The sequence below is a fragment of the Paenibacillus sp. YIM B09110 genome (assembly GCF_037167145.1).
Lineage (GTDB): Bacteria > Bacillota > Bacilli > Paenibacillales > Paenibacillaceae > Pristimantibacillus.
Window position 1 is genome coordinate 57,672 of sequence record NZ_JBANSP010000009.1, and the last position, 57,671, is coordinate 115,342.

Genomic DNA, 57,671 nt, shown 5'->3' on the forward strand with positions numbered 1-57,671 from the left:
TTCTGCAGACTGGTAATCACCTTTGGCATTTTTTCCTTTAAGAGAACCCTCTGATGGCTAATCTCCAGTTCTTCCCGTACAAGCTGGGCAGCACGTAAGACGGTCTCTTTAATGCGGTCCATCCCTTCTGTTTTCAGCAAATAATCTACGACGACAGGGCTTCTTATCGCTTGATGGGCATATTGAAATTCATTATGTCCGGTAAGTAATACAACTTTGCAACGTGACCACTTCGTCTCAATTTCTTTCACGAGCTCCAGCCCATCCATGAATGGCATGCACACATCGCTCAGAACGACATCTACCTTTACCTCATCCAACCAATCCATCGCTTCGGAAGTCGAATAGGCTTTCAGAACGTCCAGTTCATAACGGCTTTCTTTTTGAAAATATTCGTATAAGCCATCCACGATATGTGCTTCATCGTCAACAATCAGCAGTCGGAACATCTGTCTCCACCTCTTCTATTGGCATTCTTATTTCTACCCTCATGCCTCCCAATTCGCTTCTAGATATCGAAACGCCATAAGGAGCGCCATAACGAATAACCATTCTTTTATGCACGTTCAAAAGCCCGGTAATTTCTGTATGAGTGGATAATATCGAAGTTTCGTTAATCATACGTGTTAATTGCGAAAGCCTTGAATCCGTTAAGTTCTCCCCGTTATCTTCAACTATGATGCTTGCGCTATTCTCGTGTAAATGAAAGCTTAGCCTCAATAGCCCTTTGCTCTTGTTTTGTTTCACTCCATGCTCGAAACCGTTTTCTACGATTGGCTGCAGGATTAATCTCGGAACACGAAATCGTTGCAGCGTTTTCGGGATTTCTTCATAGATTATCGCTATTCTTGGCGCAAACCGAATTTCCTGCAAAGACATATAATTAACGGCATGTACGACATCTTCCTCCAAGTAAACGTCCTGCGCTGCATTCCGGGTAATATATTGAAAGTATTGGCCCAAATAATCGGAAAATTCTTTGATGCCGTCCACATCTTCGAGCTCTGCCATTTGCTTGATCGTAAACAAGCTGTTATACAAAAAATGAGGCGTAATTTGCGACTGGAGCTGCTTAAGCTCCGCATCCTGCGAACGGATTCGCTGCAAATAATTTTCCTCTATCAATAAGTGCAAACGTTCGAGCATGTCATTAAATCTCGTATATAAGAAACCGAATTCATCTTTACGATTATGCCGAATTTTCCCGTTTCGTCCGAACTCCACAACTTTGAACGCGGTAGTCAGCTTGCCTAAAGGCCGATAAATGAGTCTTATGATCCAGTAAGAAAACAAAACGATAACCAATAAAGAAAAAATAGTAATGATCCAGAGCCATCGAGTATAAATTTCGATTGGCTGCTGCAACGTGGACTTCGGAATAATTTCCGCAAGTTGAATGCCAAACTCCTCATTATTAATCGTGTATATTCGGTTATTCTCCGATTCCAATCGGCGAACTTCATCCGGTAATTCCTTCGTCTCCATCCCGTTATCCGAAAGTAGAATATTCGTATCCGTTTCTGATAAACCATCGGAATTCAAAGTAAACATGCCCTTTCCGAATAGAAGTGACGCCCCACCAACGCTCGTTTCTGTAAATCCGTTCAATGTTCTGATCATTTCTTTCGTATTTATCTTGAATGCTAACAGAAAGTTGGGCTCCACCAAGCTATTCATACTATACGGAATGCTCATCGTGTAATAAAGGCTTCCATCATATAGGGAAATGGAGCTTTGCAAATTTCCTCTGCTTTCTAACAAGCCATGCAATTCTTCTCCCTGATAGCTTGAAATGTACGAGAGGGCGCTAATTTTTTTACCTATCACGGGCACGTAATAGATGACATCTTCAATATAAGGACTCGACTGCTGGACTTGACGCAGCTTCCGATGGATTTCGTTCATTCGCACCGATACCTCATAACCGCTCAACACCGGATATTCTGCCGAGAATCCTACTAAGTCGTAATCATTGGTATATTCCGTAATGAGGCTGGACATCCTCGTCATCTCGAATTCAAGATGATTATAATGAAACAACAGTTTAGATATGTTCGATTTGTCTATTTCCTTCCGCATCTGTTCCGATCCGATAAAGGTTGACCATATTCCTAATCCGTAGAGTGGAATGATAACGAGAAAAAAAGCGATAAATAATTTTGTGAAAATAGAGTTCCATTGCATTTTCATGAGCATCCCTACCTATCAGCATACGACAAAAGAGCCGTAATACGGCTCCTCGTTTTTTTTATAAATTTACCCTTTAACACTGCCGACAACAAGCCCCTTAACGAAATATCGTTGAAAGAACGGATAGATGAGCAGAATCGGCAATGCGGATACAAAGATTTGAGCTGCCCTGGCTGTTCGATTGGATACAAATTGCTGCACCTTGATTTGTTCCAAGCTCATATTCGTCTGGTTCATACTATCGAATTTAAGCAGCGATTGCAGATAGGTTGATAGCGGATAATGCTCGGGTCTATTCATGTAGATCATGCCATCAAACCAAGCATTCCAATGCGCAACCAGCGCAAACAAAGCTACGGTTGCCAAACTGGGCAAAGTTAGAGGCAAATAAACAGACCACAACGTGCGGAAATGACCCGCGCCATCCATAAAGCTCGATTCTTCGAGCGCTCTCGGCAGTGTTCTCATGTAATTCATAATAAGAAGAACATTAAAAACAGGTATGGCTCCCGGTAAAACCAAAGCCCATATCGAGTCCATAATTCCTGTTTCCTTGACAATCAGGAAGCCGGGAATCAATCCCGCTCCGAACAGCATCGTAAAAACGAAAAACCAAGCATACCAAGTTCTGCTGCCGAAATCTTGCGCTTCCTTTGACAGCGGGTACGCAACCAGTACGCTAAGCAGCATATTGATTCCGACTCCTAGAACCACACGTTTTACGCTAACAAGAAACGAAGTGAGGAAACTCTCATTATTGAACACGTAAGCGTATGATTTCATTGTGAAGTCTACAGGCCATAAGGAAACTTGACCCGCACTCGCCGCTGCTTTTGAGCTGAAGGAAATCGCAAGGACATTCAAGATCGGGAATAAACAGGCTATCGTGAGCAGCAGCAGCAAGCAAGCATTCAAAATCAGAAAGAACCGATATGGTTTCGATAACATCGTTTACTCATTCCTTTCCTTAAAAAATGCGGTATTTGGCAAATCGATAAGCCAACCAATAACCCGCACCAATCAGCACTAAGGAAACGACTGACTTCACTAAACCAACTGCAGTTGCGACCGAATAATTATTATCGACAAGACCGATTCGATACACAAGCGTATCTAGAATATCGCCTGACTCGTAGACAACGGGACTGTACAAATTGAATACTTGATCGAATCCGCCGTTTAATACGTTGCCCAAACTTAAGCAAGCAAGCAATATGATCGTGGGGCGTATACCAGGGAGCGTAACATGCCATGTCTGCTTCCAACGACCAGCCCCGTCAATGACGGCTGCTTCATATTGCGTAGGATCAATAGACGTCAGCGCTGCTAAGTATATGATCGTACTGAAGCCGACTTCCTTCCATTCATTCGTTATAACCATTACAAAGGGAAACCATTTATTATCGGATAGAAACGATATAGGCTGGATTCCCAGTGCCTTAATAATCTGATTAACGATCCCTTCTGAAGGGGACAGAATATCGACTACAATACCGCCTAATATAACCCATGAGAAAAAATGCGGCATATAAATAATGGTCTGAACGTATCGTTTGAATAATGATAATCTAACCTCATTCAGCATTAAAGCTACCGTAATTGGAGCTACTAGACCTGAAACGATTTTCATTAAAGAAATGAATACGGTATTCCATATCACTTGATAAAATGACGGAAGATCGCTCATATATTGAAAATTGTCCAAGCCTACCCAATCAGCTTTAGCGTAGCCCATTAATGGCGTAAAATCTTGAAAGGCAATTATATTGCCAGCCATAGGAATATAACAATAAATCAAAACAATGATGACTCCCGGGATCAACATCACATGTAGTGGAATATTTCTCTTCATGCGGCTTAAACGTCCTCCCACTTAAATCCCCTCCTTGCTAATCAGTATAAATACGATTGATGCATCGGAGACAGTGGGACGTCTTTACACAAGGTATCTTTTCATTACCTTATCAAAAAGACGACTGCCATTTACGAATAAAATGGCGAGTCGTCTTTTAATTAAAAACCTCTATCTATCGCATTGTAACGATAGGGGCCCCAGCCTTCAAATAGATTTCGTGTACAAGCTCGCTTGTAATAGCCGCTGTCTTGCCCTCTACAAATGGAGGACGATCTTCTTCGATAGAACGAAGAAAGTCCTCCACGAGAAGGGTAAACAGCTCTTCATTCTCCATAGCCATTTCAGCTTGAAGCGGCGGTTCGCACCCAGCGATCTCCCAAGCAACAATACCATTGAAGTCAGCCGAAACGGACCCTCTCGTTCCGGAAATCTCGATAAGCTCCCTCCCCATTCCCACGCAAGCCGTTGAAACATTGATCATGCCCACAGCGCCGTTTGCGTATCTGACGACGGCGTAACCGTGATCTTCCGTTTCGATATCGTGCAGGATGCGATACATACGTGAAGCGGTCACCTCTTGATAACCGCCGCACAGCCACTGAACAAGATCAATCAAGTGGCTTCCTTGCTGAATGAACGGGCCTCCGCCGTCCCATTCATATGTTCCGTGCCATGAATCGTAATAAGCTGGATCTCTATAATGCTTAATGGTGGCGTCAATCGCCGTAATCCTTCCAAGCTTCCCTTCCTCGATCACTTGCTTAATGAGCTGCCAATGTCTGCTGAATCTTCGCATATAGGAAACGGCAAGCTTTACCCCAGATCCCTTGCAGCCTTCGATCATTTCCCGCTGACCCTGAAGGGTTATATGCAATGGTTTTTCGCAAAGACAATGGAGACTGAGTGCTGCTGCGGCCAGAACGGCTTCGTAGTGGTGAGCATTGGGCGTACAAATGACCGCGGCAGTTGCACCGGACCTGACAACGACCTCCGCCAGATCCGTTCCCCACACGGGAATACCATGCTGCAGGGCAAAGAGCTCAGCCCTATTCGCATCGCGTCCCACGACGCCTGCGATCATAGCATTCGGTTGCACTTCGAGAGCTTTCAGATAAACACGGCTGATCGAACCATGTCCGACGAGAACGATCCGATGCTTGAACACCCCGTCACCTTCCGCCTTTGAAATAATGTTGCACGACCGAATAGGCCAGCTTGGGACGTCGATATTCGTCTACGATTCCTTTACTGTTCTTCGTCATTGCTCTCCACATCGGCCATGGGCCCTCTTCCGTCACGCGGCAATCGCAAAATTGCCATATGAGCATCCCGGATATATAATCCCGGCTCGTATAAGCAGACAAATTCCTTTCAATAATATCCGCTTGTCGCTCCTCCGTACCTTTCACTCTTGACGGAGAGCGGTAACCATAAAATCCATCCCCGCCGAATTCGCTCATAATAATCGGCTTCCCGTCGCCGCCAGCCGTTTTTGCCCACTCTCGCAGACCGTCAATAAGTTCACCAGGATCTTCTTCCGTATACCATTGTGGATATAGGTTAAACGAGACGATATCCGCGAGATCGAAGCAGAGCTCCCTAGTCCGTTTATCGGAGGCAAACGTAAGCGGTCTGCTGCTATCAAGCTCACGAATTTGCTCCAGCTGGCGTTTATAGTGCACTCTGCCTTCTTCGGTGTCGCTTGAACACTCATTCAGAATGCCCCACGTTACGATAGACGGATGATTGCCGTGCTGCACAACCATTTCCCGGTTCACGGCTTCGCATTGTTCGATAAACCGTGGATGGCGCATTTGGTCCAGGCTTAAGCCTCTTGCATGGTTCTCTTCCCACACAAGCATGCCCAACTCGTCGCATAAATCCAAAAATCGTTCATCGTTTGGATAATGGCTCGTCCGAACGCAATTAGCGCCCATGTCCTGCATGAGCTCCAAGTCTTTCAGCATAAGTTGCAAGGGCAAGGCGGAGCCTGCCATCGGATGGTCCTCATGTCTGTTAAAGCCTTTCAAGACCACATTAGAGCCATTCACTTGGATCTTGCCGTCCGTTGTCGTGACTACGCGAAAACCAACGCGTTCTATTAAGTCATCTACTGCCTCTGGTTTATGATCAAGATGCAGCCACGTCTTAAGCTGGTAAAGACGAGGGCTGTCCTCCGACCACGACTCTGCTTCTGGAAACATATGACGGGTAGTCAGCACGAGCGGTTCATCTTGACGGACATTCCCTGCTCCTAATTCGATCACTCTGCCTGCCAATTCCCCACGCAGAGAAACTTGGGGGGACGAAGAATGAAGACTATGAACGGTGACGCTGATTTCCGCCCCCCACATGTCGTTCTCTCGGAACGGGGTACAGCGAATATGGTCCAGCCATGCCTCGCCGATTTCCTCCATGACTACAGGACGGATCAAGCCTCCATAAGTGTAATAATCGTTAGGCACATGTAGCGATGAATCCTCGTGAAACGAATTATCTACCTCGATTCTCAGCTCGTGATCGCCGGGCTCAACCTTCTCTGCGAGGACAGAGAAGGCGGTGTAGGCGTTATAATGAACGCCTATTTCGACATTATCGAAAAAAACTTTTGCGGAATGGCTTACGCCTTTGAATACGAATCTTAAAGCCGTTTGTTTCTGCGTCACTATCGTTCGCCGGTACATTCCCCTCCCTCGATACGTCAATAGTTCCGGATGCATCTCCCAACAGCCAGGTACCGGAAGACGGTATTTATAGTTTGATTTTTCATTGCTGGCTTGATCAATCACGGCAAAATCCCATAATCCCTCCAGTTCACGGGTTTCACGGATTTCATTGGTTTCGAATAAACGAATCATTCGTACATCTCTCCTTTTCCAACGTGTAGTCGCTATTGCAATACTCCGAGCTACTCCTTAATCGCACCAATCATAACACCTTTTACAAAGTATTTCTGTAAAAATGGATAAAGCAAGAGAATGGGCGCTGTCGCTACGATAATCGTCGCATATTTGATCGTTTCGCCAACCGTCATCTGATCAGAGGAGCTTACGCCGGCCGCCATCGAGCTCGTATCATTGCTGATTAGAATCTCCCGAAGGATGAGCTGCAACGGGAACAGATCACGGTCTTGCAGGAAAATTGTGGCGTAAAACCAGGCATTCCAGTGCGATACGCCGTAAAATAACAGCATTACGGCAACAACCGGCATCGATAACGGAAGCACGACTCGAAATAGAATGGTCCAATCCCCCGCACCGTCTATGCGAGCCGATTCTTCTAGACTTTCTGGCACCGCCTGAAAGGCGGTACGCATAATAATAAGATTAAACGCGCTGATCGCTGTTGGCACGATCAATGAAAGGCGTGAATCCAGCATCCCGATATTTTTGATGGTTAGATAAAGAGGAATCAAGCCTCCCTCGAAAAACATCGTAAACACAATCAAAAACATTATGAGGTTTTTGAGCATCACGTTCCGTCTGGAAAGTCCATATGCTCCAAGCGCCGTTAAAATAATATTCAATGCCGTTCCGGCAGCGACATAGAACAACGTATTTCCGAAGGCGGATACGATATTAGGATTATTGAACACCATTTTATAAGCTTCTACAGTAAAACCGTGGGGATATAAAATGATCCCTCTGTTCTGCACGACAAACTCAGGCGCACTGAGAGAAGCAAACAGAACGTATAGCAGCGGATAGAGAGTGATAACCGACAGAGCCACCATTAGAGCGGCGTTACCCGAATCGAATATTTTCTCGCCTAACGATCGTTTCAATAGCATGTACGCCGTCTCCTTACCATAATTTGGTCTCGCCTAGCTTTTTGGCTACGGCGTTCGCCGTAATTAACAGCGCGAAGCTAATGACGGCGTTAAATAATCCGACCGCCGCGCTGTAGCTGAAGTTCGATTCGATGATACCTTTCCGGTAAACGTAAGTTTGGATCACGTCTGCCGTTTCATAAATGACGGGATTGTACATCAGTACGATCTTCTCGAAGCTTACGGTCATGAATTTCCCGATAAACAGAATCAGCATAATAGTGACCGTAGGCATAATGCCTGGAAGCGTGACGTGCCGCATTTGCTTCCATCGATTAGCGCCGTCCATTCTCGCAGCTTCATATAGCGTTGGATTAACGTTACTGATCGCAGCCAAATAAACGATTGATCCCCAGCCAATATTTTGCCAGATGTCCGAGGAAATATAGAGCGTCCTGAACCAAGCTGGCGATCTCATGAATGAAATGGGCTCTATGCCGACAAAGGCCAACAAACTGTTAATTAGTCCGTCTCTCGCCAAAAAATCGAATAAAATGCCTACGATAACGACAAGCGAAATGAAATGCGGCATGTAGGAGATCGTCTGTACGGTCTTCCGAAGCTTCCCGCTCCGAAGCTCATTCAACAGTAAAGCTAGAACGATGCCGGCAGGAAAACAAAAGATTAGACTATATAAGCTTAGCAGCAGTGTGTTTCCTAGAATTCGCCAGAAAAAAAAGCTGCCAAAAAAATCCTCGAAATGTTTAAAACCTACCCAGGGACTTCCGGTCATTCCGCGGTTCGGCATAAAATCCTTGAACGCGATTTGAATGCCATACATCGGTCCATAATGAAAGATTGCATAATAGACAACGATGGGAAGGAGCATCAAATAGATCATCCGATTTTTTCTCAAATCGCGGAGCAGTCTCGACAGGAAGCGCTCATTTTGCTGAAATCGTTCTTGATTGCTGTGCTGTAACGGCAAGGATGTATGGCTTATTTTGGACACTTGTAATCCTCCCTTTAAAGAAGAAAGCCGAAGGTCCAGCCCCCGGCTTCCTCGAATGAAGCATTAACGGTTGTTGTAACGATCAAGCGCAGCCTGCTGAATGGAGATAGCTTCCTCAATGCCGAAGCTTCTCAGCGTATCCGCATAGTTCTTCAGGTTCTCAAGCGGTTCCACGCCCATGATGAATTTAACGAGCATCTCTTCGGAATAAGTATTGATATCGTTCATAATGGAGCCCAGCTTGCTGCTTTCTTCCGCCGTCAAAGTGATCGGCGGCATTTGAATCTTGTTTTCTGCTTTTCCCCAAATTTCAATAGCTTCCAGCTGTTGTGGAAACTTCATCTGTTGAAGGAATCCGCTTACGTCCTGAATGAATGGACCTCCAAAGTGGCTGCGCATATACCTTGCCTGTGCTTGTTTGAATGCCAGTCCTTCCGGATTTTTCGTAATGATCTCTTTATACTTCGGAGCACCGTCCACCATTTCATAGCTTTCGCCTTCGACCCCGAAGTTGTAAAGCATGCTTCCTTGTTCTGAATAGCCAAGGTCAAACCACTTCACGATTTCCTCAGGGTGTTTCGCAGCTGTCGTAATGGCAGCCACATGATCGCCCGGATAGGTCGGACTGATCTGTCCCGCCGCGGAAAGCTTCCCTTTTTCTCTTGAAGGGTTAAGAGTCGGCTTTAGCTCAAATGTCGGATGGTCTTTGACAAGATCCATGTATTTGCCTAAGCTGCCGCTAGAATATCCATAGAACGCGCCGAGTTTATGGCCGGTTACGTTCGCATCCTTAAGCTTGCCGTCTACAGCTGCAAAGTCCGGATCTATTAATCCTTTCTTGTACCAATCATTCATCGTAGCAACGAAATTTTCAAATTCAGGCTCGATTTCACCGTATTTTACTTTTCCGTCAACCTGGAAAAATTGCAGCAGTATATCCCAAGCCCCGATTAAAGAGTTCGCATTTCCGTCACGCACCTGCCCTACCTCAAGAAGGAACGGGATCTCATCCTTTTGGCCGTTTTCATTCGGATCGCCATCGCGGAAAGCGGTCAATACCTTCTCCCACTCCTCTATCGTAGTTGGAGCTTCAAGTCCTACTTTTTGCAGCCAATCCGCCCTCATCATCGGTCCGAAAAACACCTTTTGCCGATCATCCATACGAATAAATGGGAAACCGTAAATATCGCCGTCGTCTGTTACGATCATATTGGCGACATCCGGGTGCTCGTCAAGAAACTTCTGGAAATTCGGTGCATGCTCCTTAATTAAATCGTTTAACCGGAGCAGCGTCCCTTCCTTAATGGCATTCTGCGGACCCCGGGGAACCTTCAACCAGCCGGTTTGAATGACATCCGGCAAATTATTGGAAGCTATCAACAGATTGAATTGTTCTTTTACTTGATTTGAATCTCCGCCAGGATGTTTGAATTCCACTTTCGTACCCGTTATTTTCTCGAACTCTTTATAAGCGCCAACCTCGTTGAAATTAGACATCGTCACCATAGAGTCGCCATCGAGCTCAACCCAATAAGAGAACGATTGAGGATAACCGACCTCCGTCCCTGCAGCCGCTTGGCCGTTCCCGTTCGTTTCTCCGCCGCCGGAATTGCTTTCCCCGCTTCCTCCGTTGTTTCCGGAGCAGCCGGCGATCATTACCGTTGTAATAAGCCCCGCTGCCATCCATTTCGAAAATCGTTTTACCTTTACCTTGTTCAATCTGTGTACCCTCCCTATTAATAAAAAAATGATAGAGAAGCTTGGCAGTACACCGAATCGTATACGGCCAGCCCCCTTGCCATCACATTAACTCTCGCCGCTTACAAAGAAAACAATGCGCTCTCAAGGCGCATTGTTCCGATTCAAGATTTGCGGTTGTTCAATATCAAGATCGATTGGCCAAAATATATATCGGCCTAGTTTTCATGGTCGGCTGCCCGATTTTTGCGTATCTGCTCACGATAAATGCCCGGCGTAATGCCTTCCAGTTTTTTGAATACCTTAGTCAGCGCCATATTGTTCGAATAGCCCACAAGCTGGGCAATCTCATTCACGGTCAACTCCTCGGCCAGCAGACGCTTCGTGTGATCGATGCGAACCCGTGTCGTAAAATCGTTCAGGTTCTCCCCGCCGTACTTCTTAAAGAACGCCGAAACATATACAGGATTGAGATTAAAATGATCGGCGATCATCGTCAGATTCAAGTTATTGTCTGCGTAATGCTTCTCTACAAATGCTTTTACGTTTTGATACAAGGCTTCGTTATGGTCAGTCCGACTTTCACGTACCTCCTCGCATATTTTGAAAAATATATTTTTTACCCTTTCATGCATTTGAGATGCTGTTGCAACTTCCATGATGTATTTCGTAGGATCGCCATCTCCAGGGAAAAAGGTTCGATAATCGAGCCGAAGAGCATCCAGTGTTTTGAGCAACGTGTTCAGCAACCCCATGAACAAGAAGTACGCCATATCCGGAGTTAGTTGACTCCCATGAAAATTAATCTGATAAATCTGGTCGAGCAGCCTGAGCATGTTGTCTGTATCGCCGTTCTTCGTATAATTCATCAACTGAAGCTCCAGATCCAGCGGATAACGGAAGGTCGTCGTATCCAATCGCTGCAGCTCATCGTAAAAAAGAACCGAGTGGGAGCCATTGATCATCTTGTAGCTAACGGCAAGCATCGCCTCATCATGACATTGGCTGATGCCAGTCAGTCCTTGATGCCATCTGCTGACGCCAACCGTAATCCACGTTTTAAACTTATTACGCATGAGGTCCATAAGCTCTGAAATATATTCTCTTAAAGCTTGATTCGCTTCCTCAGGGCCACGGCCTTCATTGACCAAAATCAGTACCCTATTTTTTGCTAATTCCAAAAAATAGCTTCGATTGTGCAGCATTTCGTTACTAAGATTACTCATGACAAAACGAATCAAGGCCCATTCCCGTTCGTTGTCCTCCGTCATAAATTGACTTCCATCATCAATGTCGATGATGAGTACGGCAAACAAATCGGAATCGAATTTGAGTCCCATAAAGTCGATATCCTGTTCGGTAATCGATCGTACATCGACTTGACCGCGAACAAGCCTAGACAAGAAGTCCGTACGGATAATCGGCAATTGCTGTGACAGCTTGTTCTTAAGCTGATACTCTTTGCCAAACAAAGAATCGACCGTATCTTTTATGAAAGCCAGCTCGTTCATTTCGGGAGAATCGGCCCCCGACCTGCCCCTTATCATGCGGATCACTTCACGAATCGGATTATAATGGCGTCTCGTCATGTACACGCAGGCTAGCAAGCCTCCAAGAAGACAGATAAGAACGGTTATGATACTCCATTTTTTCACCGTATTGACTTGCTCCAGCACAACTTTTTTAGGGAAAGCCGACACATAAGTCCAGCCGTTCTGATCGGAACGGGTATAGGCGACGAATAACTCTTCACCCTCTGTTTGATATAAGAATCCTTTGCCGCCAGAGGTTAAGCGCTGCTTGAGCTCATCGATCGGCACCCCGGCCTTATCCTGATTCGGTCCCACAATGACATTCATTTGTTCATTCATGATATAGATCGATCCATTATGCAAGCCTTCCGTTTCTTGCAAAGCTTCACGAATTTGTTCATCGTCAATGAGGATAGAGATACTCCCCAATATTTGGTTTTTCTCCCCGTAAGGCAACGATTGCTCATAGGATATGATGTTTTTCTCCTTAACCTTGGTAATGGTTATCTGGGCGGGAGAGTAGGTTTTGTAGTGCTTTCCTAGCAGATGGTTCTCTTTGTATTCCTCGTAAGACATATCGTCATATGTATAAATATTGTCATAAAAATTTTTTGAGTCCGTTTTCAAAGTTGGCGTTAGAATGGTATCGCTTTCACTAAAATAAACATAAAAATCAAAGATCATTTTATTGCTCGTGCTGTATCTGGACAGCTCCTTCATAAATTCGATGAATGCATATTGGTTACGCGCAGACAGCGGTCCCTTGCCTTCGTTCATCAGCATCTGCTGTTTGGGGTTGAATGCAACTTGCCTCATCAAATAATCAATTTCTTTTGTCCTGGTGTTCATCAAATGTTTAATTTGTTCAAGCATCGCAGCATTAGAACGGTATGCGTTATCGATCATGATTTGCTCGATCCTTACATAGCCATAGCTGCCAATAATGACGGGAATGAGAAAAACCGCTAAGTATGAAACGAGCAGCGTTACAAATACACTCCGTTTGCGAATGATCCCTTTGCGTAAGCCTGTAATATTATCCATATTCGACTCCTTTAACTAGATAAACGAAACATTCTTACTATACCTCAACTCCCATTCGAACGAAACAAAAAAAAGTCGCCGAATCATATCCGACGACTGACATCTTTAAATGAACTATTTCAGCAAACTAACAAGTTCCTCCAAATTTTGAGATGCGCCTATTGGGTAATACATTTTGATACGGAAATCTTTATCAAGCGTATATACTTGATCATTTTTGACTGCCTTAAGATTTTTCCAAATCGCGCTTTCTTTATATTCTTCGGAATAATAGCTATTGCTGACAAACAACACATCCGGATCGAGACTCGCCAACCCTTCAAGCGTTAGCTCCCCTCCGTCATCTGTCAGTCCCGGCGTAGGTTCCAATCCTATCGTTTGATATAAAAACGGACCAACATCATTACTTGTCTTAGTTCCCCATACCCAAAAGTTATTCTCATTTGGGTTAATGTAAGTCACGTTTTTGCCTTCAAGAGCAGCTTTCAACTTTTCCTTTACCTCTGCCTCGCGCTTATTATATTTATCAATAAAATCTTTTGCTTCATTCTCTTTGCCAAGCGCCTGACCGATGACCATATGAACTTCTTGCCAGCTCATCGTTGTAAAATCAATCGTAAGTACTGGCGCTACTTTGCTAAGATCCTTATATTTTTCCTCATCGTAATCATATTTAGTGCTAATTATCAAGTCCGGCTGCAGTGAAATCATCTTTTCAAAGTTAAACGCGTTATAATCGCCGACTAATTCGACATCCTTCAATTGTTCACCTAAATAATCGAAGTGACCATCCTCGTCGTCTGGATTACGGTGTGATCCAAGCGGAGTCAAACCTAGCGCCAATACGTTGTCTTCGTAATTTGTCGTAACGATTCGTTTGGGTTCCGTCTTCACTTCTATCTCCCCGTAACCACCCATTACCTTGCGTGGAAATTTATCTTTATTAGAGTCGTTTGACTCAGAAGAAGACGTAATATCCTCATTATGTTGATTATTGATATTTTCTCCGCCCGAGCAGCCTGCAATTACAATTGAGATACCTACTACTAGTATGAACATCTTGCTTTTTAAACGCATAACCATTACCCCTGTTCTAGTTTATTTAAGTTGAGAATAATTATCAACCTTATAGAATTGTATTCATCTTATAGCTTCTCATCTACCACTGGGCGGAGAAATCGGACGCTATACGAAGAAAATCAATCAAAAAAATAAAAGCAGCTATCTAAAAATAGCTGCTAGGAACGAAATCCATTTATATATTCTCCGGGATTGACACCGTACTTATTACGGAACGCTCTCGCGAAATAACTTGGATTATTATATCCCACCGCACATGATGCCTCATTTACGTTCAGTCCCTCATGACTCATGAGTTTAAGCGCCATTTCTAATCGACGATCACGTAAGTAACCGAATACAGTAGTCCCGTAAAGTTCTCTAAATCCTTTTTTTAGCTTCCAATCGTTTATTCCTACTGCTTGCGCAATCGCTAGCAAAGAGGGGGGTTGCTCCATCTGGCTGACCAACAATTGCCCCGCTTGATGGATTTTTTCTTTATCCTCCCTCCTCAATCTCAAGCTTGTTTCATGAACTGCATTTCTACTATTCATGGGCCATTGTTCTGCACATACGGCCATTAATTCAAGCGATTTGCCTTCTAAGAATAAAGCCCTGGTCTGGGATTCAAACGGACATTCTATGATTTGACGCAATATTGACAATATGGCCGGAGAGCATCGATATTCGCTGGCATTGAAGGGATTTTTATCAAATTCCATGAGCAACTCCTCCCGTAATTCAAAGCCGCCGAACAACATCGCGTAGCTCTCCCATACGATAGGATCTAGCATCAGCTCCACCTTACACGAGCGTTTCCCCCCAAGTAGATCAACGATTCCTTCAACCTGGTTGCTAAGCAACATGAATCCATGTCCTGCACGCTCTGGGGTCTTAGCGTAATAACCCGGGACTGTATTGCTAACTCCGCCCTCTATACAGAAACTAAGCTCAAGACATGATCCTTCCGATTTAGATTGAATCTGCAGTGAGTCGCCAAAAGTAAGATCACTGACAACAAGCTCCATACCTTCGCGCAGCCGTAGATGCCGAATAATGCCTGATGCACCATGTGAGCTGTTCTCAAATCGATATAGGGTTTCTTTGTTGTCATCTAACGATAACCTTTCGCTGAATTGATCCAGCCAATCAACGCTACTGGTAATAAAATTATCTATACCAATCTCCCCATTTCTTACTGACAAAACCATATCAATTTAAATTTATTGATAATCATTATCAATGTAAAACATCATATAATACCGATATATTTAAGTCAATGAAGCAAGTCATTAACTAAAGATTCCTTTTCCGTTTTGAACAGCGTATACTTCTATCCATGTTGATAGTATTTATTTCTATGAATAAAGGAGTGTGACCCATTTATGAAGTTATTTATTATTGGAGCAACAGGCAAAACAGGTCAAATTGTAACTCGGATGGCTCTTCGTAACGGTCATGACGTTACGGCTTTCGTCCGCTCTCCGGATAAAATGGAATCTCACAATCATTTGACAGTCGTCAAAGGGAATGTTGCATCGCAGATGGAGTTGTCCGCTTGCATAGCCGGACATGACGCTGTCATCAGTTGTTTGGGTACGGAAGGCATGGGCCCGTCTACTTTTCTTACAGAAGTTGCAGCGGCATTAACTCCAGCAATGAGAGACAATGGCATTCAGCGTATCGCATATGTCGCCTCGGCAGGGATCCATGGAGAAATTGATGGATTAGTTGGCAAACTGATTATGTATATGCTTCGCCATGTTCTCAAAGATCACGCGAATGCCGTGACAACACTGCGCGATGGAGGCTTATCGTACACCATTGCTCGCCCGATGGGGTTACAGGACAAGGCGGGCAAAGGCACTTGGCGATCCGCTTACGAAGGTCTGCCACCCAAGCCTAGCCGCAGTATTTCACGCGATGATGTTGCCGCTTTTCTCCTGGATGCAATCGAAAACGGCCGACATGAACGGGAATCCGTTGCCATCGCTTATTAGTAAGCTCGGTCGATTGTAACGGTGCGCGATTTAAACATAGGCTACCAATTAAGTCGGTAGCCTTTTGACGTTGCATTCAGATTAACGGCCTCTATTTAAATCGTAAAAGCCTCATGCTATTTAAAATAACTAATACAGCAGCTCCTGTATCGCTCAGTACAGCCAGCCATAACGTCAGCCAGCCAGGGAAAATTAAAGTCAAGGCTATCCCTTTAATCAGAATCGAAAACCAGATGTTTTGCTTAATTATTCGCATTGCTTTTCTGCTAAGTTTGATCGTGTGCGGCAACTTCTCCAAATGATCGGCCATGAGTACGACATCTGCAGTTTCCATTGCTGTATCCGTACCGGCGCCCCCCATGGCAATACCAAGATCAGATGTTGCTAGTGCAGGAGCATCGTTTATTCCATCGCCGACCATGGCCACAATATGTCCTTCATATTGAAGTTTCTTAATTGCAGACACTTTATCTTCTGGCATCATTTCCGCGAAATATCGAGAAACATTCGCTTGGAAGGCTATTTTTTGGGCAGTCCCTTCATTATCTCCAGTTAACATCACGACTTCTTTCAGACCTATATTTTGAAGTCCTGTTAAAGCTGTTAACGTTGTCCCTCGAATTGAATCCGACACAGCAATAATACCTTTTATCGTATCCGTCGTTCCGATGATGATTAGTGTGTGGCCGCTGCTCTGGAGCTGTTCCACCTGTTCTTCAATAGGAGAAATAGGGATCTCTAAATCTTTAAACAACTTTAGATTTCCGGCAAAATACTCAACTCCAGAGATTTGACCCTGAACTCCCTTCCCGACAATATTGTTGAATTGCCCTCCGGTTTGAATAGATACACCTTTGTCTTTGGCATACCGAACGATGGTTTGTGCAATGGGATGGGACGAACTCTCTTCTAGCGTTCTAGCGATAGATAACAATTCATTTTCTTCAATTCCATACGTGATGATGCTCGTTACTTTAGGTTTGCCTTCGGTCAGTGTTCCTGTTTTGTCAAAAGCGATGGAGCTTAATCTTCCGGCTGTTTCAAGGGACGTCCCTCCCTTAATCAGTACCCCATTTTTCGCCGCGTTGCCAATAGCGGATACGATCGCTACAGGAGTTGATATGACCAGCGCGCAAGGGCATGCCACAACGAGCAATTCTAACCCGCGATAAAACCATTCTGACCATGATCCCATCCCGAAAATCGGTGGCAATACAATCGTCGCTAAGGCAAGAACAAAGACTATTGGTGTATATACCTTTGCAAATTTGTCTACAAAGGCTTGTGCAGGAGCTTTCTGCTCTTGCGCCTCTTCGACTAGGTGAATAATGTTGGCGATGGCCGTGTCTTCAACATGTTTTGTTATCTTAACATCCAAGGTGCCATGTTCGTTAATTGTACCTGCATATACAGTATCCCCTACCTGTTTCTCGACAGGAATTGATTCACCGGTTATAGGCGCTTGATTAACCGTTGACACTCCGGAGACAACTTCGCCATCTAGAGCTACCCTATCGCCAGGCCTCACGATAATAATTTCGCCTAACTGTATCTCATCGACTGGTACTTGAAATAGTTCATCATTGCGTTTTACCCACGCAATTGGAGGTGCCAAATCGAGCAAGCTTCTAATCGAATTTCTCGTTCGTTCGATAGAACTTGTTTGCAGCGCATTCCCCAATGCAAAAAGCCAAACAACAGTAGCCCCTTCCAACCACTCACCAATTAGTACAGCACCTATTGCAGCTATTGTCATAAGAACGTTCATATCTAACGATCGGCTTTGAACAGCGTAAAATGCACTTCTAGCTGGTTTGTAGCCGCCAATGGCAACTGAAGATGCATACAGTATCGTACTTAGCATCGAGTCGATATTTAATTGACTATTTATGAATCCAAGTAGAAGTAGAACCCCAGATAAAATCATTGCAGGTTGGTGATTTTGTCGCTGTTCTATGGCCGTGGATCTATTTTTTGATGAAAGTGTAGCCTTGTAGCCTGTTTTACCAACTTCCTTAATAATATCCTCAATACTATTTTCATGCTCGATGTGCATTTTTGCTGTAGAAAAGTTTACAGTGACGTTTTTGACACTTGGATTCTGTCTTAAATGATTTTCAAGAGTAAGAGCACAGGAACTGCAATCCATGCCTTGAATAAAGTAAGTTTTGAAATTCTGCTTAAGTTCAACCTGATTAATTGAGAATCCTAACTTTTCTACCGTTCCAGAAGATGCACAACACTTGTCCTCGCAGACTGAGACATCGGTTGATTCCTGTTTCGATACCGGCATGACTATTAGCTCTTTTTTGAACTTAAGTTCTTTACCTGACACGACAATCACTCCTCAACCTTTTCGAAATGTCGGTCACAACAGGCTACTTCTGTTTGGACTTCCGCAAACACATCATCAATCATGGTTAGGAGAAGTCTAATTTTCTCGTTGCTTAAACTGTAATAGATATACTTTCCGTGCTGCCTATTCGTGATGAGCCCACATTCCTTGAGACAAGCTAAATGTTGGGAAACGCTCGATTGACTTGCCTGGACTTCCTCGATGATTTGAGTTACGGTCTTCTCCGAATTCTGAATACATTCAAGAATTTGAATGCGCGTCTTATCTCCAAACCCGCGAATAAACTTCACTTTTGTATTTAACAGGTCTTGATTCATATTTACCTCCGTCATATTACTCTGTCCTAATATGTATTATACTCCATCATATTAGAATATGTTAATATGAAATTCACTTAGATTCAAAAATAAAAAAAGCCGCGAGATTACGCGACTTTTTTAGCTCTTCGCTCAAATAGAGTCTCGATTATGCCGGTGGAATACTCTGAGGATTATTAAATACATTTGTCGGATCATACTTAGCTTTAACTCTACGGAGTCTAGGATAGTTCTTGCCATAATAAACAGGTCCGGAACATTTAATACCTTGGTCTGGTACGTTTATATAGGAGCCAACGATATATGACTGCAGCTTCTTCCTGGTATTCCGAGCTAACGCAATATTTCTTGCAGCATGAGACGGATTAACCCATGAGCTGTTCCACTCTACATAGAATTGCGGTTTACGCCAATAGAAAGCGGTGGCTTTCGGTGCGATACGCCTAATAGCTCCGCCCCAGTTGAGGAAGAAGAAGCCTGCCGGAGTACCGCCCTCAGCTTTTTCCAAAAACTCGCGCATAACTTTATAGGCTTTATCCGGGAAAGGGCGATTGCCGAAGCCGCTGGAGAACTGGTTGCTGAATTTTTGAGAAAGCACCGGATCGGGAGCTAACAAAAATTTCGTTGCTTGCAGGTAGGGCAGCAGCTTGATCGTTTTTTGCGTAGGCGTTCCAACGCTTAGAATGGGCTCTAAAAACCGTAAAGCCTCTGTTTTAGAACCGAGATACAGTCCTAGCATGCTGACATTGCCGCCTTTTTTTGGACCGACGGATAACTCGCTGCCCAATTTGGTGCTAGTGGAAGGAGCCCATTGCTGCCATTTCTTCACTACGGCTTCGAACTGATTCCATGGCCATGTAATGTTAAATACGGTAGCTTTGACTGGTGCACGCAGTACTTTGAATTTATATTTGGTATATACGCCGAAGTTGCCTCCACCGCCACCGCGGGAAGCCCACAGGAGATCGGAGTTGCGTTTTTTATTTGCACGGATTACTTTTCCCTTAGCGTCAACCATTTCGATTTCGAGCAGATTGTCACTAATGAGGCCAGTCGTCCTTTGGATCGGACCAATTCCCCCGCCAAGCGTAATGCCGCCGATTCCAACCGTTGGACTGTCACCAAATGGTGCGATAAATCCTTTACGTGCCAACGTATCTACGATTCTTCCTACCCGGTTACCGGAACCAACCACAACAGTCCTGCATTTTTTATTCAACTTAATTTTTTTCATTTCGCTAACGTCGATGACAATGCCTCCGTTGACCTGGGAAAGGTTGGTCTCCAGAGCATGTCTTCCGCTTCTAGGCCGAATAGGGACGTTATTTTTGTTGGCCCATTTTATTGCATTTGCTACATCTATTGTTCTTCGAGCAAAAACAAATACTTTCGGAAATCTGTCGGTATGCGGATCCCAATTCTTCCGAGCTGCGTCATATCCCGGATCTCCCTTAAATATCACTCGTCCAGTAAGCTTCGTTAATGATTTCACGTATCCAACTCCCTATGTTCAAATGAGTGTACATTTCTACAACGAATTAGGCAGATACCATTTATCGTATGAATGGTCTATCAGACAGGTATGGGCTGCTGCTGATATTGTAAAAAAAGCCGCAAACAAATATAATCAATCACTAATATAATCATTTACTTATATAACTAATCACGTATATAATAACTCTGTAGTCAGAAAGCTTGTTACAGAAAGGGGCAAACATTTGCAACCGATTGAGGAAATGTCCGATAACCTTAAGCTTCTCTCAGATAAAACAAGGTTGACAATTATGGCGCTTCTAAGGCACCGGGAGATGTGTGTCTGTGATATCGTAGAGATTTTAGAAACAACCCAGCCGAACATTAGCCAACATCTAAAAAAACTTAGAATCGGCGGTCTAATTAACGAGGAACGCCGAAGTCAGTGGATTTACTATTCATTGAACTTAGATGACAAAGATTATTTGAAGCAGATAATCGATCAACTTCCATCAATGCAAGAGAAAATCAATGCAGTAAAAGGCTGTACGTAAACCAGGAGGCATTATGCTGGCAATTGCATCAATTATTTTTTTAGTAACGTTAGTGTTCGTTATTTGGCAGCCAAAAGGTCTTAATATTGGCTGGTCCGCTTGTGGCGGTGCAGTAATTGCACTTATCTTTGGTGTCGTAGATTTTCATGATGTCTGGGATGTAACGCAAATCGTATGGAACGCAACCCTTGCGTTTGTTGCGGTTATTCTAATATCTCTCATTCTCGATGAGATCGGTTTCTTTGAATGGGCCGCGCTTCACATGGCTAGAGCTGCCAAAGGAAAAGGTATTTTAATGTTTGTATACGTCATTCTATTAGGTGCGGCGGTTGCTGCTTTCTTCGCTAACGACGGTGCTGCTCTTATCTTAACGCCTATTGTACTGGCCATGGTCCGGGCGTTGAAATTTGATGATCGAATGATTCTTCCTTTTATCATGGCAAGCGGTTTTATTTCTGATACCGCCTCCCTTCCGCTAGTCGTCAGTAACTTGGTTAATATCGTGTCATCTGACTTTTTCGGAATAGGATTTGCGGAATATGCCAGTCGTATGATTGTCCCTACTCTCTTTTCTGTCACGGCAAGTTTACTTGTACTCTTCCTCTTCTATCGGAGAAGTTTACCTAAACAATATGACTTGGCACAATTAAAGAAACCGGTTGATGCGATTAAGGACATGCGCCTGTTTAAGAATTCATGGTTTATTCTCGCCGTTCTTCTCATCGCTTATTTAACAAGCGAGTTTATTCGTATACCGGTATCGATCATAGCTGGTGTTGCAGCCATCATCTTCTTGGTGCTTGCTCGTCAAAGCAGGGAGATCCATACCTGGAAGCTTGTAAAAGGTGCGCCATGGGCAGTAGTTACATTCTCCATTGGAATGTATGTCGTTGTTTATGGACTTAGAAATGTTGGACTGACAGATGAACTTGGCGATGTATTTAAATGGGTCGGCGATCAAGGCTTATTTGCAGCCACAGTAGGATCCGGATTTATAGCCGCTATCCTCTCATCGATTATGAATAACATGCCGACAGTCATGATTAATGCGCTTGCCATTCATAATACGAACTCTACGGGAGTCATTCATGAAGCTTTCGTGTATGCGAATGTCATTGGATCTGACTTAGGTCCAAAGATTACCCCTATCGGTTCGCTTGCTACCTTGCTTTGGTTGCACGTATTGTCCAGTAAGGGGGTCAAGATTTCCTGGGGAGCATACTTTAAAACGGGTATTATCCTAACCGTACCTGTCCTCTTTATTACATTATCCGGGCTTTATCTTTGGCTTAAAGTTGTAGGCTGATGAACATAAAAATTCCATTTCAAAGGGGTCTTTAATAATGTCTAACAAACCACTTGTTTATTTTCTATGTACGGGGAATTCATGTCGGAGTCAAATGGCTGATGGTTTCTTGAACGCCATTGGTGGAGATAAATTCGAAGTCAAAAGTGCTGGACTTGAGGCGCATGGTTTGAATCCGAGAGCAGTTCTAGTCATGAAAGAAGCCGGTCTAGATATTAGCGGTAATAGCTCTAATGTTATTGATCCAGAGATATTGAATCGTGCAACTTATGTCATTACGCTTTGTGGACATGCTGATGAACATTGCCCTGTCATTAGTAATCCAAATGTCACCAAATGGCACTGGGGTTTTGATGACCCAGCCAAAGCGACTGGCACGGAAGAAGAAATCATGGAACAATTCCGTTCTGTCAGAGACGCCATCAAGACTCGGATCGAACAGTTCGTGAGAGATGGGAAGTAGAGTCGTGCTCATTCTCGATCTATTATTCTCCGCAGAATTAAGCCGCTTCGGCACTGGTTCTCGGTCTAACGTTAGCCTTTATCTGAGAGCTTAATCGGACGCTCTGCAATCACTCCTGCCCACACGATGCTGGTGTTTCGAATTTCTCCGTTGTTAGCCCTTCTCATCTTAATGCCGAAGGAGCCGGTACGAATATGCAAATGATCCAGCAGCACTCCGTTGCCTTGAACAAGAATGGCAGACCGCTTACTAACCGTTTCGTCATTGATCGTCAATCCAACCAAAGAAACGTTGTCAGCCATGATTTGAACAGCGGGTTTGGAAGTTGTCTTCCTAACGATGACTTCAGCCTCGGAGCTAGTCTACAGCTTTAGCGATTTATCAATGTTTATCGGGCCGTTATAACTTCCTTCCGGTATAACAATCGTTTCGCCTATATGGGCTTCGTTAATCAGTTGTTGCAAGGACTTAGGACTCTGTCTTTACTATTTCTAACGAATAATAAAATAAAGATAATTAGGATGAAAGCAGTTCCAGCAAGCAACGGAATCGTAATAAATCCTAACCAATCTATGTAATCGACGTTACATGGAACACCATTCGTACAAGGTTTAATCTCATGAAACCCAGGTATCTTTTGTATCGCATAGTGATAGATCGAGATCATTCCCCCGATCATACTTAGAGGTAATACATACTTCTTAATGGTCGTATCCCCTCTATAAGCGGCAATTCCCAGAAGTACGCTTAAAGGATACATGAATATCCTCTGATACCAACAAAGTTCACAAGGAATATATCCTTTAATTTCGCTGAAGTATAAGCTGCCAAATGTTGCAATAATAGAAACGATCCATGCGAAGTAGAGCAAATAGTTCTGAAGGAAAGCTAGCTTCTTACTCATTCTGGACACCGCCGATTTCCGTATCGATCAGTTTTTTTATCTCGTTCAGATCGAACGGATTACTAACCTTAATGCCATTAATAAGCAATGCCGGAGTTTCATTAATTTGATACTTCGTAACAATACCCGTATCAGTGTCGACTTGAGAAGAAGTCGAACGATTGGTTACATCATTGATTAACTTTGCAATATCGATCTTCGTCGGAATTGATTGCGCTATCTTCGCAATCTCTTCAATGGTTATCCACGTTGTATTATGCTCTGATGTCGGTTGTGCTGCGAACATTGCCTCATTAAATTCCCAGAAAGCGTCTTTATTTTGCAACAGCACGGCTTCACCAGCAAGTGCGCCTAATGTCGATTCCTCTCCATGAAATAAAGTATTAATAAAGGCGAGCTTTACAAGTCCCGAGTCCATATATTTCTCTTTCAGTTGCGGATATATTTTTTCACTCCATAGTTTGCAGGATGGACATTTATAATCTCCAAATTCAATCATGGTCACCTCGGCCTGTTCGCTGCCAATGATGGGCTGGTCGACAATTGAAGGCGGGTTGGCAAAACGCTCTGCTTCCTTTTGTCCGCTATTTGCATGACTAATGAAATAGATGATCACGAATAAAGCAACAATGATAGTCGTAAACATAACTGGGACTTTTGCGGGATTAGACTTTTTTGTGGAGACGGTAGAATTAGATTTTAATTTGACTTTAACAGACATGGGTATTCTCCTGTTCTGCGGTATAAAAAATGAGTTCCGCTTTTTGTTGTTTCTCTTCATCCTACAGCATGAAGCTAAATCGCAAATGACTAAAAGGGGCTATTTTCAGAGACATGTTGCACTACCTTGAAAAAATGTTTCCATTTAGTTTCCATTAACCAGTGTGAGGATTATCATATAGTATTCTTTCTGTGCTGACGTCCAAAATATCTCCGTCCACCGAGTCAACGAGGCCTAGCCATTCGGTATGATCTTCACCAGTCACCGTTTCTGTTTGCTGCCGCTGGTGGAGATCAGTCCACCGCTCAATCGTTAGGTCAGAAAGTTAATCTCACTCGATTCGCCGGATTGGCGCACCTTATTTTTTATACTTAATGTTTCGGTCGCATACTAGTAAGCTATAAGGCGTACTACAAAAAGGGGATTTGCCAATTCGGCAAATCCCCTTTTTGCTTTCCTCAAATAAGTTAATGCGGCAGCTCCACCGAAACCTCGCGCCGAGCTTCAGCTGATCGCAACACCCCGTCGATGATAGCTTGTTGGATGAGAATTTGATCGCCAGGAATAGGTGCAGGTCTTGAATCCCGAACCGCTTCAGCGAAATCATGCACTTTTTGATCGAACAGATTCAATTGATGCTGAACCAGCGGGATCGGCGTTGATGTATGGCCGCCGAATTCATCATGATAAAGAGTTATGGATCCGACGGATCCGTCCCACACTCCCGACCAAGGACCAGCACCTGCCGGCGTTACTTTTAACCCCGCATCCGTGCCCAGGAACATCGTCGCTCCGAGCGTATCCATATGCATCGCCCAAGATATTTTGAACTGCAGCACGAGATCGTTCTCGAAACGGACCATCGCCACGCCGAAATCTTCGACTTCAAACTTGCTCGACTCCGGATGATAAAGTGAATTTGTACCGAAATGGTTAGATGTAAACGCGGATACGGTTAGTGGACGAGGATATCCAAGCGTATTTAGCGCCATATCCAGCGAGTAACATCCAATATCGGCCATTGCGCCTGCTCCTGCAAGCTTTTTACTTATGAATGTGCCTCCAGGCATACCTCTGCGACGTCCGCCGCCTGTTTCGACGTAGTAGACGTTACCGAGACGCCCGGATTGCACGATCGTTTGCAGAAGTTTCATATTCGGATCGTAGCGCGGTTGGAAGCCTAACGTAAGCATCTTCCCGCTTTCCTTCGCTGCCTGCGTCATTTCTATTCCTTCTTGAAGCGTGACTGACATCGGTTTTTCAAGCAGAACGTTTTTACCTGCGCGCAAAGAATCGACCGTCGTGATATGATGCGATACGTTCGGAGTGCAAATGCTGACTCCATCCAAATCCATTCGCAACAGCTCGGTGTGGCTGTCGAATGAAGCTGTTTCTTTCAACCCTTCGGCTTCTGCAAACGCGAGCGCCTTACCCGCAATGACGTCTGCCACACCTACAATCTCAACGTACGGCAGCTTTTTATATGCCGATACGTGTGCTCTGGCAATGCCACCAGTTCCGATTATCCCAATACGCAGCTTTTTACTCATTGTCCAATCCTTCTTCCTAAATAATATGTATGAAGTGAACTTTCCATTAATAGCATTACAGATTTAAGATAGCATACAGAAGGGACAAAAGTTAGTTCAGTTTGATGTCATTTGATGTGCAATTTTGCGACAGAGTCGATCCCCTCAATATTTTTTGGGGGTCTGATACTCCATAAGATAATGAAAGAGACTATGACAATGACTAGACATACCCAATAAACGTCACGGATACCGGCAAACTGAGCAATGATACCCCCGCCTAAGTTACCCACTAACCTTCCGATAATAGACCCATTGTAATAAATCGTTGAGGACATTCCCGGTGAATTTGGAAGCAGTTCCGTGAAGTAGCTTAGTCCATTGCCCATAACAATAGCGACAAACACTGCCTGCAGGAGCTGAGCTGCGATAAGCTGCCAGGAGTGCGTTGAAACACTTAATATAATGTTGTAAATGATTGCGATAAAGCAAGCGCCGATTAATAATAAATGGTTCGATAACTTTCTGCCCAAGGCTCCTAGCATAAACATAATGGGAATTTCCAAGCCAGCGCAGATACTAACAACCAGCCCAACGTCTGTATGTGTGCCATGAAGCTCGTTTACAATCAACAATGGCGTGATGATACCGTTTATGGCATTTACCGCAAAAAGAAGAATGAAAGCAAGCAGTGGAAACCAAATCTGTTTACGGTTGATTGAAATGGTGTCAGCACTACCTTGTTTCTTTTTTTGAGCCGTTCTTTTTTTAGGCAGAAATAGCAATACTATAGACGCAATAGTAATAAAAATGGCGGAGGTTCCCAGAAAAAGCCCCTTGTATCCAACCGCTCCTAAAATTATAGTTCCCACTAACGGCCCTACTAGGAATCCAAGAGATACAATTGAACGCAATGTAGACATCGCAAACGTCTTTTCATCGGAATTGCTTTCATTTGCCGATTCCTGAGCATAGGCATAAATCTGAGGCATGGCAGCAGCCCCTAAACCGCTAAAGAAACTAACGATAATAAGCAGAATGATGAAGTTAGCAAACATTAGGTATGAAATATAGCCCAACGCAGATGAAACCGTGGCTAATGTAATTATTAATTTACGGTCCAATTTGCGATCCGAATATTTCCCGATAAAGGTGTTCGCCACAACACCGCTTAATGAACTCACAGCTGTGAATACGCCAAAAGTTCCCGCACTCATTCCCAAATACTCTGTACAATAGAGTGCTAAATATGGCATTGTAATCGAAATTCCGATGCCGATCAACAGTACACAAATAACAAATAAACGATATCCCTTAATTGCAAACAATTTGCTTAGACGTGTGTACACTTTTGCCTCCTTATAAACATTTGTCTCTGACACACATCTAATTATGTAGTAAATGAATAAACGACCGATATACCGTTAGTCCCAAATCTTTGCCTATTCCTCTCATATCCAATAAAGCGTCAAATGCTTACGTTAACGCTTTAAGATGTTTGATATCTTGTATAGGCGGAAATCCGAACATTCTAGAATACTCACGGCTGAATTGGGATGAACTTTCATAACCTACTCGATATGCAACATCAGAAGCATCTGCAGACTCCGTTAATAACAGACGCCGAGCCTCCTGCAGTCTCATTTGTTTTTGATACTGAATAGGACTCATGGCTGTTACATCTTTGAAGTGTCGATGAAACGATGAAATACTCATATTTGCTATTTCGGCAAGCTCCTCGATCCGAAAGGAATGATTGAAATGATTCATGATATGCTCAATCACATCTCTGATTTGGCGGATCGAGCTCTCTTCCATGACAATTCCCTTTAAAATGTCTCCATTCCGACCTTGCAGCACCCTATAAACAATTTCCTCCGTATATAATGGGGCAAGCATAGGAATATCTTCAGGCGTATCTAAAAGACGGGCTAACCTAAGCACCGCATCTAATAGTGACGATTCAATATTGCTAACATACATAGCTCGTTTAGCGCTTTCTTTCGGTATAACTGGAAGTTCGGAGTCATGTAAAACCTTTAAGATTTGACTAGGTGAGAACTCAAGCCTAAGACCTAAATACGGTACATCGGGAGTGGCTTCAGTAACTTGAGTAGTAACCGGCAAATGAACAGATGCTACAAGGTAATCGGCAGGACTATAATTAAAACGTTCCTTTGCCAGCCATACCTCCTTCTCGCCTTGTGCAACCAAACAAAAGGACGGCTTGTATACGCCATGACTTGGCCCAGACGCATTTGAACGGCGCATAAAATATAGAGACGATATAGCCGTTCTCTGAACTCCGTCCACTTCTAGATATCGTTCAATGATATTTGCGAGCTCATTCTGTCTTGTAGTTATTTTAGACATTTGATCATCCCCGTTCCGTTTACTTTATTGTTCGATTATAGTCCATATTTATTTGTTAAATAAGTGGTAGTGAGAGGAATAGGCAAGCATTTGACACGAATGGGATAACGATCGCTTTGTCATATGGTGCATAATAAGGATGTGAAAAACACATAATCATTCATAATACTGGAGGATTTATATGCAAAATGTAACGTTAAACAATGGTGTTGAGATGCCTCTACTCGGATTTGGTGTTTTTCAAATTCAAGATGAAAATGAATGTGAACAAAGCGTTTATGACGCTATTACGGCGGGCTACCGGCTGATTGATACCGCTGCCTCTTATCTAAATGAGGAAGCAGTTGGTAGAGCGATCAAACGTAGTGGTGTGCCAAGAGAGGAATTATTTATCACTACGAAACTTTGGGTACAGGATACCGGTTATGACCGCACGAAAAAGGCATTCGACAATTCACTGAAGCGATTGCAATTGGATTATTTGGATTTGTATCTAATTCATCAGCCATATGGAGATGTATACGGTTCTTGGCGCGCGATGGAAGAATTGTACCGTGAAGGCAAGGTCCGGGCAATTGGAGTCAGCAACTTTCATGAGGATCGTCTGATCGATTTGATTCTCCATAATGAAGTGGCTCCAGCTGTAAATCAGGTTGAAACACACCTTTTCAATCAGCAAATCGAAAATGCGAAGTTTATGAAAGAGCATCATGTTCAGATCGAATCGTGGGCGCCTTTTGCCGAAGGGAAAAATAACTTGTTCCAGAATGAGGTATTGGTACCTATAGCTGAAAAGTACAAAAAATCCGTTGCTCAAGTCGTTTTACGTTGGCTGACACAAAGAGAAATCGTTGTGATTCCAAAGTCGGTTCGTAAAGAAAGAATATTCGAAAATTTCAATGTTTTCGATTTTGAATTAGATCAATCGGATATGGAGTTAATTGCAGCGTTAGATACGAAGCAGAGCCTGTTCTTTTCACATCGCGATCCGGAAATGGTGAAATGGATCGGCAACCGTAAACTCGATATCTGACAAATCGCAAATAAATAGTACACCCCCAAAATCAAATCATTTTGATTTTGGGGGTGTTTTATGTCATGACAGAGACTCATACCTGACGTATTGTATCATGACAATATTTCGATATACCCGTCTGTTCCATTCACGCGAATTAGTTGCCCATCTTTTATTATTTGGGTAGCATTCTCCACCCCGACAACTGCTGGCAAACCATATTCACGTGCGATAACGGCTCCATGGGTCATCAGCCCTCCGACCTCGGTAACTAGTCCTTTAATGGATACGAACAATGAAGTCCAGCCAGGGTCAGTAAAGGCGGTGACCAATATATCTCCATCTTCCAGAACAGCATCTTCCATGTTTAAGATGACGCGCGCTCGCCCCTCTATAACTCCGGTAGAAACAGGCATACCTGCAATCGCTTCGGCTGGGATATTTTCTCGATCGTACTTACCCGTAATGATTTCACCATCAGACGTGATTACACGTGGAGGAGTTAGTTTTTCGAAAAAGCGGTACTCGTCTTTTCGTTTACTGATGATCTGGTAATCCAGTTTATTTGTGAGTACGACTTCGCGAAGTTCTTCAAAAGTGAGATAGTATATATCTTCTTTTTCATGAATTACACTAGATTGGACGAGTTGTTCGGCTTCTTTAAGTAAAGCCTGCTTATATATGAAGTAGCGATTGATCATGCCGTATTTTGGATACTCACGATAACCGATGAAATTCCGGATTAAGCTGATCACTCTTTTTGTCTCTTCAGCTTTTTGTTCACCATCCGGCAATTGCTTCAATCGATCTAATAACTCATGTTCTTTTTCTAAAGCTTCCTGTCGCCCTTGCTCAAATTTCCGTTTGCCAGCATTAGGCTCAAAGTTTTTGATATTACTGAGAATCATGGGGACAAGCGTAATTGGTTTTTCACTCCAACGTGTTCTGGAAATATCGATTTCGCCGGCGCATCGCATTCCGTATTTGCCCAGATAAGCTTTAATAGCGTCTTGCGTCTCTTTTCCGCCATCAAACTTAATCAGTCCATCCAAAAAGTTCTCATCTTTTACATGTTGTAAATAATCAATGACTTCCGGATAAGGACGAATCACATCTGCGACATCCAATAGCGCCAGACCCATTTCCGAAGTAATGTTGTTTGGTACAGATTGAGATAGCGTATCTGCTGCGTTTTTTTCACCTAACCACTCGTACATTTTTTCGTTGATCCACGACGAAGCATTCATAGCAGTCATAAAAATGTTCGAGCTTTGCGGGTCAAATAAGATCTTCTTTAACTCCTGGAGATCTTCCAAAATAAAATCAAATAAAGCTGCTCCTGATTTCGTTTGGATGTTTTGCTTTAATTCTTCTATCGATATTTGACTGTTCTTAATCAAATCAGAAACGATAGCCGGATCGTTTTCGATTTGTGTCTGAAAATATGCAGACGACTTACCTTTACTGCTATTATCGTGACTTAGTTCTTTTCTATCATCTGGCAACGATTTTATATAGTCACGCTCTATTAAGGTCAAAAATGCGTCTTTTGTGAGTGGATCGGATTTTCCCAGGGTATTTATGAAAGTTTCTCTTCTGACAGGTGAAGCCAGCATATGTGTAACATCAACAAACAACCTTCCACCAGCTTTACGCATAGGTGCAGGAGTTATTAACATGTAAAAAGACAGTCCCAATGGTTTCATGGGATCGGTCATCATTTGTTGATGGCCGACAGATACATAAACGTGATTTTCTTGATCATTCGCTTCGGGAATCGGGAATAAAGTAGTGATTGGCCGATTTTGGACAATATAAAATGTATCATCAACCAAACACCATTCGATATCCTGAGGACGCCCGAAATGAGCTTCAATCTGTCTTCCGATGCGTGCCAGTTGTAAAATTTGTTGTTCAGTAAGCGTTTGATTCTGCTGCAGTGCCGGATCGATCTGCTGTGTCTCTGTTCCGCCTTCATTTCGTCCGTAGATAGCTATTTTTTTGGTTGCTATCCTCTTATCGATGATTTCTCCATCCTGTACTTTATAACAATCGGCAGATACCAAGCCAGAGACTAATGCTTCTCCAAGTCCAAAACTGGCATCGATTGATAGCTGCTTCCGGTTAGATGTAATGGGATCAGCTGTGAATAAAATGCCAGAAGCCTGTGGGAATACCATTCTTTGAACGATAACGGATAAATAAACATGCCTGTGGTCAAATCCATTTTGTATACGGTAGATTACCGCCCGATCCGTAAATAGGGATGCCCAACATTTGCTGATATGCTGCAAAATGTCTTCGAGTCCGATGATATTTAAATAGGTGTCTTGTTGGCCAGCGAATGAGGCATGCGGCAAATCCTCTGCAGTCGCACTAGAACGTACCGCATAGGCATGTTCATCACCAAACGGGATGAGATAGTGAGTGACTGCATTCACAACTTCGGAAGGAATTTCTACATCTATAATGATTTGTCGAATCTGCTTGCTGATTTCACTAATTTGATCTCGATCTGCTGCTTTTAGCATAGCTAGCCGATCCACCAATGATTGAAACGTTACGTTATGTTCGATTGCCTTTTGATATCCCGCTGTTGTAACACAAAACCCTTCTGGAACTTGAATGCCTGCCAATTTTGATAAATCCCCTAAATTCAACCCTTTTCCGCCAACGAGCGAAAGCTGCGTATTGTCCATTTCCTGAAAATCGAGAACTAAAGGACTCATTCAACACCTCTCCTAACCATTAATTTGAGAAAAACATTTCACAAGGATTTAAATCTGATTTGTTCCAACCACTCTCCTTCAATCCTCCTTCCCCTTGCCCGCTACTCAGCTGCAAATATCACTGAATGTAAACTTATGTATTTCGTTTTCCTTAGTAATCCATCGATATGATCAAAAATTGTTTTTCTTGATATATCATTATACCTATATTATTCTTATTAAGGCGTTCGATTCTTCCAAGTATCCTTCTCGCCAGAGGGTTGGATTGGCGGCATGGTCTTTGTATCATTCGATTTTTCTGTTACCAAATATGATGGATCTGAGTATGTTCTTGAGGAGATACGTATCAGCTAGTTAATATTTTAGTAGACAAAAGGACCTCAGCTTCCAATTGTGTTGGAAATTGCGGTCCTTTTCTTTGTGTTCTGGGCTATCACGGTAAAGGGTAAGCCGCCGCCTCGCCTGTCGATGATTCGTATGCTTGCAGAACCGTATCGAGCAGTCCTGGGAAACGAGCTTCCAAATCTTCATGCCGAATGCTCTGCAGTCTCTGCGTGCCTTGAATTCGGGTACGAACAATTCCCGCTTCACGGAGAGTTCGAGTATGATGGGACAAGGTTGACTTGACGATTGGCAATTCAAGATTTCCGCATGACCCCTCCCCCATTTTGACCAATGTAGCCACCAATCGTATACGAATTGGATCGCTAAGTGCATAAAGTACTGAAGTGAGTTGAAGATCCGCTCGATCGGGATGATGTAACACTTTCACCTGAAGCGTCCCCTTTCATCGATAAATTGTAATCGTTGTCAGAGAATTAGTTAGTAAGTTGTAATTGCATCTTATCACATTCCATGCTATATTTCTAATGTTCGATTATAATCGAACATTAGAACTTGGAAATGAGGGATATCATGTCAGATATAAACCAAGCCGTTCGTGCAAGCGTAGACAAGGAACAAATCCGCGAAGGTGTCGTCACGCTTCTGCTCGGATTTACCATCGTGCTTGTCATTATGAATACGATGATGTTCAATCTCGCATTGCCCGATGTCGCGAATGATTTCGCGCTTTCATCCACCTCTGTTTCCTGGATCGTGACAGGATACTCTATTCTGTTTGCTATTTCATCCATCACGTACAGCCGACTGTCGGATTTCATTCCAATCCGAAAATTGTATGTAATCGGCATACTCTCGTTCGGCGGTGCCGCTATGATCGGTTTATTCAGCGATAGCTTTATTCCGCTCTTAGTCGCGCGTCTGCTTCAGGCTTCCGGCGCTGGTGCCATTCCAGCACTTTCCATGGTTCTCATTACAAGATATGTTCCTGTAGGCAGAAGGGGCAAAGCAATGGCCGCCATTATGTCAGCTGCTTCGCTTGGTTTAGGCTTAGGTCCCGTCATCGGAGGCGTAATTGTCGAATACTGGGGCTGGCATTATCTATTTGGCGTCACTTCGCTCACTTTGCTGTTGATCCCTTTCTACGTCCGTCTGCTTCCCAAAGAAACGCCGGCAAAAGGAAGCTTCGATCTGCTTGGAGCCTTATTCGTGGGGATAGGAACGACGGGTCTACTGCTTTTCCTTACTAGTCAGGACTGGTATTGGCTGATCGCCGGTCTGATCGCAATCTTCCTGTTTATTGTGCGCATTCGTATGGCTAAAGATCCGTTCGTCCAACCGGCTCTATTCCGGAATGCACCTTATTTGATGGTCAGCGCCGTCGGGATCGGTGCCTACCTGTGCAGCTTCGCCACCTTGTTCATCATGCCGCAAATTCTAGTTCACCAATTCGGACTTTCGGCAAGCCAATCAGGCTTAATTATCTTTCCTGGTTCCTTATTGGCCATGATTCTCTCACGTTTGGTGGGCAAAATAATCGACCGCTTCGGAAATCGTTTTATCATTCAATACATCCCTTTGCTCGTACTTGCTTCTGTCGTCTTGTTCGCACTCTTCGCTGCACAATCTTCATGGGCGATTCTATTCATCTATATGCTAATGAGTGTCGGCTTTACGTTCATTTCCAGCAGCGTCTCGAACGAGTTGTCCCGACTGCTGCCTGGATCACAAGTGGGCTCAGGACTTGGATTATTCCAATTACTGCAATTCTTCAGCGGTGCATTCGGGATCGCGGCAACAGCAACGGCGCTCGAATGGCAGCAAGTTCGTACGCTAGCCTCCGCCTATTCAAGCATCTTCTGGGGAATGACTGTTATCGTAATGCTCGCCATGGTCTGCTCCTATTTCTATATCCGAAATTCCAGACGGATCAGCCGGTAGCTCAAAATAAAAAGAGGCACATCTTCGCTTCGAAGATGTGCCTCTTTCGTAAGTTATTAACGCAGAGGCTTGAATGCGGCGCGCAGCTCTTCAGCCAATAGCTGCGGTCATCATTCCATTAGATTCCATCCTAAGGACAATTCTTATTCGTTTGACGACGAATATCCGGGCAGTTTGACTTAATTCGCATCCGTCCTCACTTCGCCTTCGATCGGCATAATAAGAACAAGCTCAGACTCTTTATTGATTAAGCGTTTAATGGTGGCTTGCTCCTTACTTTCACCATTGCTGTCTACCGTTCCGTAATGCAGCAACTCCGCCATAAGATTATCCATAAAATACACGGACTCGCCAAATGCTTTCGGTTCTTTGCCTGTTTCCCCATTTCCCCCTATTGTATCCTTTTGCCATTTTATTTCGGCAAGGCCATTTTCGTTGATTTCAACATAAGTCATTAATCCTCTATACTCTGTGAAATAACGGAGGGCTTCTCCTCTTGGAAAGGTGTATATGGTAGTATAGCCTTCCCCATAAGGTAGAATATCTGTCTCCAAGTTTAACTTTGGAAGGGCAAGTGCAGCCATACGCGCATTTACAAGGTCGCCGCTTCTGAGCGTTTGGAACTGCTCCTCGCCAGTCGGCGTGCGCACGATGACTTCCTTGCTTTCACTGTCATACGTTGTCGTGCCGCCTAGCATTTCCGTTACGAAGCGAACGGGTATGTAAGTTCGTCCTCGCTTCACTGTTACCGGTGCGTCTAATGCAATTTTTTTCCCGTTGATGTCAGCTGTTCTCAAGCCATCCATCAAGCGCACCGTTATTTTAGTGACCAGATTATTGATAATGATGGTCTTTGTAGATGTCTCATAGGTATAGCTGATTTTAGCAGGATCATGAAAAGATCTTAATTGGACCATCGTTCGGCCGTTCACATTTAATACGTCGTCCTGGTAGATGCCATCGATAAACACCTTTTGCGTTACTATCGTGGAAGGCGCAGCCTTAACCGCAGATCCTCCATTTAGTACTCCCGCTATCGTTAATGCAACCGCAGCGGTTTTCATCCATTTTTTCATCTTAAATTCCTCCCAAAATAACGCATATCAGCATTAAGACGAAATAGTATGGATATATGTTACAAAAAAAGAAGAAACTATCGAACTAAACTATCTGTTACTCCAAGTTTTCTCGGTTCAGCCTCCACTACCGCAACGGCCCGTACAGGTGACCCGTCACCACTGACGATGCGCAAAGGAAACCCGTAAAACATAAAATCGGTATCCACGGGAAGTCGATCCAAACCATGCAGTCCGGTATACGTTATAATATCGATTCCTAACAACGACCGCTCCAGCTCTTCTGACAGTTCGCCGCCGACAAACGGCGGTCGCAGTGCAGCGAGCCGCTCAAAACATTCTAGCCCAACGGATTCTATGAAAAACAGCCCACGGCATTCCGGCCAAGCAAGGTCTTCGATCCGTACTACACGCGATGCTCCAAAAAATCGCTCTAATGGCAGTTCATCTAATGTCGCGGCACCGGGGTGCATATGAGAAGGCGCATCCACATGGGTTCCGGTATGACTGCCCATCGAAAGCTGTCGCAATTCCCAGCTCTGGCACTCGTATGTATGTGCTACCTTGACTTTTACCTCCGGATCGCCGGGATATACGGGCATACCATCAGCAATCGGTAACGATAAATCAATCACTCTCACTCAGACTCATCCTTTCCTACTAGTCAGATGAACAAGCTATCTTCTTATTTTGAGCATATACAAGTTATATCACAAAACTTCAATCTAAGGATGTGACTTACTATGGCAACAAGAATGACAAGAAATTATACTGTCCATGATATGAGAGATGAAGTCCTCTATTTTAACAAGCTTTGGAAACGCTCATTCGTTAACGGAAGAGCAAAGTATGTAGCACTTTCAAATCATTCGACCATTAGACTGACAAACACGACTCCAAGTGGTCAGCTCATTCCTGTCGTTATTCAAAAATTCAAAAAAGGAAGTGTCGTTGTCATTATCGATACAGCAGTACATTTACCGCCACATTCAACGAAGAGACTATAGCAGACTGAGGCTTGAATCACTCAAGTCGTATGTCCGCTATCTGTCGGAGCAGTTTGCCATTCATATTGAATATCAGATAAACTTTCTTCATTTTCATGTCCTCTAGCAATGACCTTAAATCCATGCTTTTCATAAAATCGTTGTGCAATTTTATTCACTTCAAAAGTGTATAAAGTTAATTTGCCGCTCGATTTATCTTTCACTCTATTTAATAGTGTTTGGCCAATGCCGATTCCTTGATAATCGATATGAATATAAAGTTGGTTTATTTCACTTTCATTGTAAGCAATAATTCCGACTACTTGTTCATCAATAATCACTACTTCTATTTGAAACCGCACCGGCAATATATGATTCAGAAAATAAATGTGCTCCTCCATGCTGCGGATTGCTTTCTGCCCGAGTGCCCTTTCCTTACTATCACGCCACATTTTCACTGTTTGTTCGGCATACTTGTGTTCGTATTGATTGATTATAAGTTTGTTTTGATCCACAGTAATACCTCCTATTGGCATATCCATTCTTAGACGCTCGATAGACTAATGCTATTCAAGTTTGCGATGCTTGATGTCATCGCTCCACCCGCCGCACCCATGTTGGAAATGAAAAAAGAGCCCCGCATAGTGGGCTCTCCTTCATTTAGCTACATCAAGTATTTTCCCGTGATCGAATGCTCTGCATGAACAATTTGCGGAACTGTGCCTTCGAACACGACCTGACCGCCCTTACTGCCTCCGTCCGGTCCCATATCGATGATCCAATCCGCTTGACTAATCACTTCGAGGTTATGCTCGATGACGATCACTGTATTGCCTGCATCAACGAGACGGTTCATAATCTCTAGTAGATGACCGATATCTGACATATGCAGGCCGGTCGTCGGCTCGTCCATCACGTAGATGCTGCCCTTTTTGTGCAACTCGCTTGCTAGCTTGATACGCTGACATTCTCCGCCTGAGAGCGTGCTTAGCGGCTGGCCCAGAGTAATATAGTTCAGCCCCACATCACTCATCGCCTGGAGCTTACGAACAACTTCTTTGAGTTGAAAGAAATCCAATGCTTGCTCAACAGTCATCTCCAACACATCTGCAATGGACTTGCCGTTCAGCTTATAGGACAGTACCTCTTCCTTGAACCGTTTGCCTCCGCATACTTCGCATGGCAGCTTGACGCTGTCCAGGAACGCAAGGTCTGTATACACTACGCCTAACCCTTGACAATTCTCGCAAGCACCTTTGGAATTAAAGCTGAACAAGCCTTGGTTTACCTTGTTCGCAGTAGCAAACGCTTTGCGGACATCATCCATGATGCCTGTATAGGTCGCAGGATTCGATCGTGTAGACACGCCTACCGCCGATTGGTCGATGACGATCGCATCCGGATGCTCGCTGAGAAATACATCGTTAATCAACGTACTCTTGCCCGAACCTGCTACACCAGTAACGACTGTCAGCACCCCAGTTGGTATATCGATATTTACGTTCTGCAGATTGTGCAGGTTGGCATTCTTTATGGTCAGCTTGCCGGATGACTGTCTGCAATCATGCTTCAGCTCGAGCGGCCGTTTCATATGAGTCCCTGTCAGTGTACCTGACTCTAGCAAGCCCTGATAGCTACCTTCATACATGATAGTACCGCCGCGACTGCCGGCGTGAGGCCCAACATCGACGATATGATCCGCTACCTTGATCACGTCAGGATCATGCTCGACGACAATTACGGTATTGCCCTTATCCCGCAGCTTCTGAAGCAATTCATTCAAACGGTGTACATCGCGAGGATGCAAGCCAACGCTTGGTTCATCGAATATGTATGTAACATCCACTAGACTTCCGCTCAAGTGCTTCACCATCTTGACTCGCTGCGATTCGCCGCCGGACAGCGTATCCGTCTCGCGATCCAGCGTTAAGTAGTCAAGCCCGATATCCACTAGATGCTGAAGCCGCTCCGTCAGAGACTTGACGATCGGCGCAGCTACAGCGTCGTCAATCTCCCGAATAACACGAATGAGCTGTCCGACCTCCATGGATGACAACTGCGCAATATTAAGTCCATTAATTCTGCAGCCAAGCGTTGCCTGACTGAGTCTCGCACCGCGGCAGCTGGAGCAAGGGCCTTCGGAAATATAAGGCGCAACCGATTTCTGAGTGCGCTCGGACTTCGTCTTCAGATCTTGCTTGATGTATTTGTTCGTGAACTTCTCAATAACGCCTTCCACTGTAATATTCATTGCTTTGCCGGCGAAATCCATCTGAACTTTCCTCGCCTTGCCGTACAGCAGTTGCTCCAGATCCTCATCCGAATAATCGCTCAGCTTCTTGTCGGGTTCGAAAGGCCCCGATTGTACGACCATATTCCACTCCCAGCCGTCCACCGTATAGTCCGGCAGCAAGATTGCCCCTTCCTTCAACGACTTCGATAGGTCAACTGCTTTACTCATGTCGACGCCTAGCCTGCGACCGATCCCGTTGCACTCGGGACACATGCCTTGCGGATCGTTGAACGAGAACATATGGGATTGTCCAACATAGGGTTGACCGACTCGGGAGAACAGAAGACGGAGAATCGGAGAGATATCGGTAATCGTGCCCATCGTGGAATGGGAACCGCCGCCGAGCCGTTTCTGATCCACGATAACTGACATGCTCAGGTTCTCAATCGCGTCCGTATCCGGCTGTGGAACGCGTGGCAGGAAATTGCGCACGAACATGCTGAAGTTCTCATTCAACAGTCGCGTGGATTCTGCGGCGATCGTATCGAAAACAATCGATGACTTGCCGGAACCGGATACGCCGGTGAAAATCGTGATCTTCCGCTTAGGAATGCGCAAAGATACGTTCTTGAGATTGTTTTCTCTCGCACCCGAGATGACGATAAACTCCTGATTAGTTTCGCTCATGATCTACATCCTTCCGATCGTGTTGGTTTCTTTTATAATCGTTTCCGCTACGGTTATATCAGATTATGCAGACATAACCGGCTGCAACGTTATGCAGCCGGTTTATTTATAAATTTATTGTGCCAACTGCTTTTCAAGCTCGCCGCACCAAGCAGTCCAGCCATGCCTTGCGCCTTCAAGTCCATGTACGTTCGAGAATCCCATTTGATCAAGATGAAGATTGATCTTGCCGTCGCCTAAATCCTGCAGCGTCCACACAACCGTGTGCTTCTCTTCTCCGACGGCCCATGTATAGGACAACTTGTCCGGTGGGTCCACGACAAGTACTTCACCGTTAATTATTCCATCCCAATAATCATTCGGCTGAGCGCGAAACTGGAACCTATGTCCTACGATAGGCTTGAAATCATTTTCCAAAACCCATTTGGCTAACTTGCTCGAATCGGTAATTGCCGACCAAAGCTTCTCAATCGTAGTCGTATACTGAAAATCCAATGCTAATGCTAAACTCAAACTTCTTCCTCCTCTAATAGTTGGTTTAAACGCAACATATTCGTACTCCAGAACTTGCTGTAGAAAGCCACCCAATCTTGAATTTCTCTAAGCGGAGCGGCATTAAGTCTATATCTCGTTTCTCTGCCGACCTTTCGGTCAAGTACCAATCCGGCCTCTTTCAGAATGGTCAGATGCTTGGATACCGCTGTACGGCCCATTTGAAACTGAACCGTTAACTCATGAAGCGGTATTTCTGGCGCTTCCGCCAACAGACTAATCAGTCGGCGCCTGGTTGGATCAGCAATCGCGTCAAAAACATCCCGCAACTGGTTGTTCTCGTTCACAACACCCTCTCCTAAGGAATAATATTCGCCACCATTTAGTGTCACAACAATCGTATGACACCATTCGGTGTCGTGTCAACAGCATTTTTATATTTCACATGCATTATTTGGGTTAACTACTGTCTGTCATGTATGCCTAAAGTATCGTTCCCCAATTTAGTAACATGAATATCGATATAATAAAAAAAAGGCAACCGCTTCCCGGTTTAATCCGGAAGGCAATCGCCTTTTCATTTATTTTGTACCTGGAATTATTGGGCTAGTCGATGTTGCCGATCTTTTGGGACTTGTCGGCGAAGCCGGATCTTGATCTGGCTCTGGTGATGGAGCAGGATGTGCCTTAATGTATTCCAATACATTATAGATTTGCTCCGCTGCTTCTGCACGGGAAATTTCCGCTTTTGGATTGAAGTTTCCTTGTGCATCCAGCTTCACAACTTGATAAGCAAGCGCGCGTTGGATCGATCCTTCATAATCAATGGTTAAATCCGCGCTGTCTTTAATCTCGACGGGAACAAGTTTAATCAGAGGAAGATTGCTGTGCGCCTCAATGGTTCTAATAAGCTGATGAGTGAACTCTTCACGAGTCCATTTCATGTTTGGATCCAAATCTGCCGGCAGCTCGACGCCGTTAACGACTGCTGTAATTAGCGTGTTTGCATACCAAGCATCATCGTTTGCGTTTTTGTAATAATCGGTCACTTTAGGCTCTTTCAGAAACCTTACAAGATCTAGATTTAGATTAGCGGCATTAACAATAAGCTGAACGCCTTGTGCCGCTGTGATCGTTTCATTAGGGGCAAAAACCTCGTTTGTTATACCACGGACTATGCCTTGATCATGTAAAGCAACGATTTTATCCTTTGCTGCAATATTTGTTAAATCCGAGAATGGGTTGCTCGCTGCATAGCTTTGTCCCACGAACGTTAGCGTTAAAGCGGTAACTGTAGAAAGTGTAAGCATTTTGAATTTTGTTTTCATTTCTCTCACCTCGTAGTTTGATTTGTTTGTCCTTCACTAGAAATACAATCGAAGAGCCCATTATTTTTCATGCTGCAAAAAATAAATATAGGCCATTAGCTAATCATCTGACTTTAGAGCCGAAGCAACAACAAAATCCCTTGGAGGCCAAGGGATTTTCAGTAAACAGTTAAACGCAACATTACCTTGCATTAAATAAACGGACGACGGTCTAAAATCTTCTGCAGCATTCGATCCCCTTTAACCTGCTCAGGCATCACTGACTGGATGAGTGCTAGTGCGCATACCGTTCCGCACAACGTATGTAAATCTTCAAACAAATCCTCTTCAGGGCCATTGGACAAGACTGTGATACTGCTTAAGAGATGGTGGCCAATCGCCTTTATCATGGAATGCAGTTCACCGGCCCTGTGCCGGGTTTGCTCAGCAGCACTGATCAAGGTGTAAAGGACATCAAGCTCCACGAAAGATAATGCGCCAGCTTCCAGTGGAATCTGTCCTTCATCATGCATGGCCAGGCATGTATCGATCCATTGATTCGGGTACCGCATAGGACGCTTGCGGTAGTTCAGATTGAACAAATAATGAAAGGAGCTCGCTAAATGATGAAATAGCGGTGCGCCGTTACGAATGGTTCCCTTCCGCCAAAATCCGGTTTCCGGGTCAGTCTCCTGATCAAGCCATTCAAAATACCACTTCTCCCACTCATGGTCAACTTCGCCGGTCAGCACTAGTGCAGCGTAAATGCCTGCGCCTTTATGCGATTCTCCCCAAGGGGAATGTGCCCAGTCGAGGCTCTCCATCCAGTCTTGAAGGCCTTCTCGGCTCTTGGCAGCATTCAGAGCCGATATGGGATGGCACGGTCTGCTGTCCAGCAGCTCCAATGCCGCTACGGCATACGCTGTCCTGTGGACAGGGTGATGGCTATTTGCGGTAAAGAGCCCGTCCTCCGGCTGTTGGAAGCTTTGAAGTGTCTTCACCAAACCTTCATGCCAACTACTGCCAGCTTGCGGCAATTCGCCCAGCGTATATAACAAAATGACGGCATCTGCGGTACCGTACAAATCTTCTTCATGAGGATCTGAGAGCTTTTGCCGGTATCCTCCCAAGGAGCCAGTTCGATGAGCATCGATAGAACGACGTACTTTCTTTAGAAATGGTTCGATATTTGTCACGTTGATATACCTCGCTTTGCTAGTTTGATCTCGCTCCAAAATACTGTATAACGACCTCGCGGAATTCGAGAGCTGCCCGCGTAATATACCGATTTCTATGCCATAATAAAGCAATCTCCCGTACCAATTCATGATCTTCAACTTGGAGATATTTGATTTGTTCCCGTGAATCCCTTGCCGTGCTTGGTATGAAAGCTATGCCAATCTCAGCCTCCACAAGTGAACTTAACCTCGCAGGTTCATCACCCTCATATACATATTTAGGTTCAAATCCAGCCGATTTGCAAATAGAGTCCACTAGATCGCGAGTACCGTAACCTCTCTTCACGCCGACAAACCATTCATCTCTTAGTTCTGTCAAAGATATGTGACTTCGGTCGGCCAGTCGATGCCTGATTGGAACAGCGACAAGAACGGGGTCGATAAACACGATTTGACATTCAATGTCCTCCCCTTCTATAGGAGGCGAGGACAAGCAATAATCCACCTCTCCTCTTTGAAGACGAGTAACCATTTCCTCCGTGGTCAACATTTGCACATGGAATTGAATAGTGGGACGTTTTTTCCGAAACTCGCGAAGGATGTTCGGTAACGTGCTTGCAGTAGTCACCGCCAATTCGAGCGTCCCGTGTTCCGGGCTTGCTAAATCGCTAAGCTCTTGTTTCCCTTGTTCTAGTTCAAACAAAGCTCTTTCTGCGCGGCGCAGGAATGTGCTGCCGAACTCATTTAATCGTAGTCTCCTCCCCATTCGATCAAATAATGGAACGCCCAGATCTTCCTCCAAGCGTTGAATCGTTTTGGATAATGAAGATTGTGTTACGTGCAGACTTCTTGCTGCTTCCGTCACATGTTCCAATCTTGCCACCTCGAGAAAATATTGCAATTGAAGCAGTTCCATTACACACCACCCATTCATTCCTTCTAGTCAATGAAATGATAACATAGAATGCGTTGGAATAAATAAGACTTTTCAATTACGATGACATCAATACGCTTTGGGAGGAACCAAAAATGAGTGTTCGCAGCAGGTGGTTGATTATTTCCGTCGGACTAGGGGTACTTTTAAACCCATTAAATTCTTCAATGATTTCAATCGCTATAGCAAGGCTTCAACATGTATATCAACTTGACTTTGCAGAAGTATCCTGGGTTATTTTCGCTTTTTATATCGCGAGCGCAGTCGCTCAACCTGTTATGGGAAAGGCCAGCGACTTATTTGGTCGCAGAAAAATATTTCTTATCGGACTTGTCATAGCTTTCGTTGCATCATTGCTGGCTCCGCTTTCTCCAAGCTTTGGGTGGCTCATCGTCTTCCGCATTGTGCAATCCATCGGAACAAGCATGATGGTCGCTGTTGGAATGGCCATTGTTCGGATTCATATTACGGAGCAGCAAGCGACTGCGCTGTCTGTTATGTCCATATTTTTATCGGGAGCGGCAGCATTCGGCCCTTTTATTGGCGGGATATTGATTCACTGGTGGGATTGGCAAGCTATCTTTTTCGTCAATATTCCGTTTGTGATAGCGAGCTTTCTACTTGCTTGGAGATCAATACCCAAGGATAACCCGACAACATTGGTTTCACAGGGCATCTCCATTCGCAAATGGTTTGATTTGATTGATGCGCTGGGGATCCTGCTCTTCTCATCGGGTCTAGTTACCCTGCTCATTGGATTACTGTCAATCAAATCAACGGGACAAGTCTCGTTCTTACCTGTCTTTCTCGGGCTGTTAGGTCTCGCGCTGCTAGCTGCATTCGTTCGTCATGAGTTTCGAGCGGCGTCACCCTTCATTCCATTGCGTATTTTCGCCAAGTATCCTGCGATGATAGGGGTTAATATCGAATTCATGCTCGTTAACATTCTTTTTTATTCGCTGTTTTTTGGTATTCCGTCCTACTTGCAGGTAGTACGTCATGTCAGCGAATTCCATACAGGGATTCTTATGTTGAGCTTAGGATTGTGCTCGCTCGTAGTCTCACCGATAGCAGGACGATGGATCGATAAGTCAGGGCCTAAGCCGGCATTAATCGTATCCGCAATACTGATGGCATTGGGGTCCGCATGGATCGTGTCATTAAATCAACATTCACCGGTTGTAAGTGTATGTGTTGCGTTAGCTGCATTCGGTATTAGCAACGGCTTGAACAATGTCGGTATGCAAGCAGCCTTGTTCAAAAGTTCTCCGAAAGAAATAATCGGTGTCGCCTCAGGATTATTTAATACATCCAGATACCTAGGAACGATTCTTTCTTCATTGCTGATAGGCATCGTAATGGGCGATAGGTTCAGCAGCGAAGGGTTCCGAGTGCTTGGGATTATTCTCGCGATAATCTCATTGTCCTTGGTGATCATGAGTTGGCGACACCGGGAGTATGGTCAATTAGGTGAGTCGTAGATTTATGGTTTATAGGTCTTCCCTGGCATACATGCTCTGATCCTGTAATCGTATCAATACCTTGCCATAACGGCCGCTCTGGCGGACAACCACTTTACCGGACGGATACGTCTGTTCCAAATAGTCGGCTACCTTTTTCCGATTCCCAGCATCTGCAGGCAGACCACGGCTTCCGAGCCAGTTCATCATTTCTTGCAGTGCCGCTTCTATGGAGATTTCCGCGGTTTTTGTTTCTCTCGATATAAGCGACTCGTAGGAGTAGCCTTTGAGATAAAGCAGGTGAAGCAAATAACCCATCTCCGTCTTTTTATTTTTAAAAGGCTCACCAGTAATAAGCGGATAAATTTCATTTACCAAACTATGCTCGATGGAGCCTGCGGGCATACTCATGTAACAATATTGACTCGCGCAGCCGAGAATCTTTTCCACGCTATCCCAGTCAACAATAACTGGACACATGGAGACAAAGACGAGATCGAAGGCTTGGCTCCAGCCTTTGTCCTGAACGTCGATATCCTCAAACGGTTCGGATACAATCTTCACCTTATTTTTTGTGAATTTCGAAGTGTTTTCTTCTAAAAGCTCGACAAGCGGAAGCGAGGACTCCAAAGCGGTTACACGAGCTCCGAGCTCCGCAAAAGGCACCGTAAATACTCCCGAGGCAGCTCCAACATCCAGTACGGAGGCATTTTCAAGTTGAACCCCTTGCGTTTCTAACCAGCGTACAATACGTGTTGTTCGTTTTCTCCCCTCTTCATTAAAGGATTCCTCATTGAATTTTTTCGCTTTATGATCAAAAGCTTTGGCTGGGACGATTCCAGCCTTTTTCATTTTGTTCACGATCGTATCGCCATTTTCTTTCCATTCTTTTTCCCAAATCGTTTCATTAAAAAAATCGTTCATTTTTTATATCTCACCCTTCACTATTATGGATCTATTATATCTATAATTAAACCGCAAGAAGCGTATTACTTCTTGTTTACCTCATGGCTGCAATGCTTGAAAGCTTCGTCCATTACCGACTGGATCGTGTGCCCCTGTAAATACTGGTGCAAATGCTGCTGCGCACCGTCCATCACCTTTTCAACTAAACATCCGCTTTTATGGGGTCGATGCTGCTCCTGTGATTCATCTCCCGCTTCTGCTAATAGTTGATGTTGCTGCGAACTGGAATTCGAGCATTCGAACAATTGCTGCCGACCTTCAATCACTTGTATCACATTCAGAAAGGTGATTTGATCGGCCGGCCGTGCCAGCTCATAACCGCCGTTCACACCCGGTACCGCACGTACGATCCCATCCTGCCGCAGCTTGGACATAATTTTGGATAAATAGCTTTCGGAAACGCCAAGCGTTGCCGATAATTCTTTGATCCCGACATTGTTGTGACGATCCGAGTGACCCAAATGAAGCAAAGCATGTAGAGCGTAATCTGTACTCTTGGAGAACTGCATAAGTCCATCCTCCCTTCCTATGTTCATCATTATGGATTAGTGTTATCCATAATAACCGATTCAATTTCATATTGCAATAACCTGCTCTTATTAAACAAGTCCCCGAACCCACCCTCACCAAACCCATACATCAGCACATGGTAGTTACATTAAACAACATACAGCCTAGTTACATGCTATCGCGCACTCTTGTAACATTATTGGGCTAATTCATTATGTTTTATAGACATGGCCCTGCATCTATTCAAGGGTCCAACTTCCCGTTGGTGGGTTGTGCTCGCTTGTATGGCTTCGGTTACCAACTTGTTTAGTTATCCAGTAAGTCTGTGCTCCAGTTTTTCTCCTGGATCTTGAAGTCCAACTCACGGTATTTCCGCGACAACTCGTCGACCTCTTTTTGAAGATCTGCGATCTCAATTGTCGTGTAATATTTCACTTCCTGCCGACTGTATCGGTCCTGCTTGATGGAAGCCTCGCCAAGTAATTCATTCAGGATATTGCGATGCTGCATGATGCGATCACGTTCTGCCAACGCTTCTGCCAAGCTTATGCTCGCATCGAAAGGGCTTAACGCGTTCGTCTTATTAATCTTTTTCACCCAAACGACTAGATGATCGAGTGTCCGAGTTAATTCAACCATCAGCTCGGTTGGCGATTCTGAAGGGTTGTCTCCTTCTTGTACCTTTATGACTCTAACTAGGCGCTGCTTGATTTGAGCAACCTTCCGTTGACAATCCGCTCGCATGACAAGCGCTTCCGCTAATCTCATCGTTAATCCCCTCCGATTACATAAAAAATGGTACGAAAAATCATGACTTCGAGAACAATTACAAGTGGCTGGAAATTGAATTATTAATTGTACCCGACTTTTGCTGTGTGTTCACGAGCTCCGTAAGTTTCTCAGACATCACCGCGCCCTCGTCAACAAAGCTGCGGACAAATGTAGGATCTGATTTGATACTATCATTATGACGTTTAATATCCATATTTTGTTGCTCGAATCCTTTGTATTTAAATACACCTAATTGTATAATGTTTCAGACAGAATCGTCCTTGGATATGAATCACAACTTAGATGGGAGCGTAATGAGTTGAAAATAAGCAAACAGAGCGCTGAGCATTATATTTGGGGAGATCAATGCGATGGTTGGCATTTAATGATGAAATACAGTTTTTGGTCATTTCCCAACCGATAAGCAAAGGAGATCGGATTTTGGTCGAATAAGTAAAACGGCAGCCAAATTTGGCTGCCGTTACTTCGTGTATTTATGCTCCCATATCAAGCAGCGTTTCCTCTGTTGCTTTCTTGCGCACGCCGATGCTTGATATACGGAAGGACAACAATGCCGTCGCTGCAGCAATCGTTACGCCAGCAGCTCCGATCCATGTGATGGATGACAGCGACAGCTGCTCGACAACAACGCCTCCGAGTCCCGCGCCGGCAGCCATTGCTAACTGCAGCATGGAAGTGTTCAAGCTGAGCATGATGCCAGAAGCTTCGGGTGCTAAGCTGATTAAATTATACTGCTGAGTAGGACCCGACGACCAAGCCGAGAATGACCAGAGCATAAGCAGCGGGAAGATGACAGCCGCAGATTGCTGTCCGGCCAGTGAGATCAATACGAGCGCAATCGCGTGGATCAGCATCCCGACAACCAAGGTGCGAGGAGCTCCCCATTTATCGGTACTGAAGCCGCCGAGCTTGGATCCGATCAGACTGGCGATACCGAATGCGAATAGTCCAATGCTCACGCCCTGCTCGCTAAGACCTGAGACGTTAAGTAGAAACGGCGATAGATAGGTGTTCGCGATCGAATATCCACCGATCCAGAAGAAGGTGATAAGTAAGGCGACAACGATCTTAGGCTGCTTAAGCAGTGCCAGCTGCTTGCGGATCGGCACCGGTTCTTCCCCTTCCGTTCTTGGAATCGTGAACAGAATAAGCAGGATGGCGACGAGTCCCAGTAGTCCGATTCCAGCGAAAATCAATTTCCAATCATATGCGGCGGCGGCAACCCTTCCTATCGGCACACCTATAATAAGAGCCGTGCTAAAACCCATAACGAGCGTTGCGATCGCGCTTCCTTGCTTCTCAGGCGGAGCTAGCTTGGCTGCTACGGTAAGAGCCGTTACGACGAATACCCCTGTGCTGAGCGCTAAGACGATTCTTGATGCCAATAGGAATCCAAATCCTGGTAATAGGACTGCTATAGCATTCCCTGCCGCAAATACGGCAAGAGCATAGATCAACAGCTTCCGGCGTTCCACTCTAGCCGTTGCGGCCATCAGTATCGGAGTACCGAACGCATAGGCCAACGAGAAAACGGTGATCAGTTGGCCGGCTGCGGACACCGATACGCCTGCATCCTCTGCTACCACATCCAAAATCCCCGCAATAATGAACTCGGACGTACCAACGAGAAAGCTGATGACGGCAAGCATGTAAATTTTCCATGTATTCGACATGATCGTATTGCTCCTCTCTCCACTCCAATGATTTTTCTATATTTCTAAATCTATAGAAATAAAGCTGAAAAAAATGACTGCTTTTTTTTAGCAGCCATCTCGTTCCGTTGCCGGAACAAACCGTTATGCCTTCATATATAGGCTTAAAACCCGCTATATTTCAAGCAAATACGGTGCATACTTCTCCGCCATTTCGCGGTTGACGCTGTAATAGATGTAGGTGCCGTCCTTGCGAGTATTAAGCAATCCGCAGTCCGTTAATTGCTTCAGATGATGAGACAGCGTCGATCCAGCGACGGATTCCAGCTTGCTCCCGATATCGGAGCAGCATAAATTCCGCTCTTCGGTTAGTAACAGAGCGATTTTGAGCCGTGTTGGCTCCCCTAGCGCTTTATACACTTTGACCGCTTGCCGAACTTCCGCGTTATCCTCCACCATCGTCCACACACCTTTGCCGTAGTTGTTATTTCCATGGATGTCGAAATAAAGATATCATACCTTTTTTCGAATGTAAAGCCCTGATAAGAGAGCTTGACTACTCCATAATGTCCGTGACCGCGCCTTTCGAGGCTGACGATACTAATCGAGCATACTTGGCTAGTACTCCCGAAGTCACCTTAAAGGGAGGCTGTATCCAATTCTTAGCCCTTTCAGCAAGCACTTCCTCTGTCACCTCCAGCGTAATTTGTTGCGTCTCGCTGTCGATGGAGACGATATCTCCATTTTGGAGCAGCGCAATTGGACCTCCTACTTGCGCTTCAGGAGACACATGACCCACTACAAATCCATGTGAGCCGCCTGAGAACCTGCCGTCCGTCATAAGCGCTACCTCTCCGCCAAGACCTTTGCCTACGATGAGCGCAGTTACCGACAGCATCTCCGGCATACCTGGACCGCCCTTCGGACCGCAATATCGGATGACCAATACATCCCCTTTGTGAATCTGATCCATTAGAATAGCCTCGGTAGCAGCTTCCTCGCTGTCGAAAACTTTGGCCGGTCCGACAAACCGAAGCTTCTTCATTCCCGACATCTTGGCTACAGCCCCTTCTGGAGCGAGATTGCCCCGCAGCACAACTAAAGGTCCATTTGGCTTCAATGGCTGATCTATCGGGCGAATAATGACCTGATCGTCTTGCAGCGGTGAGGCATCCGCTAGATTTTCAGCTAACGTTTTACCGGTGACCGTCAAGCAATCCCCATGCAGTAGACCATCCGCGAGCAATTGCTTCATTACGCCTGGAATACCGCCTATATCGTTCAAATCCTGCATGACGTATTTGCCGCTTGGCTTCAAATCTGCCAAATGCGGAACACGCAGACGTATCCGTTCAAAATCATCCAATGTTAAATCCACGCCAACCGAATGAGCAATCGCAAGCAGGTGCAAGATTGCATTCGTTGAGCCGCCTAACGCCATGACAACCGTGATCGCGTTCTCGAACGCTTTTTTCGTCATAATATCTTTGGGGTATATGTCCTGTTCCAACAATGACAGAACCTGTCTGCCAGCTACTGCGCATTCAACTGCTTTGTCAGGCGAGACCGCTGGCGTGGACGAAGAACCAGGAAGGCTCATGCCCATAGCTTCCGCAGCTGCCGCCATCGTATTAGCGGTATACATGCCTCCGCAAGCTCCCGGTCCCGGGCAGGCATTGCACTCCACCTTATGAAGCTGTTCATCCGATAGATTGCCTTCATGATATTGGCCAACCGCTTCAAAAGCAGTAACGATATCGATGTTCTTTCCGTCGAGCTTGCCAGGTTGAATCGTTCCTCCATATACGTATACAGAAGGGATATTCATGCGGCCGATCGCCATCAGACAGGCAGGCGTATTCTTATCGCAGCCTCCGATTGCCACAAGTCCGTCGAATCTCTCCGCTCCAGCCACAATCTCGATGGAATCGGCGATTGCTTCTCGGCTTGGCAGAGAGAACAGCATCCCGCCATGCCCCATCGATATGCCGTCCGACACCGTGATTGTGTTGAAAATAAGCGGAGCGCCGCCGTTGCTTCGTGCCCCTTCCTTAGCATGCAAGGCTAATTGATCGATGTGCATATTGCATGGCGTTACCTCGCTCCATGTACTCGCGACGCCAATCATCGGCTTCTTAAAATCTTCATCGGTGAAACCGACAGCACGCAGCATAGCTCTGTTCGGTACTCGATTAACCCCTTCGCTTATCACTTTACTGCGAATACGTAGATCTTTTGGATTTTCCATCCTACTCACTCCTCTGTCGTTTCTTATAACAATTCATATAGTTCCTTCATCGGACGGATAAAATTTTGTTTCATCAACTCTTCCGCATGTTTACTATCCTTCAAGTCCAAAGCAAGTATAATCGCCTCATGCTCTTCGACAGAAGCCTGTGTCGCAGTGATTGACTGCTTGAGGAACACATACTTAAACCGCCGAATGTGAATCTGGAGCGAAGCGCTGAATGAAGCGATATAGGGATTGTCCGATAGCTCGACAATCAGGTTGTGAAACTGTTCATCTGCTTCCATCGCATGATAAGCCTGATTGTTTTTGATCGCGTTAGCAAACTCATCATTAATTGTGCGCAATTGCTCGATCTGCTCGTGAGCAATGGTTTGCGCAGTTGCTTCTGCCGCCAACGATTGTAGAGCGGCCATTGTCGAATACATCTTAAATATATCTTCCTTCTCTATAGCCGTGACTTTGGTTTCCTTGCCGGGGTGCGTGGATACGAGCCCCTGTACTTCAAGCAACTGGAATGCCTCTCGAATCGGTGTACGGCTGACGCCTAGCGTTTCTGCCAATTCAGCGTCAAGCAGCTTCTCACCGGGCTGAAGCGTGCCATCGATTATCCATCTTTGAATTTGCGAAAAGGCTCTTTCCTTCGCGGACATTCGTACGGGCGAGATATAATTTTTAGGTACAGGCATCCCTATCATCCTTACTTCATCATTTTCATATATGCAATATATCGCATACTTGTACAAAACACAATATGCATAATAAAACATCATGATTTGGTTTAAAAAAACCACCGATTTAAAACCATTAAAAAATAATTGCACTTTTTGAAAAATTACGGCCTCTTCCATTGCATTATATAAAGAAATTAGTGTATTATTTGAACTTAGCATAGATAACAATTAGAACCGTGGAGGGCATACGATATGCAACAAAAAATTACACTTCAAGAAGGTCAAAAATTGATCACGAACAAGGATTTTGAAGTAGCGATTGCTCAAAAGAAAATCATTAAACCAATGCAAAACGGAATGCAAATTAGACCTGCCTCGACCATTATCGGGTACAACGAAGACTCCGTTCGCATGTCAGATGGAAGTATCATCCACAGAGCGGCAAATACATTTTTCGTCTAGAGTACGTTTAGTTAGGCGTTTATCTCTCTCCTTATTAAAGGAAGGCTGCCGTTATCGGCAGCCTTCCTTTATTATATCTTTAATCTTTGATCGAATAACGAAACCAATCGAAATACGCAGTCGTCTCAAGAGATTGATTGTAGAGTCCAAAGAAAACTCCTGTAAATCCTCCTGCAACCTCGGTCGATACGAACTGCGTCTCTGCATCGCCCAGTAGCTGCCATGTCTCATCAAGGGACTTATAATAGAATTGATACGTTTCCGCAACGGCCTTAATCTTCAATTCAACTTCCGCGTCTGAGACGGGAATTGAATGCTTGACGATTTTCATACTGCCAATATGCTTGCATAGCGCAATGACGCGCTCTCCATTTCGTATCGTTAGCGCAATCGTATAATAATGACGTTCATCCATATAAATGGCTAGACCCGCTTCGTCACCCTCTTGCGGACGATATTGCAAGCTGGTGGAGATATCGCAGTTCCAATGCCGTTGCCTGCAGCCAATGAAGGCAGGAGTTCCCGGATCATCAAGTCCAGCATTTGAACCTCGTAGAGCCAAATAACTCGGCTTCTCCGTAAGTGACCAATCGACTTGCTTAGCGCTACGGATGAAACTCCACTTCAAGCCTAATTCTTGATACTCGAAATGATCGACTTCGACATCGTCTACCCATGGAACTAAAGGTAAACCGGTCGCTTCCATCTCCAAATCCACAATGCCATTATTGCCAATAATCGGCCATCCGTCTTCCGTCCAGTGAACAGGGGCCAGGAATGTTTCTCTGCCAAGATGATGACGGTATGGATACCCTACAGGCCGTATGCCGAGAAAAACAGCCCACCATTTTCCATCATGCGCTTCAATTAGATCGGCATGTCCAGTAGCATGTATCGGATGATGAAGACTGCGATGAGACAGGATTGGATTAATCGGAGCTGATTCATACGGACCGTACGGATTATCGCTTCTTGCGATTGTCACCATATGTCCGTATTCCGTTCCTCCTTCAGCACACATCAAATAATAGTAGCCATTAACCTTGTAATGATGCGGTCCTTCTGGAAATGCCCCTCCCGTTCCCGTCCATATTAAGCGTGTTTCGCTTAATTTCTGTCCGGTCTCAATGTCGATTTCACATTGATAAATCCCTTTGCTTTGAACAGCCCCAGTGCTCGTGAAGTATACTTTGCCGTCGTCATCAAAAAAGATGGAAGGATCAATGCCAGCCTGCTCAACATAAATCGGATCTGACCATTCCCCTGACGGATCATGCGCCCAAACATAGAAATGTCCGCCATGATCGACATTCGTCGTGACCATATAGTAACGTTCCTTATGATAACGAAGGGTAGGCGCATAGATTCCGCCAGATATGGGCGAACCTTCGAGCTGCAGCTGACTTTCACGCGTCAGACAATGGCCAACCTGCCTCCAGTTGACTATATCCTTGCTGTGCCAGATGGGCACTCCGGGAAAATAAGCGAAAGAACTATTAACCAAATAATAATCTTCGTCAACCCTGCATACGCTGGGATCCGGGTAAAACCCCGGAATAACTGGATTCGTATATTTCATACCTTTACTCCCCCTAGTCCGTGTCTGATGGAACTCATCCTTTCACCGCGCCTGCCGTCAGACTGCGCTCGACCTGCGTACTCATCGCCAAATATAGAACGATCGTTGGAAGCGTAGCCACGAACAGACCCGCGCCGATCGGTCCCCAAGATGTAGAATATTGTCCCGCCATTGACATAATGCCAACGGTTAATGTTTTAATATGATCGGAGCTCACGAATGTAATGGCAAACATCAGCTCATTCCAAGCGGACAAGTAGGTGAAAATCGATACCGTAGCGACTGCAGGCGCGACAAGCGGCACCATAATTTGGGCGAAGGTTCGGTATATGCCGCTTCCGTCGATGAAGGCGGATTCCTCAAGCTCCTTCGGCAATGTATTGAAGAAATTTACGAGCACAACGATGGCTAACGATAAGCCAAACCCTGTATATGGCAAAATTAATGCCAGATGAGAATTTAACAAACCAGCGTTTTTGAGGATAAGGAAGATAGGCAGCAAGGCAGCGTGAATCGGAATCATCAATCCTATCATAAATACCGTATTCATGACTTTGCTCAGCTTCCACTTCAGCCTGGAGAGGGAATACGCGGCCATAGTTGCCAGAATGACGGTTAGAACTATCGTGACAAATGTTACAACCAAGCTGTTGATAAAATACAGACCTAATTTACCGCCCGTGAATAACGATTCATAATTTTCCCAATGCCATACATTAGGCAATCCTATTACATTGCCGCTGAAAATTTCAGCGTTGTCCTTTAACGAGAACAGAAATAGCCAAATGAGCGGAAATATTTGAATAATCGCAAACAAAATGAGCAGCATTTGCAATAGCAAAGAACCGATTCGAATTCCGCGTTGACGATGCGGAGCAATCGATGCCGAATGCGTTGTCATGAATGAGTCCTCCGTTCCCAACTTGATGGGGTTAGTCGTCTGTTTTGAACATTTTCTGAATGAGCACTGTAAACAATAAGCATTCTAGAATAATCAGGATGGCAACTGCGCTGCCGTATCCATATTGATATTGCTTAAAGATATTGCTGAACATCCATGTACTAGGCACTTCCGTCGCATGCAAAGGGCCACCGTTCGTTAGCACATAAATAAAGTCGAACATCTTCAACGAGCCGATCACAGCGAATATTGTCGACAATTTCAACATCGGTTTTATTAGCGGTATCGTAATAAAAAAGGCCGATTTGACTCCAGTAGCACCGTCGATTCTCGCAGCCTCATATAGATCATCCGGAATCGATTTGGCAGACGCGTACAACAGAAGCATATGATAGCCGATATACTGCCAAACGATCGGCACGAAGGAAGCGACTAGCGCGGTCGTTTCACTGCCCAGCCATTCGCGCTGCCAGGATGCCAATCCGATATCGCCTAAAAGCTGATTAAGCAGACCGAACGATGGATGATAAATCTTCAGCCACAGCTGTCCGATGACCACGGTGGACATAACGACAGGAATGAAATATACCGAACGGTAAAAGCGGCTTCCCTTTACGGAGCTAGCCAGCACGAGCGCCAATGCCAGTGATATCGGAAGCTGAACGAATACGGAAAGAACCGCAAGAATAATTGAATTCCATAACGATTGAGTGAAGATGTGGTCATTACGGAACATCGTTAAATAATTGTCGAAGCCAATGAACGCACCGGCTCCAATGCCGTCCCACTTTAGCAGACTATAATAGAATGAAATAAAAACGGGAAGAAGCACGATTACGGCATACAACAAAAAGGCCGGCAGCGTGAATAAGAGTATAGCTTTCTTGTTGCTTAACACTCGGTCCATAATATACCTCCTTAATGAGAAGGAGGGGATCAACTGCATCCCCTCCCCATGTGTGCATTGTTATCTTTCCAACGCTTGCATCTTGGCGCTGAAGTCTTGAGGTGTAGTCTTGCCCGCTAACAGCTCAGCAACAAGATTTTTATGCGTTTCCGCTTGTTGTCCTTCGAGGAACAAGTCGTATACGGGCACAATTCCAGTGGCGCTGCTATAAAGGTCGGAAATGTCCTTCAACAAAGGATCGATCTCCGAATCATCAAATGTTGCGGTATTCCACGTCGGCAATCCGGCTCCGGTCTTATAGCCGCCGCTTGAGAGATTCTCCGTCATGTATTTCAAGAATTCGACCGCTTGTTCAGGATATTTGGTGCCCGAGCTAACCATGAATGTATCAAGCATTCCGCCGATCCACTCATTCTCGTTGCCTGCAGCCCCTTCAATAACAGGGAACTTCAAAACTTTAACTTTTGCTTTGACTTCTGGAGCTGCGTCCAGTGTTTTGGCAAACCAGCTGCCGTTAAAGTACATCGGAATTTGTCCGGTCAGAAATACAGCTTCCGACTCATCCCGAGTCAATCCCAGGTTGCCTTTCATAAACGCTTCGGCCGTTGCCATTTCTTGAAGCAGCTCGGCTGATCTAATGAATGCAGGGTCTTCGAACGAAGCCTTACCTTGCAGCGCGTCATTGTTTAATTGAGCTCCGCCTTGACGTACCGAAACGATGTTGTGATAGAACATGCTAGGCCACAAATCCTTGCCGCCAACAGCTATTGGATCGATACCCTTAGCGCGGAAAGCTTTCGCCGCTTCAAGAAGCTCAGCGTAAGTTGTTGGCACTTGAATGCTGTTTTTGTCGAACAGCTCCTGATTGACGAAGAACGTGCCAAGCCACATCGTATAAGGCAATCCATATACTTTATTATCGTAAGTAAAGTTGTTCAGGGAATTGGCAACGAGCTTGTCTTTCGTGCCGTCGTTCAAATATTCATCCAAAGCGAGTACTTTATCGCCGTCAACAAAAGGCTTCGAGAAGCCCGCTCCCCATGTGTAGAAAATATCTGGAAGCTCGTTCGCCGCTGCTGCGGTTTTCACCTTCGTTTTATAAGCTTCGTTCTCAGTGGCTTCCACTTCTACCTGCGTTTCCGGATGTTCGGAGTTCCAAGTATCGACCAGCTCATCCAAAACAGGTTTGAAGTCTCCAGAAGGCCATATGGTCCATAGCTTGAGCTTCACCTTCTCCGTTGCCGCGCCGCCGTTAACTTCCGATCCGCTGTTCGACTCGTTGTTGCTGCTTGAACATGCGGCTGCCGATAACACTAGCAAAACAGCCATTGCGAGAATTAACATCTTTTTCATTTTTCGGTTCCCCCTTTATTGGTTTGCGCACTAATCTTCTCATGAAGCGCTTTCGCGCAGAACCGATAAATTTTACTTCAATGGTTAATATTTTTACGATATTCATTCACGGACATACCTTTATACTTTTTGAAACATATCCCGAAATAATGAGCGTCGTTATAGCCTACATCGTTCGCAACCTCATATATTTTCATCTCGGTGCGCATTAGAAGCTGCTCCGCCCTTTCCATTCGCAGTTTCGTTATATATTCTACGAAAGAGCTTCCCGTGCCGGATTTAAACATTCGACTAAGATAGCTGGGATTTATATAGAAGGTGTTAGCGACGGTCGTCAGCGAAAGCTCCGGATCGGCATAATGGCGTTCCAAGTGGCGTTGCACCTTTTGTACGAGCTGACTATTGTTCAGTTCTTTAGTCGTATCATCCGGAAGTAGGGCACGAACAATTTCTTTCAAGTAGTCCATTATCATCTGTAAAGAGCGCATATTATGAATCGCGGAATCACGCGGGTCCACTTTCGTAGCGAGTTTGCTTCGAATATGCGTTTCTAGCCGAACCGCTTCCATTTGAACCTTGTGCATCGCCTCTTTTTGGTCCAAATCGATTCGAAATAAAACCGCTTCGATCTGCTCAACTATGCCGTCCGCTAGCTTCGCATGAAGGGCAAAGTCGAGCGTTTCCGAGGAGTAACTGCCCGCAGGCTGTTTCAGAAACTGCTTGCGCTCGCTGTAAGCGATCGCTATTCCCGTTCCTGTAACCATTTTGTAGTTCAGTGCAATTAACGCTTCTCGATATGATTCGCTTATGCTTCCAAATCTGTTCTTCCAAGTGCCGATACCAAGATTCCATCGCTCTTTATCGGGGGATAGACGGAGAATATGATTCATATCCAGATTCTCGTTGCTGCTAAGGATGATAACTTTGCCGCTTGTATCAAGGACTGCGTAAGCTCCGTCCGCATCTTCGATAGCATTGTACCAATATCTCGACAACTGCCAGTCCTCGTCGTGCCTCGCTTCCGACTCAACTACGCTTATGCAATAGCGTGTAGAATCCTTGAACCATTCTTGCTCCATTCGATTCATTTCA

At 44.8% G+C, this 57,671-nt stretch carries 53 protein-coding genes (2 of these 53 cut by a window edge); 9 read left to right on the top strand and 44 right to left on the bottom strand.

The window, feature by feature from the left end; all coding sequences use genetic code 11:
* The 12 genes from V8F51_RS15135 to V8F51_RS15190 form a co-directional block, all read right to left on the bottom strand.
* On the bottom strand, nucleotides 1-449 hold the start of the coding sequence (locus V8F51_RS15135) for a response regulator (RefSeq protein WP_337101122.1). The gene continues 1,222 nt to the left of window position 1, outside the view; the window shows 449 of its 1,671 coding nt (coding positions 1-449); the start codon lies at nucleotides 447-449; the stop codon falls past the left edge of the window.
* A complete protein-coding gene (locus V8F51_RS15140) occupies nucleotides 427-2,040 on the bottom strand; it encodes a sensor histidine kinase (RefSeq protein ID WP_337101123.1) in 1,614 nt (537 codons plus the stop codon). Before V8F51_RS15140 ends, V8F51_RS15135 begins: the two co-directional genes overlap by 23 nt.
* Nucleotides 2,041-2,256: 216 nt before the next feature.
* The gene (locus V8F51_RS15145; RefSeq protein ID WP_337101124.1) at nucleotides 2,257-3,138 is read right to left on the bottom strand and encodes a carbohydrate ABC transporter permease; all 882 of its coding nucleotides are present in this window, start codon (nucleotides 3,136-3,138) and stop codon (nucleotides 2,257-2,259) included.
* Between the two features lie 19 nt (nucleotides 3,139-3,157).
* A complete protein-coding gene (locus tag V8F51_RS15150; RefSeq protein WP_337101281.1) occupies nucleotides 3,158-4,042 on the bottom strand; it encodes an ABC transporter permease in 885 nt (294 codons plus the stop codon).
* A 175-nt stretch (nucleotides 4,043-4,217) separates the two neighbouring features.
* Nucleotides 4,218-5,210 (bottom strand): Gfo/Idh/MocA family protein, encoded by a 993-nt coding sequence (locus V8F51_RS15155; protein WP_337101125.1) that lies wholly within the window; start codon nucleotides 5,208-5,210, stop codon nucleotides 4,218-4,220.
* 4 nt (nucleotides 5,211-5,214) lie between these two features.
* A complete protein-coding gene (locus V8F51_RS15160) occupies nucleotides 5,215-6,903 on the bottom strand; it encodes a glycoside hydrolase family 2 protein (RefSeq protein ID WP_337101126.1) in 1,689 nt (562 codons plus the stop codon).
* A 50-nt stretch (nucleotides 6,904-6,953) separates the two neighbouring features.
* On the bottom strand, nucleotides 6,954-7,835 hold the full coding sequence (locus V8F51_RS15165) for a carbohydrate ABC transporter permease (protein WP_337101127.1): 882 nt from the start codon (nucleotides 7,833-7,835) through the stop codon (nucleotides 6,954-6,956).
* A 13-nt stretch (nucleotides 7,836-7,848) separates the two neighbouring features.
* Nucleotides 7,849-8,715 carry an ABC transporter permease gene (locus V8F51_RS15170; protein ID WP_337101282.1) on the bottom strand — a complete coding sequence of 289 codons (867 nt, stop codon included), beginning with the start codon at nucleotides 8,713-8,715 and terminating at the stop codon, nucleotides 7,849-7,851.
* Between the two features lie 174 nt (nucleotides 8,716-8,889).
* Nucleotides 8,890-10,545, bottom strand: coding sequence for an ABC transporter substrate-binding protein (locus V8F51_RS15175; RefSeq protein ID WP_337101128.1), 1,656 nt, complete (start codon nucleotides 10,543-10,545; stop codon nucleotides 8,890-8,892).
* A 197-nt stretch (nucleotides 10,546-10,742) separates the two neighbouring features.
* Entirely contained in the window at nucleotides 10,743-13,100 is a 2,358-nt protein-coding gene (locus V8F51_RS15180; RefSeq protein WP_337101129.1) for a helix-turn-helix domain-containing protein, read from the bottom strand.
* Nucleotides 13,101-13,214: 114 nt separating this feature from the next.
* Nucleotides 13,215-14,177, bottom strand: coding sequence for an ABC transporter substrate-binding protein (locus V8F51_RS15185; RefSeq protein WP_337101130.1), 963 nt, complete (start codon nucleotides 14,175-14,177; stop codon nucleotides 13,215-13,217).
* 161 nt (nucleotides 14,178-14,338) lie between these two features.
* Complete coding sequence (locus tag V8F51_RS15190) at nucleotides 14,339-15,364, bottom strand: helix-turn-helix transcriptional regulator (protein WP_337101131.1); 1,026 nt, start codon at nucleotides 15,362-15,364, stop codon at nucleotides 14,339-14,341.
* 180 nt (nucleotides 15,365-15,544) lie between these two features.
* On the opposite strand from V8F51_RS15190, the gene V8F51_RS15195 reads away from it, so the two are divergent.
* Entirely contained in the window at nucleotides 15,545-16,159 is a 615-nt protein-coding gene (locus V8F51_RS15195; protein ID WP_337101132.1) for an NAD(P)-dependent oxidoreductase, read from the top strand.
* A gap of 91 nt (nucleotides 16,160-16,250) precedes the next feature.
* Here the strand turns inward: V8F51_RS15195 and V8F51_RS15200 are convergent, their stop codons facing one another.
* The 3 genes from V8F51_RS15200 to V8F51_RS15210 all read right to left on the bottom strand — a co-directional run bounded on the left by V8F51_RS15200 (nucleotide 16,251) and on the right by V8F51_RS15210 (nucleotide 20,324).
* Entirely contained in the window at nucleotides 16,251-18,452 is a 2,202-nt protein-coding gene (locus tag V8F51_RS15200) for a heavy metal translocating P-type ATPase (protein WP_337101283.1), read from the bottom strand.
* A gap of 47 nt (nucleotides 18,453-18,499) precedes the next feature.
* Nucleotides 18,500-18,832 carry an ArsR/SmtB family transcription factor gene (locus V8F51_RS15205; protein WP_337101133.1) on the bottom strand — a complete coding sequence of 111 codons (333 nt, stop codon included), beginning with the start codon at nucleotides 18,830-18,832 and terminating at the stop codon, nucleotides 18,500-18,502.
* 148 nt (nucleotides 18,833-18,980) lie between these two features.
* Nucleotides 18,981-20,324 carry an FAD-binding oxidoreductase gene (locus V8F51_RS15210; RefSeq protein ID WP_337101134.1) on the bottom strand — a complete coding sequence of 448 codons (1,344 nt, stop codon included), beginning with the start codon at nucleotides 20,322-20,324 and terminating at the stop codon, nucleotides 18,981-18,983.
* Between the two features lie 226 nt (nucleotides 20,325-20,550).
* Between V8F51_RS15210 and V8F51_RS15215 the strand changes: the two genes are divergently transcribed.
* From V8F51_RS15215 to arsC, 3 genes are read left to right on the top strand one after another with little or no spacing between them, the layout of a single operon-like run.
* Entirely contained in the window at nucleotides 20,551-20,859 is a 309-nt protein-coding gene (locus V8F51_RS15215; RefSeq protein ID WP_337101135.1) for an ArsR/SmtB family transcription factor, read from the top strand.
* Nucleotides 20,860-20,872: 13 nt separating this feature from the next.
* Nucleotides 20,873-22,165 (top strand): arsenic transporter, encoded by a 1,293-nt coding sequence (locus tag V8F51_RS15220; RefSeq protein ID WP_337101136.1) that lies wholly within the window; start codon nucleotides 20,873-20,875, stop codon nucleotides 22,163-22,165.
* Nucleotides 22,166-22,202: 37 nt separating this feature from the next.
* On the top strand, nucleotides 22,203-22,628 hold the full coding sequence (arsC, locus tag V8F51_RS15225; RefSeq protein ID WP_337101137.1) for an arsenate reductase (thioredoxin): 426 nt from the start codon (nucleotides 22,203-22,205) through the stop codon (nucleotides 22,626-22,628).
* A 71-nt stretch (nucleotides 22,629-22,699) separates the two neighbouring features.
* Here the strand turns inward: arsC and V8F51_RS15230 are convergent, their stop codons facing one another.
* The 6 genes from V8F51_RS15230 to V8F51_RS15255 form a co-directional block, all read right to left on the bottom strand.
* A complete protein-coding gene (locus V8F51_RS15230) occupies nucleotides 22,700-22,930 on the bottom strand; it encodes a hypothetical protein (protein ID WP_337101138.1) in 231 nt (76 codons plus the stop codon).
* Between the two features lie 149 nt (nucleotides 22,931-23,079).
* Nucleotides 23,080-23,532: a disulfide oxidoreductase gene (locus V8F51_RS15235; RefSeq protein WP_337101139.1), complete on the bottom strand. Its 453-nt coding sequence runs from the start codon at nucleotides 23,530-23,532 to the stop codon at nucleotides 23,080-23,082.
* Nucleotides 23,525-24,253 (bottom strand): DsbA family protein, encoded by a 729-nt coding sequence (locus V8F51_RS15240; protein WP_337101140.1) that lies wholly within the window; start codon nucleotides 24,251-24,253, stop codon nucleotides 23,525-23,527. The genes V8F51_RS15235 and V8F51_RS15240 overlap by 8 nt, the downstream gene beginning before the upstream one ends.
* Nucleotides 24,254-24,720: 467 nt before the next feature.
* Nucleotides 24,721-25,803: a Gfo/Idh/MocA family protein gene (locus V8F51_RS15245; protein ID WP_337101141.1), complete on the bottom strand. Its 1,083-nt coding sequence runs from the start codon at nucleotides 25,801-25,803 to the stop codon at nucleotides 24,721-24,723.
* Nucleotides 25,804-25,910: 107 nt separating this feature from the next.
* Entirely contained in the window at nucleotides 25,911-27,131 is a 1,221-nt protein-coding gene (locus V8F51_RS15250; RefSeq protein WP_337101142.1) for a sugar efflux transporter, read from the bottom strand.
* 127 nt (nucleotides 27,132-27,258) lie between these two features.
* Nucleotides 27,259-28,155, bottom strand: a complete 897-nt coding sequence (locus V8F51_RS15255) for an AraC family transcriptional regulator (RefSeq protein WP_337101143.1) — start codon at nucleotides 28,153-28,155, stop codon at nucleotides 27,259-27,261.
* A 181-nt stretch (nucleotides 28,156-28,336) separates the two neighbouring features.
* On the opposite strand from V8F51_RS15255, the gene V8F51_RS15260 reads away from it, so the two are divergent.
* Nucleotides 28,337-29,188 (top strand): aldo/keto reductase, encoded by an 852-nt coding sequence (locus tag V8F51_RS15260; protein ID WP_337101144.1) that lies wholly within the window; start codon nucleotides 28,337-28,339, stop codon nucleotides 29,186-29,188.
* A gap of 95 nt (nucleotides 29,189-29,283) precedes the next feature.
* Here V8F51_RS15260 and ppsA read toward each other — a convergent pair whose 3' ends face one another.
* Together ppsA and V8F51_RS15270 are read right to left on the bottom strand one after the other, a co-directional pair.
* Complete coding sequence (gene ppsA, locus V8F51_RS15265; protein WP_337101145.1) at nucleotides 29,284-31,899, bottom strand: phosphoenolpyruvate synthase; 2,616 nt, start codon at nucleotides 31,897-31,899, stop codon at nucleotides 29,284-29,286.
* A 433-nt stretch (nucleotides 31,900-32,332) separates the two neighbouring features.
* Complete coding sequence (locus tag V8F51_RS15270) at nucleotides 32,333-32,671, bottom strand: ArsR/SmtB family transcription factor (RefSeq protein ID WP_337101146.1); 339 nt, start codon at nucleotides 32,669-32,671, stop codon at nucleotides 32,333-32,335.
* 143 nt (nucleotides 32,672-32,814) lie between these two features.
* Between V8F51_RS15270 and V8F51_RS15275 the strand changes: the two genes are divergently transcribed.
* The gene (locus V8F51_RS15275) at nucleotides 32,815-34,182 is read left to right on the top strand and encodes an MFS transporter (protein ID WP_337101147.1); all 1,368 of its coding nucleotides are present in this window, start codon (nucleotides 32,815-32,817) and stop codon (nucleotides 34,180-34,182) included.
* A gap of 179 nt (nucleotides 34,183-34,361) precedes the next feature.
* Here the strand turns inward: V8F51_RS15275 and V8F51_RS15280 are convergent, their stop codons facing one another.
* Together V8F51_RS15280 and V8F51_RS15285 are read right to left on the bottom strand one after the other, a co-directional pair.
* Nucleotides 34,362-35,258 carry a copper amine oxidase N-terminal domain-containing protein gene (locus tag V8F51_RS15280; protein WP_337101148.1) on the bottom strand — a complete coding sequence of 299 codons (897 nt, stop codon included), beginning with the start codon at nucleotides 35,256-35,258 and terminating at the stop codon, nucleotides 34,362-34,364.
* A gap of 77 nt (nucleotides 35,259-35,335) precedes the next feature.
* A complete protein-coding gene (locus V8F51_RS15285) occupies nucleotides 35,336-35,899 on the bottom strand; it encodes a cyclase family protein (protein ID WP_337101149.1) in 564 nt (187 codons plus the stop codon).
* 102 nt (nucleotides 35,900-36,001) lie between these two features.
* Here V8F51_RS15285 and V8F51_RS15290 point away from each other — a divergent pair, with 102 nt between their 5' ends.
* A complete protein-coding gene (locus tag V8F51_RS15290) occupies nucleotides 36,002-36,265 on the top strand; it encodes a hypothetical protein (RefSeq protein WP_337101150.1) in 264 nt (87 codons plus the stop codon).
* Nucleotides 36,266-36,285: 20 nt separating this feature from the next.
* Here the strand turns inward: V8F51_RS15290 and V8F51_RS15295 are convergent, their stop codons facing one another.
* The 7 genes from V8F51_RS15295 to V8F51_RS15325 form a co-directional block, all read right to left on the bottom strand.
* Nucleotides 36,286-36,759, bottom strand: a complete 474-nt coding sequence (locus V8F51_RS15295) for a GNAT family N-acetyltransferase (protein WP_337101151.1) — start codon at nucleotides 36,757-36,759, stop codon at nucleotides 36,286-36,288.
* Between the two features lie 149 nt (nucleotides 36,760-36,908).
* The gene (locus V8F51_RS15300) at nucleotides 36,909-39,164 is read right to left on the bottom strand and encodes an excinuclease ABC subunit UvrA (RefSeq protein WP_337101152.1); all 2,256 of its coding nucleotides are present in this window, start codon (nucleotides 39,162-39,164) and stop codon (nucleotides 36,909-36,911) included.
* Between the two features lie 114 nt (nucleotides 39,165-39,278).
* Nucleotides 39,279-39,677 (bottom strand): SRPBCC family protein, encoded by a 399-nt coding sequence (locus tag V8F51_RS15305; RefSeq protein WP_337101153.1) that lies wholly within the window; start codon nucleotides 39,675-39,677, stop codon nucleotides 39,279-39,281.
* Nucleotides 39,674-40,003, bottom strand: coding sequence for an ArsR/SmtB family transcription factor (locus V8F51_RS15310; RefSeq protein WP_337101154.1), 330 nt, complete (start codon nucleotides 40,001-40,003; stop codon nucleotides 39,674-39,676). The genes V8F51_RS15305 and V8F51_RS15310 overlap by 4 nt, the downstream gene beginning before the upstream one ends.
* Nucleotides 40,004-40,237: 234 nt before the next feature.
* Entirely contained in the window at nucleotides 40,238-40,984 is a 747-nt protein-coding gene (locus V8F51_RS15315) for an S-layer homology domain-containing protein (RefSeq protein WP_337101155.1), read from the bottom strand.
* Between the two features lie 191 nt (nucleotides 40,985-41,175).
* Nucleotides 41,176-42,048, bottom strand: coding sequence for a hypothetical protein (locus V8F51_RS15320; protein WP_337101156.1), 873 nt, complete (start codon nucleotides 42,046-42,048; stop codon nucleotides 41,176-41,178).
* Nucleotides 42,049-42,178: 130 nt separating this feature from the next.
* On the bottom strand, nucleotides 42,179-43,057 hold the full coding sequence (locus V8F51_RS15325; protein ID WP_337101157.1) for a LysR family transcriptional regulator: 879 nt from the start codon (nucleotides 43,055-43,057) through the stop codon (nucleotides 42,179-42,181).
* A 113-nt stretch (nucleotides 43,058-43,170) separates the two neighbouring features.
* Here V8F51_RS15325 and V8F51_RS15330 point away from each other — a divergent pair, with 113 nt between their 5' ends.
* Nucleotides 43,171-44,556 (top strand): MFS transporter, encoded by a 1,386-nt coding sequence (locus V8F51_RS15330; protein ID WP_337101158.1) that lies wholly within the window; start codon nucleotides 43,171-43,173, stop codon nucleotides 44,554-44,556.
* A gap of 9 nt (nucleotides 44,557-44,565) precedes the next feature.
* Here the strand turns inward: V8F51_RS15330 and V8F51_RS15335 are convergent, their stop codons facing one another.
* The 7 genes from V8F51_RS15335 to V8F51_RS15365 form a co-directional block, all read right to left on the bottom strand.
* A complete protein-coding gene (locus V8F51_RS15335) occupies nucleotides 44,566-45,459 on the bottom strand; it encodes a class I SAM-dependent methyltransferase (RefSeq protein WP_337101159.1) in 894 nt (297 codons plus the stop codon).
* A gap of 65 nt (nucleotides 45,460-45,524) precedes the next feature.
* Nucleotides 45,525-46,010, bottom strand: coding sequence for an RrF2 family transcriptional regulator (locus V8F51_RS15340; protein WP_337101284.1), 486 nt, complete (start codon nucleotides 46,008-46,010; stop codon nucleotides 45,525-45,527).
* Between the two features lie 307 nt (nucleotides 46,011-46,317).
* Complete coding sequence (locus V8F51_RS15345; RefSeq protein WP_337101160.1) at nucleotides 46,318-46,779, bottom strand: DIP1984 family protein; 462 nt, start codon at nucleotides 46,777-46,779, stop codon at nucleotides 46,318-46,320.
* A gap of 497 nt (nucleotides 46,780-47,276) precedes the next feature.
* Entirely contained in the window at nucleotides 47,277-48,476 is a 1,200-nt protein-coding gene (locus tag V8F51_RS15350; protein ID WP_337101161.1) for an MFS transporter, read from the bottom strand.
* A 153-nt stretch (nucleotides 48,477-48,629) separates the two neighbouring features.
* Nucleotides 48,630-48,914: an ArsR/SmtB family transcription factor gene (locus V8F51_RS15355; protein ID WP_337101162.1), complete on the bottom strand. Its 285-nt coding sequence runs from the start codon at nucleotides 48,912-48,914 to the stop codon at nucleotides 48,630-48,632.
* 97 nt (nucleotides 48,915-49,011) lie between these two features.
* Nucleotides 49,012-50,703 (bottom strand): dihydroxy-acid dehydratase, encoded by a 1,692-nt coding sequence (gene ilvD / locus V8F51_RS15360; RefSeq protein WP_337101163.1) that lies wholly within the window; start codon nucleotides 50,701-50,703, stop codon nucleotides 49,012-49,014.
* Nucleotides 50,704-50,726: 23 nt separating this feature from the next.
* On the bottom strand, nucleotides 50,727-51,392 hold the full coding sequence (locus V8F51_RS15365) for a GntR family transcriptional regulator (protein ID WP_337101164.1): 666 nt from the start codon (nucleotides 51,390-51,392) through the stop codon (nucleotides 50,727-50,729).
* A 237-nt stretch (nucleotides 51,393-51,629) separates the two neighbouring features.
* Here V8F51_RS15365 and V8F51_RS15370 point away from each other — a divergent pair, with 237 nt between their 5' ends.
* Nucleotides 51,630-51,839 (top strand): hypothetical protein, encoded by a 210-nt coding sequence (locus V8F51_RS15370; RefSeq protein ID WP_337101165.1) that lies wholly within the window; start codon nucleotides 51,630-51,632, stop codon nucleotides 51,837-51,839.
* A 79-nt stretch (nucleotides 51,840-51,918) separates the two neighbouring features.
* Here V8F51_RS15370 and V8F51_RS15375 read toward each other — a convergent pair whose 3' ends face one another.
* The 5 genes from V8F51_RS15375 to V8F51_RS15395 all read right to left on the bottom strand — a co-directional run.
* Nucleotides 51,919-53,418, bottom strand: coding sequence for a glycoside hydrolase family 43 protein (locus tag V8F51_RS15375; protein WP_337101166.1), 1,500 nt, complete (start codon nucleotides 53,416-53,418; stop codon nucleotides 51,919-51,921).
* A 34-nt stretch (nucleotides 53,419-53,452) separates the two neighbouring features.
* Entirely contained in the window at nucleotides 53,453-54,319 is an 867-nt protein-coding gene (locus tag V8F51_RS15380; RefSeq protein WP_337101167.1) for a carbohydrate ABC transporter permease, read from the bottom strand.
* A gap of 31 nt (nucleotides 54,320-54,350) precedes the next feature.
* Complete coding sequence (locus tag V8F51_RS15385) at nucleotides 54,351-55,226, bottom strand: carbohydrate ABC transporter permease (RefSeq protein WP_337101168.1); 876 nt, start codon at nucleotides 55,224-55,226, stop codon at nucleotides 54,351-54,353.
* A gap of 60 nt (nucleotides 55,227-55,286) precedes the next feature.
* A complete protein-coding gene (locus V8F51_RS15390; RefSeq protein WP_337101169.1) occupies nucleotides 55,287-56,579 on the bottom strand; it encodes an extracellular solute-binding protein in 1,293 nt (430 codons plus the stop codon).
* Nucleotides 56,580-56,656: 77 nt separating this feature from the next.
* Nucleotides 56,657-57,671, bottom strand: the 3' portion of a protein-coding gene (locus V8F51_RS15395; protein ID WP_337101170.1) for a response regulator. 479 nt of this gene lie beyond the right edge of the window; 1,015 of the gene's 1,494 nt are visible here — the last part of the coding sequence; the start codon falls outside the window, past its right edge; its stop codon occupies nucleotides 56,657-56,659.

Bases quoted from the DNA above. Each gene is read 5' to 3' on its own strand.
- V8F51_RS15145 (WP_337101124.1), bottom strand. From the start codon at position 3,138: ATGTTATCGAAACCATATCGGTTCTTTCTGATTTTGAATGCTTGCTTG.
- V8F51_RS15150 (WP_337101281.1), bottom strand. From the start codon at position 4,042: ATGAAGAGAAATATTCCACTACATGTGATGTTGATCCCGGGAGTCATC.
- V8F51_RS15160 (WP_337101126.1), bottom strand. From the start codon at position 6,903: ATGATTCGTTTATTCGAAACCAATGAAATCCGTGAAACCCGTGAACTG.
- V8F51_RS15165 (WP_337101127.1), bottom strand. From the start codon at position 7,835: ATGCTATTGAAACGATCGTTAGGCGAGAAAATATTCGATTCGGGTAAC.
- V8F51_RS15170 (WP_337101282.1), bottom strand. From the start codon at position 8,715: ATGATCTATTTGATGCTCCTTCCCATCGTTGTCTATTATGCAATCTTT.
- V8F51_RS15180 (WP_337101129.1), bottom strand. From the start codon at position 13,100: ATGGATAATATTACAGGCTTACGCAAAGGGATCATTCGCAAACGGAGT.
- V8F51_RS15185 (WP_337101130.1), bottom strand. From the start codon at position 14,177: ATGCGTTTAAAAAGCAAGATGTTCATACTAGTAGTAGGTATCTCAATT.
- V8F51_RS15195 (WP_337101132.1), top strand. From the start codon at position 15,545: ATGAAGTTATTTATTATTGGAGCAACAGGCAAAACAGGTCAAATTGTA.
- V8F51_RS15200 (WP_337101283.1), bottom strand. From the start codon at position 18,452: ATGCCGGTATCGAAACAGGAATCAACCGATGTCTCAGTCTGCGAGGAC.
- V8F51_RS15205 (WP_337101133.1), bottom strand. From the start codon at position 18,832: ATGAATCAAGACCTGTTAAATACAAAAGTGAAGTTTATTCGCGGGTTT.
- V8F51_RS15220 (WP_337101136.1), top strand. From the start codon at position 20,873: ATGCTGGCAATTGCATCAATTATTTTTTTAGTAACGTTAGTGTTCGTT.
- arsC (WP_337101137.1), top strand. From the start codon at position 22,203: ATGTCTAACAAACCACTTGTTTATTTTCTATGTACGGGGAATTCATGT.
- V8F51_RS15230 (WP_337101138.1), bottom strand. From the start codon at position 22,930: ATGGCTGACAACGTTTCTTTGGTTGGATTGACGATCAATGACGAAACG.
- V8F51_RS15235 (WP_337101139.1), bottom strand. From the start codon at position 23,532: ATGAGTAAGAAGCTAGCTTTCCTTCAGAACTATTTGCTCTACTTCGCA.
- V8F51_RS15240 (WP_337101140.1), bottom strand. From the start codon at position 24,253: ATGTCTGTTAAAGTCAAATTAAAATCTAATTCTACCGTCTCCACAAAA.
- V8F51_RS15245 (WP_337101141.1), bottom strand. From the start codon at position 25,803: ATGAGTAAAAAGCTGCGTATTGGGATAATCGGAACTGGTGGCATTGCC.
- V8F51_RS15255 (WP_337101143.1), bottom strand. From the start codon at position 28,155: ATGTCTAAAATAACTACAAGACAGAATGAGCTCGCAAATATCATTGAA.
- V8F51_RS15260 (WP_337101144.1), top strand. From the start codon at position 28,337: ATGCAAAATGTAACGTTAAACAATGGTGTTGAGATGCCTCTACTCGGA.
- ppsA (WP_337101145.1), bottom strand. From the start codon at position 31,899: ATGAGTCCTTTAGTTCTCGATTTTCAGGAAATGGACAATACGCAGCTT.
- V8F51_RS15275 (WP_337101147.1), top strand. From the start codon at position 32,815: ATGTCAGATATAAACCAAGCCGTTCGTGCAAGCGTAGACAAGGAACAA.
- V8F51_RS15280 (WP_337101148.1), bottom strand. From the start codon at position 35,258: ATGAAAAAATGGATGAAAACCGCTGCGGTTGCATTAACGATAGCGGGA.
- V8F51_RS15290 (WP_337101150.1), top strand. From the start codon at position 36,002: ATGGCAACAAGAATGACAAGAAATTATACTGTCCATGATATGAGAGAT.
- V8F51_RS15300 (WP_337101152.1), bottom strand. From the start codon at position 39,164: ATGAGCGAAACTAATCAGGAGTTTATCGTCATCTCGGGTGCGAGAGAA.
- V8F51_RS15315 (WP_337101155.1), bottom strand. From the start codon at position 40,984: ATGAAAACAAAATTCAAAATGCTTACACTTTCTACAGTTACCGCTTTA.
- V8F51_RS15325 (WP_337101157.1), bottom strand. From the start codon at position 43,057: ATGGAACTGCTTCAATTGCAATATTTTCTCGAGGTGGCAAGATTGGAA.
- V8F51_RS15330 (WP_337101158.1), top strand. From the start codon at position 43,171: ATGAGTGTTCGCAGCAGGTGGTTGATTATTTCCGTCGGACTAGGGGTA.
- V8F51_RS15335 (WP_337101159.1), bottom strand. From the start codon at position 45,459: ATGAACGATTTTTTTAATGAAACGATTTGGGAAAAAGAATGGAAAGAA.
- V8F51_RS15340 (WP_337101284.1), bottom strand. From the start codon at position 46,010: ATGCAGTTCTCCAAGAGTACAGATTACGCTCTACATGCTTTGCTTCAT.
- V8F51_RS15345 (WP_337101160.1), bottom strand. From the start codon at position 46,779: ATGAGATTAGCGGAAGCGCTTGTCATGCGAGCGGATTGTCAACGGAAG.
- V8F51_RS15350 (WP_337101161.1), bottom strand. From the start codon at position 48,476: ATGTCGAATACATGGAAAATTTACATGCTTGCCGTCATCAGCTTTCTC.
- V8F51_RS15355 (WP_337101162.1), bottom strand. From the start codon at position 48,914: ATGGTGGAGGATAACGCGGAAGTTCGGCAAGCGGTCAAAGTGTATAAA.
- ilvD (WP_337101163.1), bottom strand. From the start codon at position 50,703: ATGGAAAATCCAAAAGATCTACGTATTCGCAGTAAAGTGATAAGCGAA.
- V8F51_RS15365 (WP_337101164.1), bottom strand. From the start codon at position 51,392: ATGCCTGTACCTAAAAATTATATCTCGCCCGTACGAATGTCCGCGAAG.
- V8F51_RS15370 (WP_337101165.1), top strand. From the start codon at position 51,630: ATGCAACAAAAAATTACACTTCAAGAAGGTCAAAAATTGATCACGAAC.
- V8F51_RS15375 (WP_337101166.1), bottom strand. From the start codon at position 53,418: ATGAAATATACGAATCCAGTTATTCCGGGGTTTTACCCGGATCCCAGC.
- V8F51_RS15380 (WP_337101167.1), bottom strand. From the start codon at position 54,319: ATGACAACGCATTCGGCATCGATTGCTCCGCATCGTCAACGCGGAATT.
- V8F51_RS15385 (WP_337101168.1), bottom strand. From the start codon at position 55,226: ATGGACCGAGTGTTAAGCAACAAGAAAGCTATACTCTTATTCACGCTG.
- V8F51_RS15390 (WP_337101169.1), bottom strand. From the start codon at position 56,579: ATGAAAAAGATGTTAATTCTCGCAATGGCTGTTTTGCTAGTGTTATCG.